The organism is Vibrio sp. ZF 223 (assembly GCF_003050585.1).
Classification (GTDB): Bacteria; Pseudomonadota; Gammaproteobacteria; order Enterobacterales; family Vibrionaceae; genus Vibrio; species Vibrio crassostreae.
On sequence record NZ_PIGB01000001.1, the window covers coordinates 461,372 to 519,042 of the forward strand.

42 protein-coding genes (2 of these 42 running past the window's edge) are annotated in these 57,671 nt (G+C 45.0%); 27 read left to right on the forward strand and 15 right to left on the reverse strand.

What is annotated here, in order from left to right; genetic code table 11:
* Positions 1-1,109, forward strand: partial view of a GGDEF domain-containing protein gene (locus CWO13_RS01985; protein WP_102432075.1) — the 3' portion only. Its footprint begins 472 nt before the window's first position; the window shows 1,109 of its 1,581 coding nt (coding positions 473-1,581); the start codon falls outside the window, past its left edge; its stop codon occupies positions 1,107-1,109.
* Positions 1,110-1,166: 57 nt separating this feature from the next.
* Here the strand turns inward: CWO13_RS01985 and CWO13_RS01990 are convergent, their stop codons facing one another.
* Complete coding sequence (locus CWO13_RS01990; RefSeq protein WP_107898349.1) at positions 1,167-2,069, reverse strand: DMT family transporter; 903 nt, start codon at positions 2,067-2,069, stop codon at positions 1,167-1,169.
* Between the two features lie 274 nt (positions 2,070-2,343).
* On the opposite strand from CWO13_RS01990, the gene CWO13_RS01995 reads away from it, so the two are divergent.
* The 6 genes from CWO13_RS01995 (at position 2,344) to CWO13_RS02020 (ending at position 7,957) form a co-directional block, all read left to right on the forward strand.
* The gene (locus CWO13_RS01995) at positions 2,344-2,739 is read left to right on the forward strand and encodes a DUF3302 domain-containing protein (protein ID WP_048662431.1); all 396 of its coding nucleotides are present in this window, start codon (positions 2,344-2,346) and stop codon (positions 2,737-2,739) included.
* Complete coding sequence (locus tag CWO13_RS02000; protein ID WP_057623594.1) at positions 2,739-3,869, forward strand: HlyD family secretion protein; 1,131 nt, start codon at positions 2,739-2,741, stop codon at positions 3,867-3,869. Before CWO13_RS01995 ends, CWO13_RS02000 begins: the two co-directional genes overlap by 1 nt.
* Before the next feature lie 303 nt (positions 3,870-4,172).
* A complete protein-coding gene (locus tag CWO13_RS02005) occupies positions 4,173-4,721 on the forward strand; it encodes an ECF-type riboflavin transporter substrate-binding protein (protein WP_004732085.1) in 549 nt (182 codons plus the stop codon).
* Positions 4,722-4,727: 6 nt separating this feature from the next.
* On the forward strand, positions 4,728-6,422 hold the full coding sequence (locus CWO13_RS02010) for an ABC transporter ATP-binding protein (protein WP_108082440.1): 1,695 nt from the start codon (positions 4,728-4,730) through the stop codon (positions 6,420-6,422).
* On the forward strand, positions 6,419-7,258 hold the full coding sequence (locus CWO13_RS02015) for an energy-coupling factor transporter transmembrane component T family protein (protein WP_048661015.1): 840 nt from the start codon (positions 6,419-6,421) through the stop codon (positions 7,256-7,258). The genes CWO13_RS02010 and CWO13_RS02015 overlap by 4 nt, the downstream gene beginning before the upstream one ends.
* Positions 7,259-7,480: 222 nt before the next feature.
* On the forward strand, positions 7,481-7,957 hold the full coding sequence (locus CWO13_RS02020; protein ID WP_048662435.1) for a hypothetical protein: 477 nt from the start codon (positions 7,481-7,483) through the stop codon (positions 7,955-7,957).
* 62 nt (positions 7,958-8,019) lie between these two features.
* On the opposite strand, the gene glgB is transcribed toward CWO13_RS02020, so the two are convergent.
* The 3 genes from glgB to CWO13_RS02035 all read right to left on the reverse strand — a co-directional run bounded on the left by glgB (position 8,020) and on the right by CWO13_RS02035 (position 15,185).
* Complete coding sequence (glgB, locus tag CWO13_RS02025) at positions 8,020-10,200, reverse strand: 1,4-alpha-glucan branching protein GlgB (protein ID WP_108082441.1); 2,181 nt, start codon at positions 10,198-10,200, stop codon at positions 8,020-8,022.
* A 175-nt stretch (positions 10,201-10,375) separates the two neighbouring features.
* Positions 10,376-12,556 carry a 4-alpha-glucanotransferase gene (malQ, locus tag CWO13_RS02030; RefSeq protein WP_048661012.1) on the reverse strand — a complete coding sequence of 727 codons (2,181 nt, stop codon included), beginning with the start codon at positions 12,554-12,556 and terminating at the stop codon, positions 10,376-10,378.
* Between the two features lie 175 nt (positions 12,557-12,731).
* Positions 12,732-15,185 (reverse strand): glycogen/starch/alpha-glucan phosphorylase, encoded by a 2,454-nt coding sequence (locus tag CWO13_RS02035; RefSeq protein ID WP_102432069.1) that lies wholly within the window; start codon positions 15,183-15,185, stop codon positions 12,732-12,734.
* Between the two features lie 567 nt (positions 15,186-15,752).
* Here CWO13_RS02035 and malT point away from each other — a divergent pair.
* From malT to sstT, 7 genes are all read left to right on the forward strand, one after another.
* Positions 15,753-18,461, forward strand: coding sequence for an HTH-type transcriptional regulator MalT (gene malT / locus CWO13_RS02040; RefSeq protein WP_108082442.1), 2,709 nt, complete (start codon positions 15,753-15,755; stop codon positions 18,459-18,461).
* Between the two features lie 555 nt (positions 18,462-19,016).
* Positions 19,017-19,937, forward strand: coding sequence for a DUF368 domain-containing protein (locus CWO13_RS02045; protein ID WP_108082443.1), 921 nt, complete (start codon positions 19,017-19,019; stop codon positions 19,935-19,937).
* A gap of 197 nt (positions 19,938-20,134) precedes the next feature.
* Complete coding sequence (locus CWO13_RS02050; RefSeq protein WP_108082444.1) at positions 20,135-20,575, forward strand: hypothetical protein; 441 nt, start codon at positions 20,135-20,137, stop codon at positions 20,573-20,575.
* Positions 20,572-21,168, forward strand: a complete 597-nt coding sequence (locus CWO13_RS02055) for an SCO family protein (protein WP_102478691.1) — start codon at positions 20,572-20,574, stop codon at positions 21,166-21,168. The genes CWO13_RS02050 and CWO13_RS02055 overlap by 4 nt, the downstream gene beginning before the upstream one ends.
* An 85-nt stretch (positions 21,169-21,253) precedes the next feature.
* The gene (locus tag CWO13_RS02060; protein WP_048661007.1) at positions 21,254-21,712 is read left to right on the forward strand and encodes a copper chaperone PCu(A)C; all 459 of its coding nucleotides are present in this window, start codon (positions 21,254-21,256) and stop codon (positions 21,710-21,712) included.
* A 525-nt stretch (positions 21,713-22,237) separates the two neighbouring features.
* Complete coding sequence (rsgA, locus tag CWO13_RS02065) at positions 22,238-23,302, forward strand: ribosome small subunit-dependent GTPase A (RefSeq protein ID WP_108082445.1); 1,065 nt, start codon at positions 22,238-22,240, stop codon at positions 23,300-23,302.
* Between the two features lie 389 nt (positions 23,303-23,691).
* The gene (gene sstT, locus CWO13_RS02070; RefSeq protein ID WP_048661005.1) at positions 23,692-24,906 is read left to right on the forward strand and encodes a serine/threonine transporter SstT; all 1,215 of its coding nucleotides are present in this window, start codon (positions 23,692-23,694) and stop codon (positions 24,904-24,906) included.
* A 174-nt stretch (positions 24,907-25,080) separates the two neighbouring features.
* Here the strand turns inward: sstT and CWO13_RS02075 are convergent, their stop codons facing one another.
* The 3 genes from CWO13_RS02075 to CWO13_RS02085 all read right to left on the reverse strand — a co-directional run bounded on the left by CWO13_RS02075 (position 25,081) and on the right by CWO13_RS02085 (position 29,075).
* Entirely contained in the window at positions 25,081-26,292 is a 1,212-nt protein-coding gene (locus tag CWO13_RS02075) for a tetratricopeptide repeat protein (protein ID WP_048661004.1), read from the reverse strand.
* A 306-nt stretch (positions 26,293-26,598) separates the two neighbouring features.
* Positions 26,599-27,201: a response regulator transcription factor gene (locus CWO13_RS02080; protein WP_048662442.1), complete on the reverse strand. Its 603-nt coding sequence runs from the start codon at positions 27,199-27,201 to the stop codon at positions 26,599-26,601.
* Positions 27,202-27,212: 11 nt separating this feature from the next.
* Entirely contained in the window at positions 27,213-29,075 is a 1,863-nt protein-coding gene (locus tag CWO13_RS02085; RefSeq protein WP_102432064.1) for a sensor histidine kinase, read from the reverse strand.
* A gap of 209 nt (positions 29,076-29,284) precedes the next feature.
* Between CWO13_RS02085 and dsrO the strand changes: the two genes are divergently transcribed.
* The 5 genes from dsrO to CWO13_RS02110 all read left to right on the forward strand — a co-directional run bounded on the left by dsrO (position 29,285) and on the right by CWO13_RS02110 (position 36,545).
* Positions 29,285-30,121 (forward strand): sulfate reduction electron transfer complex DsrMKJOP subunit DsrO, encoded by an 837-nt coding sequence (dsrO, locus tag CWO13_RS02090; protein ID WP_108082446.1) that lies wholly within the window; start codon positions 29,285-29,287, stop codon positions 30,119-30,121.
* Positions 30,118-31,266, forward strand: coding sequence for an NrfD/PsrC family molybdoenzyme membrane anchor subunit (gene nrfD / locus CWO13_RS02095; RefSeq protein ID WP_108082447.1), 1,149 nt, complete (start codon positions 30,118-30,120; stop codon positions 31,264-31,266). The genes dsrO and nrfD overlap by 4 nt, the downstream gene beginning before the upstream one ends.
* A gap of 14 nt (positions 31,267-31,280) precedes the next feature.
* A complete protein-coding gene (locus CWO13_RS02100) occupies positions 31,281-34,373 on the forward strand; it encodes a tetrathionate reductase subunit A (RefSeq protein ID WP_108082448.1) in 3,093 nt (1,030 codons plus the stop codon).
* 459 nt (positions 34,374-34,832) lie between these two features.
* Complete coding sequence (locus CWO13_RS02105; protein WP_048660998.1) at positions 34,833-35,474, forward strand: c-type cytochrome; 642 nt, start codon at positions 34,833-34,835, stop codon at positions 35,472-35,474.
* Positions 35,475-35,483: 9 nt separating this feature from the next.
* Positions 35,484-36,545: a c-type cytochrome gene (locus CWO13_RS02110; protein WP_108082449.1), complete on the forward strand. Its 1,062-nt coding sequence runs from the start codon at positions 35,484-35,486 to the stop codon at positions 36,543-36,545.
* A 155-nt stretch (positions 36,546-36,700) separates the two neighbouring features.
* On the opposite strand, the gene CWO13_RS02115 is transcribed toward CWO13_RS02110, so the two are convergent.
* Both CWO13_RS02115 and CWO13_RS02120 read right to left on the reverse strand, forming a co-directional pair.
* Positions 36,701-37,630, reverse strand: a complete 930-nt coding sequence (locus tag CWO13_RS02115) for a LysR family transcriptional regulator (RefSeq protein WP_004732134.1) — start codon at positions 37,628-37,630, stop codon at positions 36,701-36,703.
* A 26-nt stretch (positions 37,631-37,656) separates the two neighbouring features.
* Positions 37,657-38,097, reverse strand: coding sequence for an Lrp/AsnC family transcriptional regulator (locus CWO13_RS02120; RefSeq protein ID WP_010431662.1), 441 nt, complete (start codon positions 38,095-38,097; stop codon positions 37,657-37,659).
* A 141-nt stretch (positions 38,098-38,238) separates the two neighbouring features.
* Between CWO13_RS02120 and CWO13_RS02125 the strand changes: the two genes are divergently transcribed.
* Entirely contained in the window at positions 38,239-38,823 is a 585-nt protein-coding gene (locus tag CWO13_RS02125; RefSeq protein WP_102530035.1) for a LysE family translocator, read from the forward strand.
* Positions 38,824-38,880: 57 nt separating this feature from the next.
* Here CWO13_RS02125 and CWO13_RS02130 read toward each other — a convergent pair whose 3' ends face one another.
* On the reverse strand, positions 38,881-39,270 hold the full coding sequence (locus CWO13_RS02130; RefSeq protein ID WP_102530034.1) for a DUF1294 domain-containing protein: 390 nt from the start codon (positions 39,268-39,270) through the stop codon (positions 38,881-38,883).
* A gap of 622 nt (positions 39,271-39,892) precedes the next feature.
* Here CWO13_RS02130 and pulA point away from each other — a divergent pair.
* Positions 39,893-43,534: a pullulanase-type alpha-1,6-glucosidase gene (gene pulA / locus CWO13_RS02135; RefSeq protein WP_108082614.1), complete on the forward strand. Its 3,642-nt coding sequence runs from the start codon at positions 39,893-39,895 to the stop codon at positions 43,532-43,534.
* A 634-nt stretch (positions 43,535-44,168) separates the two neighbouring features.
* On the opposite strand, the gene CWO13_RS02145 is transcribed toward pulA, so the two are convergent.
* Entirely contained in the window at positions 44,169-44,999 is an 831-nt protein-coding gene (locus CWO13_RS02145) for a MalM family protein (protein WP_017078578.1), read from the reverse strand.
* 161 nt (positions 45,000-45,160) lie between these two features.
* Positions 45,161-46,369, reverse strand: coding sequence for a maltoporin LamB (gene lamB / locus CWO13_RS02150; RefSeq protein WP_108082450.1), 1,209 nt, complete (start codon positions 46,367-46,369; stop codon positions 45,161-45,163).
* A gap of 434 nt (positions 46,370-46,803) precedes the next feature.
* Between lamB and glgX the strand changes: the two genes are divergently transcribed.
* The 3 genes from glgX (at position 46,804) to CWO13_RS02165 (ending at position 51,637) form a co-directional block, all read left to right on the forward strand.
* Positions 46,804-48,777, forward strand: coding sequence for a glycogen debranching protein GlgX (gene glgX / locus CWO13_RS02155; RefSeq protein ID WP_102530033.1), 1,974 nt, complete (start codon positions 46,804-46,806; stop codon positions 48,775-48,777).
* 248 nt (positions 48,778-49,025) lie between these two features.
* Positions 49,026-50,768 carry a sensor domain-containing diguanylate cyclase gene (locus CWO13_RS02160; protein ID WP_108082451.1) on the forward strand — a complete coding sequence of 581 codons (1,743 nt, stop codon included), beginning with the start codon at positions 49,026-49,028 and terminating at the stop codon, positions 50,766-50,768.
* A gap of 140 nt (positions 50,769-50,908) precedes the next feature.
* Positions 50,909-51,637 carry a tRNA (adenine(22)-N(1))-methyltransferase gene (locus CWO13_RS02165; protein ID WP_102431443.1) on the forward strand — a complete coding sequence of 243 codons (729 nt, stop codon included), beginning with the start codon at positions 50,909-50,911 and terminating at the stop codon, positions 51,635-51,637.
* Between the two features lie 104 nt (positions 51,638-51,741).
* Here CWO13_RS02165 and CWO13_RS02170 read toward each other — a convergent pair whose 3' ends face one another.
* Positions 51,742-52,686, reverse strand: a complete 945-nt coding sequence (locus CWO13_RS02170; protein WP_108082452.1) for an acyltransferase — start codon at positions 52,684-52,686, stop codon at positions 51,742-51,744.
* Between the two features lie 338 nt (positions 52,687-53,024).
* Here CWO13_RS02170 and CWO13_RS02175 point away from each other — a divergent pair, with 338 nt between their 5' ends.
* The 3 genes from CWO13_RS02175 to CWO13_RS02185 all read left to right on the forward strand — a co-directional run bounded on the left by CWO13_RS02175 (position 53,025) and on the right by CWO13_RS02185 (position 55,447).
* A complete protein-coding gene (locus tag CWO13_RS02175) occupies positions 53,025-53,828 on the forward strand; it encodes a ferredoxin--NADP reductase (RefSeq protein WP_108082453.1) in 804 nt (267 codons plus the stop codon).
* A 68-nt stretch (positions 53,829-53,896) separates the two neighbouring features.
* Complete coding sequence (locus tag CWO13_RS02180) at positions 53,897-54,229, forward strand: DUF1971 domain-containing protein (RefSeq protein WP_108019587.1); 333 nt, start codon at positions 53,897-53,899, stop codon at positions 54,227-54,229.
* A 222-nt stretch (positions 54,230-54,451) separates the two neighbouring features.
* On the forward strand, positions 54,452-55,447 hold the full coding sequence (locus CWO13_RS02185) for a 2-hydroxyacid dehydrogenase (RefSeq protein WP_108082454.1): 996 nt from the start codon (positions 54,452-54,454) through the stop codon (positions 55,445-55,447).
* Positions 55,448-55,547: 100 nt separating this feature from the next.
* Here the strand turns inward: CWO13_RS02185 and CWO13_RS02190 are convergent, their stop codons facing one another.
* Complete coding sequence (locus CWO13_RS02190) at positions 55,548-56,420, reverse strand: patatin-like phospholipase family protein (protein ID WP_108082455.1); 873 nt, start codon at positions 56,418-56,420, stop codon at positions 55,548-55,550.
* 230 nt (positions 56,421-56,650) lie between these two features.
* On the reverse strand, positions 56,651-57,671 hold the 3' portion of the coding sequence (locus CWO13_RS02195; protein WP_108019594.1) for a catalase. 431 nt of this gene lie beyond the right edge of the window; only the last 1,021 of its 1,452 coding nucleotides appear in the window; its start codon lies off the right edge, out of view — the gene reads right to left on this strand; it ends in the stop codon at positions 56,651-56,653.

Sequence of the window (57,671 nt, forward strand, 5' to 3'; positions counted from 1 at the left end):
GCTCACTTCGCCTCAAATTCAAGCTGCATATGGTGGCGAGCTTGCTTCTGCTCAACCGTATTACTGCAGCCAGCGATTTACTGAATGAGTGCGAAGAACTGAGTATTTTGGTGAGTGACAAGTTACTCACAGCTCAAATATTGCTTTACCAAGCAAAGGTGCTGCGCGCTAAGAAAAAATATCATGAAGCGCTACGCTGTCTGTCCAAGGTTCAATACCCAGCCAACAGCACTCAAGCAAGCTGGCTTTCGACTATGACTCGTCTAGAGCTAGCACATTGTCTAAGTGCAACTGGCAAGCAAGACTACGCGAGCATGATTTTGTCGAGCACAGACAAACGTGTGAAAGCCTACTCGTCGCCAGTGCTTGCGAAGCGATTCTACGATTCGCTGAGTGACGTGTGTATGAATCAAGGACGTTTTCAAGAAGCGCTAAGCTATGAGAAAAAAGGCTACCGAATTGAAACCGATCTAATGAAGCAGATCCCGATCAGTGAACTCGGTGCAAGCCAGTTACGCCGCTTGTCTCGTTTTGAGTTACAACTCAAACTCATTCTCTCTGAACAAGAAAACAAAGAACTAAAAGAGACGACTGAGCAACACAAGAATGCGGTTGCTCAACTTCAACAAGACGTATTCACCGATCCATTGACAGGATTACACAACCGTCGTTGGTTAGATGTGAAACTGAAAGATATGCTGCTGCACGACACCTCTTTCGCATTGATGGTTATCGATATTGACCACTTTAAGTCTATCAATGATGAACTAAGCCACTTAGTGGGTGATAAAGCGATCGTCAGCGTCTCTCAAGAGCTTAGATCGTACTTCAAGTTCAGAGGTGCATCCTGTGTACGATTTGGCGGAGAAGAGTTTTTGGTCATCCTAGAGAACAGCGATCTCGCTAAGGCAGAAATGCACTCTGAAAATTATCGAGAACGCATCTTCCAGTTCGGATGGCATGAAATACTTGGGGAGCGCGGTTTGACCGTGAGTATCGGTATCACTTTGCATCGTGACGGAGAGAATACTCAACGCACCTTCTACCGTGCCGATAAAGCGCTATACCGAGCTAAAGCCAACGGCCGCAATCAAGTCTGTACAGAGTAGAGCCATGGCACTCTTTACCTCTTTAGCTCTTTAGCTCTGTAACTAAAAGCCTGCCCCTTATTGATAAAAGAACAGAGAAATTCCCGCAAGGGCGACAAGTGTGCCGATGACACTTTGCTTTGACACCTTTTCCCCTTTCAGCGCATAAATCACCAAAATAAAGACAGGGCTGGTCGCTATCAATGTTTGTGCAACCGCAGGGTTAGCATTTTTCAGCGCCACTTGCTGGAGCCAAAGGGCGAGAAACGTCCCAACAAAGATCGCCCCTAATAACCAAAGTTTGTCGAGCTTGGTCATTTCCCATAAATCTCTTTTTATCGATGAATAAGGCTTCTTTTCAACGAAAGGGATAATTAGCATTACGACAGACACGCCAATCGTCAGGCGAATCAAAGCACCTAACAATGGTGGAATGTCACCCGCCACTAACGCGTAATGAGAAATAACCACACCAGATGCCTGACAAACACTCGCCACAAGCCCATAACCAATGCCACCCCACTCCGCTTTGTCATTCGAATCACCGCTCGCCGATTTTGATGGCTGGAAGACGACGAAGGTCACCGCTAGTGTTGTAATCACGACACCGAGCCAGCTTTGCAATGTCAATACAGCGCCAAGGAACATCAACGCTAATACACCAGAAAGAGGCGGTGCCAAAGATTCCAATAGTAGAGTCTTATTGGCGCCGATTCTTTTCAATGCCGCAAAATAGGCGCTATCTCCGATCGCTATTCCAATTACACCTGAAATTGCCAATATCAGAAAATGGTTGGTACTAAGCTCAAAATCCGGCATTGGGATAAGAGGCATTACCAGCAACATCATCCCAGATGCCACTACACCCTTAACAATATTCAGTTGCATTGCAGAGAAGCGATGTCCAAATTGTCCATAAATCCATGTCGCACACGCCCACACAATCGCAGCACCAATGGCCGCCAATTCACCTACATACATCCGTGTTTGTCCTTTATTTTTTGTTGTTATGACTATGGCTATGGCTATGCGCATCGTTTGAATCGGAACTGTCATCATGTCAGCTTGAATACCAACAAAGAAGCCGAAATAACCTCTTCAAATACGATTGAATTTTATAAGATCCATCCATGCTTTGAGTCACATAAGAAGCGACAACATATTATTTCAAATTGGTAAATCATTTTTATAACAATTACTTGGATGATAGCGTAGTATATTTATAACTTAACATCTAACATTACAAGGATCTGTTATGTTTTTAGACTACTTTGCACTCGGTCTACTGATTTTCGTAGCATTAGTCATCTTTTACGGCATCATCGTTATTCACGATATTCCCTATGAAATTGCGAAAGAACGCAACCACCCTCATCAAGATGCCATTCACGTCTCAGGCTGGGTTAGCCTATTCACTTTACACACTATTTGGCCGTTCCTTTGGATTTGGGCTACGTTGTGGCGCAAAGATCGTGGCTGGGGCTTCGCTAAGCTTGAAGAAGAACAACACGACATTCATCACCGTGTCGACTCTCTAATCGACCAAGTGAGCACACTTCAGGACGAAATTGCCCAACTCAAACAAGCGGCTACTGTGCAAAACAGCACAGAGAAAGAGACCACCAACGTTCAAGATCAGGAGGCTAAGTAATGGATTTACTGCTGATAATGACCTACGCGGCACTTTGTATTACGATTTTCAAAGTATTCAATATCCCTCTAAACAAGTGGACGGTTCCAACTGCGGTACTTGGTGGGGTCGTACTCATAGGTACTTTGATTCTATTGATGAACTACAACCATCCGTTCACGCAAATCGGTAACCAAGTTTACTCAACAACACCGATTGTTTCTGGTGTGCGCGGCAAAGTAATTGAAGTTCCTGTTGAAGCGAATAAGCCTCTTCAGAAAGGCGATATCCTTTTCAAGATCGACCCTATCCCTTTTGAAGCGGCCGTTGCAAAACTGGAAGCGCAAGTCAAAGAAGCGAGCCAAGGCGCTCTAGGCTTAGAGTCTCAAGTGGGAGAGGCTGAAGCCGCCAAAATAAAAGCAATTGCAGAAAGAGACAAAGCACAGCGTGAATTCTCTCGATACAAACGTGGGTTCGAAAGTGGCGCATTTACCGAGCAACAACTCGATACTCGTCGACAAGCGTACAAAGGTGCAGAAGCTGCAGTGAAAGTTGCAGAGGCGAATCAACAACAAGCTCAAATCGCACTCAACTCAGAAATTGGTGGCGAGAACACAGCCGTTGCAGGTTTACTTGCCGATTTACGTAAAGCCCAATTTGACTTAGACCAAACTATCGTTCGTGCGCCAACAGATGGTTATGTGACGCAACTTGCCCTTCGCCCAGGAGTCATGGCCGTGCCACTTCCACTGGCTCCAGTGATGACATTTGTTCACACCGAAGCTCAGTTCTACACCGCTGCTTTTAGACAAAACTCATTGCAGCGTCTGCAACCAGGGTTCGAAGCTGAGTTCTTATTCAGAGCTCTACCAGGCAAAGTGTTTAAAGGCCGTATTGATGAAGTATTGCCTGCGATTGGTGAGAGCCAATTCCAAGCTCGAGGTGCTTTACTAGGTACTGATGCTCTGCGTACCAGTGGTCGCGTGTTTGTTAAGTTAACCATCACAGATGACCTATCTGAATACCATCTACCTATGGGTACTGCGGTTGAGGTTTCGGTTTATTCTGACAGCTTCACTCACGTATCTATCATGCGTAAGGTGCTTATTCGTATGAAGAGTTGGCAAAACTATCTATACCTAGACCACTAAACGGTCGTAGATATGCGACGAAGCCGCTTAACACATTGTTAAGACGAATGAAAAAGCCAGACCCTGCTCTGGCTTTTTTGTTGCTTGATTAACCGTAAAATTGCGCTTTTTACACGATATTTAAGTGTTCAGATGGAATTTTAGACATCTAGACACTTACCTTCCCTTATGGAAGGGTTCTACTGTATAATGCGCGCCTTATTTTTTATATTTGCCCAAAAAACGTTCTCATTGAGACGCATATTAATAATGGCGAATATTCGTTCTTTATTCAGCTTTATCTTTCAGTATTCGAGGTTATCTATGAACTTTTCAGCTAAAACAGTGGTCGTTATTGCCATTGGCGCGGCACTGTACGGCATTGGTGGTTTACCTATGTTTGGTGTTCCAGTGTTTGCGAACACGACATTGAAACCAGCGATGGCAGTCCTAGCACTATTTTCTGTTTTGTTCGGCCCAATTGTTGGCTTCTTAGTTGGCTTTATCGGTCACTGGGTTACGGATCTGTTCGCAGGTTGGGGCGTGTGGTTAACTTGGGTTTTAGGCTCAGGTATAGTAGGCATGGTTATCGGCTTGTTCCCTATGATGACTAAGAACCGTCTTCAACAAGGCGAACTGCCAATGAAAGATTTTGTATTGTTCGTGATACTGGCCCTTGCAGGTAACGTTGTAGGCTATGGCTGCTCTGCGTTCCTAGACACCATCCTATACGCAGAACCGTTTACTAAAGTCTTCACTCAACTGTCTATCATCGCAGCGGGTAACACCGTTCTGATCGCTGTTGTGGGCTTCCTGATCCTAAAATCAGTCGCTAAACGCAACAAACAAAGCCGCAACCTGACTGAGGCATAAGCGATAATGACTATAGCATTTTCGAACTTCTCTTTTAGATATGAGTCGCTGGATAAACCGACGCTAAAAAATATCAATCTAAGGATAGAGAAAGGAGAGAAAATCGTCATTATTGGACCAAGTGGTAGTGGTAAATCTACCCTAGGTCAGTGTCTCAATGGTTTGATACCTCATGCAATCAAAGGTGAGGTAACGGGCTCTTTAGAGATAAACGGCAAGAATACCTCTGAGTTTTCGATGCACGATTATACCGAGCAAGTCGGCACGGTATTACAAGATACTGACAGCCAGTTTGTGGGTTTAAGTATCGGTGAAGATATCGCTTTCGCACTCGAAAACCAGTTGATGTCGAACATTGATATGTACCCGTTAGTTAAGTCGACTGCAAAAATGGTCGACCTAGCGGGCATGCTTGAGCGTTCACCTCATGACCTTTCTGGTGGTCAAAAGCAGCGAGTATCATTAGCGGGCATCTTAGTTGACGACGTTGATATCTTGTTGTTTGATGAGCCTCTAGCAAGCCTTGACCCTAAAACGGGTAAGGCAACGATTGAGATCATCGACCAGCTGCATAAAGAAACCAACAAGACCATCGTGATTATCGAGCACCGCCTCGAGGATGTCCTACATCGCGATATCGACCGCGTGATCTTAATGGAACGCGGTGAAATCGTCGCTGACACGACACCCGATGAAATCTTGGCTTCTGAATTACTTGATACACACGGTATTCGTGAACCGCTTTACTTGTCGGCGCTTAAGGCGGCGAAAGCCCCACTAACCAGCGAAGACAAGCTGTCAAACCTCAAAGCTTTAGACTACAAAAGGTTCCGCCCTGCTGTTCAAGCTTGGTTTGCTGAGCGCCCAGCCCCGGTAGCAGAGAAGCAGTACCCACCTTTACTCGAAGTTCATGGTCTGACTTATTCTTATGACGGCGAGAAGAACGCACTCGAAAATGTCAGCTTCAAGATTGGCAAAGGTGAGTTTGTTTCGATTCTGGGCAAAAACGGTTCGGGTAAATCAACCATCACTAAACTCATCATGGGTGTGATCGATGCCGATTCAGGCTCTTCCTATCTAAATGGTGAAGACCTATCTGAACTTTCTATCTTTGAAAGAAGCCAGAAAGTCGGTGTCGTGATGCAGAACCCAAATCATATGATCTCGCATCATATGATTTTTGACGAGGTTGCTTTTGGTCTTCGTAACCGCAACATTGCAGAAGAGCTGATCACAGAAAAAGTAGAGCATGTTCTTGAGTTGTGTGGGCTGAGTAAGTTCCGCCACTGGCCGATTGAAGCACTGAGCTACGGTCAGAAAAAACGTGTAACCATCGCGTCTATCTTAGTACTGGAGCCTGAGCTTCTTATCTTGGATGAACCGACTGCAGGTCAAGACTACCGTAACTACACATCGATGCTGGCATTCATCCAAAAGCTTAATCGTGATTTGGGTATTACTGTTGTAATCATCTCACACGACATGCACCTCGTTCTAGAGTACACCACACGTTCAATCGTGATTGCAGACAGCAAGCTGATTGCCAATACCGCGATGACAGAAGTATTCAGTCAGCCTTCGCTGTTAGAACGCGCAAATCTTTGTACCACCAGCATTTATGAACTCGCGACCATGATGAAAATCGACGACACCAATGCATTTATGCAGTACTTCATCGACTACGAGAGAAGTGCTCAATGAATGCATCAAAAGTAAAATTCGGCATCAATTACATTGATACCAAATCACCGCTACACGCTCTCAATGGCATCACCAAGTTTGCACTGTTTTTAGCTTGGGTAACCGTTGTTCTTACAACGTTCGATCTTAGACTCATCGTTGTTTTGATCCTGACTGGCTTATATCTATTAAAGCTGACTCAAGTTCCTGTTCGTGTTTACAAGCCGCTATTGATTGGTACTGCAAGTGTTCTGAGCCTAAATGCTTTGTTCATGTATCTATTGGCTCCACAGCAAGGTACAGAGCTCATCGGCAGTGAAACATTATTATTGACGCTTCCTGGCAATTACTCATTGAGCCAAGAGACTCTGTTTTACTTAGTCACTGTCACGCTCAAGTACATGAGCATGTTCCCGATAGCGTTGATTTTTGTCTTCACAACGCATCCAACTGAGTTTGCAGCGAGTCTCAACCGTATCGGAGTTCCTTACAAAATTGCTTATGCGGTGAGTTTAACCCTGCGTTACTTGCCTGAGGTTAAGAAGGACTTCATCAATATCATGCACGCTCAACAGGCTCGTGGAGTAGAACTATCTAAGAAGGCACCACTCATTACCCGTATCAAAAATGTTGCTAAAGTGTTAGGGCCATTGATTTTTTCAAGCTTAGATAGAGCAGATGAGATCTCAAATGCGATGACACTGCGCGGTTTCGGACGACATAAATCTCGCACTTGGTATAGCTATGCACCTTTGAAACGTATCGACTTTGTTTGTTTGAGTGTCATCGCTTTTATCGTGGTGTTAGCCATTGCGAAACGCATTCTAGAGCCGCAGTTATTTTGGTATCCGTTCTAGCTTTCTGAATTAGCAATATAAACAAAGACTTTAGATAACACACCGCTCAATAGAGCGGTGTTTTTATATGGACTTAGAGCTGGTTGAAATTCAAGCGAACGATCTATATCTATCGAATTTTGACGATAAACTGACGTTTTTATTACCTCTAGGCTTTGAGATCTCTATCAGAAACTATTAATATATGTGTTTACAGAATGTTACACTCAATAGAGATTTGTAATGGCTCGAATTACCCAAGCTCAGAAAATAGAAAATCAAAAAAACTACGATGAAATCGTATTAAATCTTTTTCTAGCAGAAGGACATGAAGCGCTAACTTATGCAAGGATTGCTCAAGAAATCGGCATTAGTTTAACTACGTTGCAAGGGTACTATCCTTCAACACGTGCAGTAAGAACTGTCTTACATGAACACGTATTAGCTATTATGATGAAGTCATTAGACTTTTCAGATCAGGAGACGTTTTATCGCTCTTGGCAAAGCGCACTTACTGAAAAACCTTTTAGACACTCTATCAAACTAATGTTTTTCCATGCATCGCAAAACTGTGTTCCAGAAGAGTTCAACTTACAAGTTGATGGTGAATTTCGCCAAAAGATGACTGAAAGGTTCGGGGCTGATGCAAGGGCGATCATTGAAGTGGTCATTGGACGCTCACTACTACAACTCACCAATTTTAGTAGAACTCCAGCGTAAAACAGCAACTGACAACAAAAAAATGGGAGCCTTTCGGCTCCCGTCTTATTTTAAGCTAGCGCTTATTTCAACTTATAGAATATTGTTGAAAGTGGCGGTAAACGCAGCTCAATCGAAGTGTCTAGACCTTCGCTTTCTACCGATTCAATCTCAGCTGTCTGCTTCACTTCAAAACCACTGCCCGCATAATCAGTTGAGTCTGTATTCAACAGTAGTGAGTACTCACCTTTTGCAGGAACACCTAAGCGGAAATGCTCGTGAGGAACGGGTGTAAAGTTAGAGACAACTAATACACGCTCACCAGATTCACTGATGCGCTCATGTGCAAGAATGCTCGCTTCAGCAGAGTCCTGTAGACGCCACTCAAAGCCTTTCGGGTCAAAATCAAGATCGTGCATTGCAGCTTCAGAGCGGTACAGATTATTCAGGTCTTTCGTTAAACGCTGAACACCTTGATGACGATCATAATCTAACAAGAACCATTGCAATTGGTCATCATGGTTCCATTCGGCCGTCTGACCAAATTCTGCACCCATGAAATTCAGCTTCTTGCCCGGCTGAGCATACATGTAACCCATATAAGCACGAAGGTTTGCCGTTTGCTGCCATTCATCACCAGGCATCTTGTTGTGGATAGAGCCCTTACCGTAAACCACCTCATCGTGAGACAGAGACAATACGTAGTTCTCACTGTGAGCGTAAACTAACGGGAAGGTAATCGTATCGTGGTGATATTTACGGTTGATTGGATCTTCTTGGATGTAAGACAAGCTATCGTGCATCCAACCCATGTTCCACTTAAAGCCGAAACCTAAGCCGCCCATAAAGGTCGGTGCTGAAACACCCGGGAAAGCGGTAGACTCTTCAGCAATTGTCATCGCATTCGGGAAGTGCTTGTATACTTCTTCGTTCATCCACTTAAGCGTAGCGATAGCATCGTAGTTTTCGTTGCCGCCGTCTGCGTTCGGAATCCATTGATCATGGCTGCGCGAGTAATCGAGGTAAAGCATCGAAGCGACTGCATCAACACGAATGCCATCAATGTGGAATTGCTCGAACCAGTACAATGCGTTAGAAACTAAGAAGCGACGTACATGCTCTTTGCCTAAATCGTAAATGTACGAGTTCCAATCTTGGTGCCAACCACGACGTGGATCTGGATCATGGAACAATGGCGTACCGTCGAAGTTTGCTAGGCCGTGATCATCACTTGGGAAGTGAGCAGGAACCCAATCCAGAACAACACCAAGACCCGCTTGGTGACACTGATCGACGAAGTATTTGAAATCATCTGGAGAACCAAAACGGCTAGTCGGTGCAAATAGACCTACTGGCTGATAGCCCCAAGAACCGTAGAATGGGTGCTCTGAAACTGGCATTAGCTCAACGTGCGTGTAGCCAAGATCTGTTAGGTATGGGATCAGCTCTGCCGCAAGCTCGCGATAATTTAAGAACTCACCTTCAGCGTTACGCTTCCAAGAACCCGCGTGCAGTTCATAGAACGAAAGCGCTTCTTTACGCTTTTGCGTCACTGGACGATTCTGCCACTTAGTATCTTGCCACTCGTAACGAGCGTGATCGTAAGTCACAGAAGAAAATGATGGGTATTGCTCTGAGTAAAAACCCCATGGGTCGGCTTTATGCGGTAAGCCTTCGCCATTTGGTCCTTTTAATTCAAACTTGTATTGAGCGCCCTCTTCCAGTTCAGGAATGAATAGGCCCCACATACCGTAATCTAAGCGTTGCATTGGGTGGCGGCGACCATCCCAAGCGTTGAAGTTACCTATCAAGCTTGCCGCTGTTGCGTGCGGTGCATACACCAAGAAACGAGTACCTGCAATCGTCTGTCCATCACGCTCTAGCGTAATAAACTGAGCCCCCATGTGATGGTACATATCTTTCGGTGTGTGAAGATCTTCGTAGCTCGCGTACAGATCGTGGTACTGGTACGGATCATCGATGATCTGTTCTATACCAGCCCAATCAACCGCAAGCTTATAGTGAGTGAAACGCAAATCTCTCTCTTGCTTAAGAATGAAACCACTTTCACCCTCTCGCGATAACTCAATACGAGGTTCCTTTCCAACAATCAACTCGACTTTATCTGCTCCAGGAATCCATACACGTAATGCACCTTGATCAGAAGGTAAGTATGGACCTAAAAACGCAAATGGGTCTGTGAAGCAAGCCTGTGATAGTTGGGTATATATTTGTTTTTGCTTTGAAATCGAACTTAGTTCCAAAACGTTTCTCCCTAACCAAACATCCAAAAAATATAATACAAAAATGCCCGCTATTAGTGCGGGCAATATAACGACGGTTTATTCTACCAGATGAGCATTCATTATTGAGTGACCAAGGTTGTAGTTTCGTACGGCGTAAGCAAAAAACCACCTAATTTCAAGTCACTCAACGTCATTACTTACCTGCTTTTTCTCGAACGTCAGTTAGCTTAGAAGCGATACGATTAACGCCTTCATGAGCAAAGATTTCGTCCAAGTTCATTGATAGTTTACGACGCCAGTTAGGATACTCATCGACCGTGCCAGGAATGTTTACCGGCTTATCCATCTCTAACCAATCTTCCAGCTGAACACTCAATAGTGTTGAACCACCAGCTGCTACGTGCAGTTGAAGAGCTTCAGCAAGGTAAGAATCCATCGGTACTTTGCTTGCATCGCGACCCACACCTTCAGGTAGGAAACCATGCCATGCCACTGAGTCTAAGATACCTTGTTTGCACTCAAGACGGTCATCGAACAGAGTTTCTAGCTGTGCTGCATCTGGGTATAAACCAATCTCTTGGCCCATCTTCAAGTCATCACAGTGCCAGAAGCCACGTAATGTTGGCATATCGTGCGTACACAGTGCCGCCATTGATTGTGATGCATAGTGTTTCGGTGAGATGAAACCACCGTCTTCTTCTGATGTTTCAAAGAAGAACACTTTGTAAGAGTGCACGCCAGCATCTGCTAGAATGTCTACAATCTCATCAGGCACCGTGCCTAAATCTTCACCGATAACGCTACATTGGTAACGGTGAGATTCGAGCGCAAGAATCGACAGCATGTCTTGTACTGGGTAGTAGATGTAAGCGCCTTTGGTTGCATTTTCACCCTTTGGAATCCACCACAAACGCAGTAGACCTAAAACGTGGTCAATACGCAGTGCACCACAATGTTTCATGTTCGCACGAAGTAGCTTGATGTAAGCATCGTAGCTTGTTTCTTGAAGCACTTCTGGGTTCAGTGGTGGTAAGCCCCAGTTTTGGCCTAGAGGACCAAGAATATCAGGTGGAGCACCAATGCTCGCATCCATCACTAGGTTGCCTTCGTCAGCCCAAGTTTCGCTGCCCGAATCTGCAACACCTACCGCTAAGTCACGGTACAGGCCAACAGCCATGCCTTTCTCTTCAGCAAGAGACTGTGCATCGTTGATCTGGCAATCTGCTAGCCATTGTAGGTACATGTACAGATGAACGTTTTCTAGGTTCTCTTTGATGTACTTCTGTGTCGCTGGGCTGTCGAATGTACGGTACTTCTCAGGGAATACCGGCCATCCCCACATGCCAGAATCTTCAGCGTGTAGTTCACCATGTAGAGCATCAAACGCGGCTTGATGCATTAGGCTGTCGCCACCCTCTTCTACGAAGGCTAAGAACGCTTGTGCACGGTCACTGTTCTTGTCTAAATGACGAGTCTTAAACTCTGCAAATAGCAAAGGCAAGATGCTCATCTTCAGCTCAGACACTTCAGTGTAGTTTACCCAGTGTGCTTCACGCGCTTTTTGTAGACGCTGCTGGAACTCTGCGCTGCCTACCGTTTGTTGTGCTTCTGCACTTAGTGCGAATTCAGGTACTGAACTCACATCAATGTATAGGATGTTCAACCAGCGACGAGAAGACGGGCTGTATGGGCTCGCGCCTTCAGGGTTCGCAGGGAACAATGAGTGGATTGGGTTTAGACCAACGAAATCACCGCCGCGAGAAGCGATATCAGCAACAAGCTGTTTTAGGTCACCGAAATCACCAATACCCCAGTTGTGCTGAGTTCTTAGTGTGTAAAGTTGAACACTTGGTCCCCACAGCTTTTTGCCTTGCTCGATTGGTGACTGCTTGAAACACGCTTTTGGCGTAATAATCAGTGTCATCTCGTAAGGCTTCTTACGGCGCTTACGGCTCACAATTAGCTTGTGATAACCCCATGCCAAATCACTTGGCAATGCAAACACTAAAGGGCCACCCTCAGCACGCTCATCACGAACGACTTGAGATTGAAGATAGCCTTCAAGTACCTCTCCTTGCTCGGTTTCTAAGCGCCAGCTGAACTCACTTTCACGAGCACTTACACCTAGATTAAGCGCCACTTCTACTGGCTCACCGTCACGCAAGACAAGAACTGGGTCTAGTACATCTTTTTTGTGTTTTCTTTCTGCTGACTTTAATAGTGCATCATCGCTGCTTGTATCGTAGCCCAATGAAGCCAATAGAGACGTAATCGTCTCGTCTGATACTTGTGCTTCATCGCCCCACGCACTAACGTAACTGTCGGCAATGTTTGCCATTTCTGCGACTTGTTTTAATACGGTCTGTTCTTTCATCGCTCTCTCCGAAAACGTTCTGACGCTTTCTATTTTGTAGGGTTGTTAATTTAATTTCTTACTAATCAATTAGCTTGTGACAATCAGTTTGTAAGCATTGCTATCGGATAAGCCATCTGTTTGCTCACAAGCTAATTGAGCCAAGGCAGAAACTGCCTTGGCTACTTTGGAAGTATTAACGGTTAACCGCTTCAAGTTTCCAGATGTTGTTCACGTAGTCGCGGATAGAGCGGTCTGATGTGAACTTACCAACCAATGCGGTGTTAAGAATCGCTTTCTTAGCCCAACCTGCTTGGTCTTTGTATTGCGTACCCATGTCTTCGTGCGCTTTCACGTAAGATGCGAAGTCAGCAAGACATAGGTAAGGGTCACCACCGTCTAGCAGGCTATCAAACGTTGCACGTAGAAGGCCTGGTTGACCCGGTGTAAACTCATCGCCAGTCAGAAGGTCTAGAGATGCTTTCAGTAGTGGGTCTGCATTGTAGTAGTCGTATGGGTTGTAGCCCTGAGCTTTCAGTGCTTGAACACCGTCAACGTCTAGGCCGAAGATGTAGATGTTTTCATCGCCCACTTCTTCACGAATCTCAACGTTTGCACCATCCATCGTACCGATAGTTAGCGCGCCGTTTAGAGCCATCTTCATGTTGCCCGTACCTGATGCTTCTTTACCAGCTAGTGAGATTTGCTGAGAAACGTCTGCTGCAGGGATGATGATTTCAGCCATGCTTACACGGTAGTCAGGAATGAATACCACTTTCAATTTGTTGCCAATGCGAGGGTCGTTATTGATCTTCTCTGCAATCTTGTTAACCGCGAAGATGATCTCTTTCGCTAGGTGGTAACCCGGAGCTGCTTTCGCTGCGAAGAAACATACGCGTGGCTCACACTCGAAGCCAGGTTCGTTAAGAATACGGTGGTACAGAGATAGAATGTGTAGCAAATCTAGGTGCTGACGCTTGTATTCGTGAAGACGCTTGATTTGAACATCAAAGATAGCGTTAGTATCTAGCTCGATACCCATGTTTTCTTGAACCCAATCAGCAAGACGCTGTTTGTTTTCTTTCTTAACAGCCATGAATTCTTTTTGGAATTTCGCGTCTGTTGCGAACTGAGCGATGCCTTCAAGCTGCTCAAGTTTTGCTGGCCACTCAGAGCCAATCTTACCTGTGATTAGATTAGATAGGCCTGGGTTACAGAACTTCAACCAACGACGTGGCGTGATGCCGTTCGTTACGTTAGTCAATTTACCTGGGAAGATTTCGTTAAACTCAGGGAACAAGTCTTTCTTAACCAGTTGTGAGTGAAGCGCAGCTACACCGTTTACTTTGTAAGAGCCAATCACACATAGGTTTGCCATGCGAACCATGCGGTGGAAACCTTCTTGGATGATAGAAAGCTTCGCTTGCTTCTCACCGTCACCAGGCCACATCTTGCGAACTTCTTGCATGAAACGGTGGTTGATTTCAAAAATGATTTCCATGTGACGTGGAAGAAGACGGTTGATCAATGATTCAGACCAAGTCTCTAGAGCTTCAGGAAGTAGTGTGTGGTTCGTGTAAGCGAACGTATGAGCGCTGATTTCCCATGCTTGATCCCAAGATAGGCCTTTCTCGTCAATCAAGATGCGCATTAGCTCAGGAATCGCAATTGTTGGGTGCGTATCATTAAGCTGAATCGTTTCTTGCTTAGGCAGCTCTTCTAGAGAGAAACCTGCTGCTTCGTGACGACGTAGAATATCGCGAACAGACGCTGCTGAGTGGAAGTACTGCTGCATTAGACGCAGAGTCTTACCTTTCTCGTGGTTGTCGTTCGGGTAAAGAACTTTCGTGATGTTACCTGCATCGATTAGCGAGTGTTGCGCTTCGAAGTAATCACCGTTGTTAAAGCTTGCTAGTGAGAATGGTGCAATTGCCTGACATTCCCAAAGACGCAGCGGGTAAACCGTGTTTGACTCGTAACCTACGATAGGTAGATCCCAAGGCATTGCTTTTACTTCCATACCTGGAACCCAAGTACGTACTTCTTTACCGTCGATGAATTCAACGTCTACATGACCGTAAAAACCAATGTGTTGTGCTAGTTCTGGACGAGCCACTTCCCATGGGTAACCTTCAACACCGCGCCACGCGTCAGGTGCTTCTTGTTGGCGGCCGTCTTGGAAAGATTGTTTGAATAGACCGTACTCGTAGTGAAGACCGTAGCCTACTGTTGGGTATTCTTGAGCAGCACAAGAATCCATGAAACAAGCAGCTAGACGACCAAGACCACCATTACCTAGTGATGGGTCGCGTTCTTCTTCTAGAAGGTCAGTTAGGTTTTGACCTAGCTCTTCCATTGCATGAGTGATCTGTTCGTATAGACCCATGCTGATCAGGTTATTACCTGTCAGACGGCCAATCAAAAACTCTAATGAAAGGTAGTTAACGCTTTTCGCGTTCTTAATTTTTTCATCGTTTTCAGTTTCTAGCAGGTCGAATGTTGTGAGTTCTGCTAATGCGCGACCCATTGCTAGGTACCATGCGCGGCTATCCGCGTTTTCAATCGTTGTTGCGTAGGTTGCAGATAAATGCTTCTTAACGCTTTCTTGGAACGACACTTTATCGAAAGTTTTTTGCTGAGTTGGTTTCATTTCAGAAATCTCGCTTTTAATAGTTCTAATTCATCTGTGACATATCGTGCATGGTCACCATAAACTAAACATCCTCCCGCTAACGCGACTGACTAGGAGTAGATGGGAGGGCGTAGGGGGCGTACCGACTTAGGGTTAGTGATCTGACTCTCATGTTCTGACTTCGAACAAAAAGTTGGAGTGACTAAGATCACAAGCTCCCGTTCGATAACTTAACTTCAATTGATGTGACTTTTATTTAACCGGATTACAGTCATTATCAAATCTGAGTTTCAGATCACGAAAATAATTTCTAGCTCTCATCCTTTGCATAGATTCCCGTGTAGGGAAGAACAAAGTCACATTCACGAACCAACCAACAACGTGAGCAAAGTCTCAAATAAAGGGCGTAGACACCCAAAAACATGCAGAAGCGCAAGGTTTCTGAGGAGGATCATAGTCGGTGCCGTTTTGCTTCACGTAATATGAGCGAAGACTTAAGTAATTAGGCTAATGTCATTGGATTGCACTCAACGATAGATTGGGATAATTCTGAACATAGCCACGGAATAGGTGAAAAACTTCGACATGTGGATCCCATCGAAACTAACTCGTCCCGGCCGCTTACATAATGCAATCCTACGACCTAGGGTTCTCGATCTGCTTCAGAACGCAGATTGCTATAAGCTTGTGTTGTTCCGCTCTCCAGCGGGCTACGGCAAAACCACCATGGCTGCACAATGGTTGGTAGATAAACCCAATGTGGGTTGGTACAGCATTGATGATAGTGACAACGATGCCTTCCGCTTTATCAACTACCTACTTCAATCGCTTAATAAAGCGACTCAAAATGCCTGCCCGAATGCCCAAAAACTAGCAGAAAAACGACAATTTTCATCGCTGCATTCTTTATTGAGTGAAGTGTTCGCCGAAATGTCGGAATTCCATCACGAATGTTTTCTAGTGTTGGATGACTATCATTTGGTCAACAATGACGACATCCACGAAGCAATGCGCTTCTTCCTTAAACACATGCCCGACAACCTAACGCTAGTTGTAACCAGTCGTGGTACACCACCACTTGGTACAGCAAACCTGCGCGTTCGTGATTTAATGATCGAATTGGGTAATGACTCGTTGGCGTTTGATACCGAAGAAACCACACGTTTTTTCAACCAACGTGTTGCTGATGGCATTGATGACATCACCGCAGACAGTATCTGTAACTATGTAGAGGGTTGGCCTTCTGCTCTGCAACTTATCGCGCTGCAAGCACAGCACCAAAAACGCACCCTTGCACAATCCGCAGAGTCGTTTTCTCACTTTAACCACGCCCACCTTTGGGACTACTTGGTTGAAGAAGTATTCGACCTGCTAGATAAAGAAACCCGACAATTCTTGATGCAATGTTCTGTGCTTGATCACTTCAACGATGAGCTTGTTTGTGCACTTACACAGCGCGAAGATGCGTTAGGTATGATCGAATCACTCAACCGTTTTGGTTTGTTCATCTACCCACTTGAGGGCGAAAAGAACTGGTATCGCTTCCATAACTTATTTGGTGAATTCCTCGCACATGAGCGTCAAGCTCGAATCCCTCAACAGGAAGCAGAACTGCATCGAAGTGCGGCAAAAGCGTGGATCAAGCAAAACACACCACACCAAGCACTACGCCACGCACAGCGCGCTGAAGATCCAGAACTGATCATTCAAATCCTGACTGAACACGGTTGGCCGATGTTCAACCAAGGTGAGCTGTCATCTTTAGAGATGGCGATCAAGCAACTAACCACGGATCAACTTTACAGTGAGCCTAAACTGTCCATGTTGCGCGCGTGGCTTGCACAAAGTCAGCACCGTTATGACCAAGTGGGTACTTTGTTGGAAGAGGCAGAGACTCAATATCAAGCTCGAAACATTGAACTCGATACTCAGCAGCAAGGTCAATACAACGCCTTGCGCGCCCAAGTTGCCATCAACAGCAATGAACCTGAAAAAGCGTTAGAACTGGCTGAGCTTTCGTTGAGCCAACTGAACACCACTGTTTATCGTAGCCGTATTGTTGCAACCTCGGTTGTTGGCGAAGTGAATCACGTAATGGGTAACCTCAGTCGTGCGCTACCGATGATGCAACAAACAGAAAAACTGGCACGTCAGTATCAGGTTTACCATCAGGCTCTGTGGGCGATTCTGCAACAAAGCGAAATCTTGATTGCTCAAGGTTATGTTCAAGCTGCATTTGAGCTACAAGACAGTGCATTCAAATTGATTGAAGAGCACCAGCTTCAATACGTGCCTTTGCATGAGTTCTTGCTGCGTGTTCGCGCCCAGATCTTCTGGTGTTGGAACCGACTAGATGAAGCGGAAGAGTGTTGCTACAAAGGGTTAGATATCCTTGGTCACCACTCTCCAAGTAAACACCTGCACAGCTACTCTATGTTGGCTCGTATTTCATTGAGCCGCGGCGAGATAGATAAAGCGTCGAAATTTATCGACCAAATTCAGCACTTGTTACGTCAATCAACTTACCACGTAGATTGGACTGCGAATGCCTCGCTGTCTCTGATCTTATTCTGGCAAGTGAAAGGCGACAAAGACGCAATCCGTGACTGGTTGAGCGTTGCTGTTCACCCTGAATCAGCAAGCAACCACTTCTGTCAGCTTCAATGGCGTAACATCGTGCGTGCTCACATCATCCTTGAGCAATACGAAGAAGCAGAAGAAGCTTTGGCGTTCTTAAAGAGTGAAGCTCAGCGTTCGCATCTGATTACTGATACCAACAGAAACTTGATCGTTGAAGCGGTATTACGCACCCAGATCAACGATGAAGACAGTGCGCGTGTATTATTAGAAGAAGCCCTACACATGACCAACCAAACTGGTATGGTCGGTAACTTCCTGGTCGACGGTGGTACTATCGGGCATATCTTGGATAAGTTGAGCAACAAGCCAGGCTTGGGTGATTTAGAACGTCACCGAGCACAACAAATCATGAAAGATATCTCGACAACTCAACGCAGTCGCTCGGTTCACTTCGATGAAGACTTTGTAGAGAATCTGGTTAATCACCCGAACATTCCTGAGCTGGTGCGTACCAGCCCACTCACCCAGCGTGAATGGCAAGTACTTGGCTTGATCTATTCCGGCTTCAGTAACGAGCAAATCGCTCAAGAGCTTGATGTAGCAGGCACCACTATCAAGACTCACATCCGTAATCTGTACCAAAAGCTCAACATTGCTAACCGTAAAGAAGCGATAAGCACAGCAGAGAACTTGCTGCAGTTGATGGGGTACTAAAACGGGTTCGAGATTGATTCGAGAAAAACATAAGCTAGTCACCGATGGTGGCTGGCTTTTTTTTCGCTTGGAGAATGGGAAGTCACCGATAAAAACTAGAGATCGCCAAACAACAGGCAAAAAAATAGCCAACCGCAATAATCGCGATTGGCTCTATATATTTGTGAACAAATCATAAGTTCACTAACAACGTCAGTTGGCTAGGTGACCCTCGGCTTAAGAAGGGTCAACTAATACGATGCAGTTAGCGTGCCAACTTTAATTTAGCGTTTTATAAGCCCTGCATCGCATAAAAACCGCGATTTTCACATGCGAATTGCAAAGTGCATTTGCATAATGCAACCAAGATGCAATATCGATAAGAGACCAGTTTCATCGATACTCTTAATGACAAATCACTAAGTGGTTGTATTTTAAATATTAGACCAAAGTTCACTTCAACTTATTACCTTACAATTAAAGAGGTAATAAAAGCATCGACCCAGTAGCATATTCATACTTTTTTTACACTAAAGTTTGTATACTGCACAAAATCATCCTCAACTCTATGAAGCAATGAACTACTTAAGTACTTTTTTCAAAGGCATGGCAATGGGCGCTGCCGATGTTGTCCCTGGCGTGTCGGGCGGAACCATCGCATTCATCACCGGTATCTACGATACGTTGCTAGAAAGCATTCGCAGAATTAACCCTAGTGTACTTGGCTTATGGAAACGCGAAGGCTTCAAAGCTGCGTTTAACCACATCAACGGTTTCTTCCTGATTTCACTGTTCGCGGGCGTGTTCACCAGCATTGCAACATTCGCCAAACTGATTTCTTGGTTATTGGTCATGCACCCTGTTCCACTATGGTCTTTCTTCTTTGGTCTGATCTTGGTGTCGGTTTTCCATATTCTTAAGCAAGTAGAAAAGCGCGATATGATTCGATTCGTCTTTTTACTGCTTGGTGTTGCCTTCGCTTATAGCATTACCGTGCTTAAGCCATTGCAGATGGAACCAACCAGCATCAACATCTTGATTGCGGGTGCGATTGCGATCTGCGCGATGATTTTACCGGGTATTTCAGGCAGCTTTATTCTGTTACTGATTGGCATGTATGGCCCGGTACTTGGCGCTGTTAAATCGTTTCAAATCGATGTACTTGCCCTATTCCTAGGTGGCTGTGTGATTGGTCTACTGACTTTCTCACACGTACTCTCTTGGCTACTGCGCTCATTCCGCGATTTCACATTAGTATTCTTAACAGGCTTGATGATCGGTACGCTGCCTAAAATCTGGCCGTGGAAAGAGACCATCAGCTGGCGCATCAACTCGAGAGGTGAGCAAGTACCGCTGATTCAAGAGAACCTATCTCCGTTCAATTTCGAAGCGGTAACTTCTCAACCTTCTCAACTCACTTTATCGGTGATCATGATGTTGGTGGCCATCGCGCTAGTGCTGGGGTTAGAAAAGTTTGCTGAGCGCAATGCTGACTAATCTCTAACAATCGTGCACAAGTTAGCATGTAGGGTGCCGAGCTTAGATAGCGATGCACCTTGTAAATTGAATCAAAGCGAAGCTACTGGCTTCGCTTTTTTATATCTACCATACGCACAAAATTGCTTTTTGATACAAGCACGTATTGAGTGGTGTGATACCATCGCCGTTCTTATAAAATCAAATGAGAACACGACATGCACCCAGCATTAAAGGTTGCTGCGCTTGGTATTGCTCTGGTCGCTGGCTTTTATGGACCACAGGCAGTCGAGCAATTTAAATCGGTAGTAGATAGCCACTCTCCTGACGTCAACTTAGATGACTACTGCATGCTTTCAACAACATCGTGTGAGCAAGACACCGTTGCTATGACACTTGAACATGAGACGGCACAGCCTCTGGTTCCGACTAAAATCAAAGTCGTTTGGGAAGGCGCAGCATCTGAAACATTAATGCTGTCACTCACTGGCTTAGAAATGGAAATGGGCTCAGCACGTTTTCAATTAAAGAATATTGGTAACAATACCTATGAAGGTAATGTAATTTTACCTGTGTGTACCATGGATAAAATGACTTGGCTTGGCGAACTCACCGATGGTGTTGAAACCGTAAACCCCGCAATAAGGATGGCACGATGAGTAAGAATTGGTCGTTAGCATTAGTGGTAGCGTTTGTACTTGGCTTTGGTGTCAAAAGCTACCTTGATGGGCAAAACGAAGCTCAAGAACAGCACGCTGCAAAGCAAGAGTTCTCCGCAACAACCCTTTTTGGTAAAGATAACCAGCCAACGGAAATCTTTGACGAAACCGACGACAGAATTCGTATCGTTTACTTCGGTTTCACACGTTGCCCAGATGTCTGCCCTACCTCACTAGCAATGTTAGCTGGTGCACTTAACCAAGTCTCTGACGAAGCAAAAGCGAAGATTCGCCCGATGTTTGTCTCTCTTGACCCTGAGCGCGATGCCGCGGAAGCTTCATACGAATACGCGCAGTACTTCAACCCAATGATTGAAGGTATGAGTGGTCCACTGGATGTAACCACTAATTTGGCACATAAATACGGTGTTATTTTCAGAAAGACACAGCTTGAAGGTTCAGAGCTGGAGTACACACTTGACCACAGCTCATATTTCTACTTTTTAAAGCCCAACGGTACCTTAATTACTAAAGTACCGCACACGTTGACGCCTGCGCCAATTGTTGAAGCTATCAACAAGCTGACGCAGTAAAACGTAAAAACAAAGAACTTAACGAATAAAGTTCAAACATAAAGTCAGGTCCCAGACCAAAACATAAAACAATAAGGACAACAACATGAAGTTAAAAGCACTTGCTCTAGCAGGCTTATTGCTCACTCCTCTTGCTCATGCAAAAAGCGACATCATGGTTCATGACGCGTACGCTCGTGCGACACCACCTTCAGCAGTGAACAGCGCAGTATTCACGACCCTGATGAACCACAGCGATAAAGATCGCGCTATTGTTTCTGCAACTACACCCGCAGCAGGCAAGGTAGAGCTTCATGATGTTATCGTTGATGGCGACGTAATGAAGATGCGCCAAGTTCAACAGATCACAATCCCTGCGAATGGTGAAGCGGTACTTAAGCCTGGCAGCCTGCACATTATGTTATTCGACCTAAAAGATGGTCTAAAAGAAGGTGAGCAAATCGAGATGACTCTGACTTTCGCTAACGGTGAAACGCAAACCTTTGAAGCGCCAGTTAAGAAAGTAATGAGCGGCATGAAAAAGATGAATCACGATCATCACTAATCGGATTCACAATCAATGAACTAAATTAAGCCACGATGACTTCTCGCCATCGTGGCTTTTTGCTAAACTGAACTCGCTTTTTATTCAAAGCCTGAACACATTAGTAACCAAGGAGAATAGAAGATGATTGTAATGAAAACACTAAAACTGGCAGTAAAAGTAACGCGTTAATTTGTTTGGTTAAGCAAACTTTTATCTAGAACGACCAACATCAAGCCATCGACTGGCTACCGCACACTTTTACCCGGTTTACTATTGATCTATAAGTGATCGATACCTGCATGCTCAATAACGCATGACTAAATCCGGGGTCCTATCTATTTGAATTCGACCCAAGCTCAAAACATTTTTGACGTCTCGACGCTTTTGAACTCATCAACGCTTTTTGGTTTCATCAACACTTTTTGATCTCGTCAATAACCTGAGATCTCACAAGATGTTAATGCTCTCATAAGACTTTAACGCACTGATAAGACTTTAATACTCTCACAAGAAAAGAAAGCTCGCACGTCTGGGTAAATAAACATGAATTCACAACATGCATTTTCTCATCCAATGTCACTTCAACAACTTGGATGGCAACCTGTATTTCAACAACAACTGACACTCGAAGACTATGACCCATCCGTCATTGCTCGTATTACCGCGCACCATCGCAGCGGCTATACACTGGCGTCGGAACAAGGCGAAATCGTTCTACCTATTAATCAAAACCAACCCGCAATGACGGTTGGCGACTGGGTAATCTTGAACTCTGAACTGCAATTCGACCGCTTGCTAGAACGTCAATCACTCTTCAGCCGCAAAGCAGCGGGCAGTCGCGTCGCAGAACAATATATCTCGGCCAACATCGACACGGTTTTTATCGTGGTTTCGTTAAATAACGACTTTAACCTAAGCCGTATCGAACGCTACCTAGCGCTCGCTAATGAAGCACAGGTTGAAGCGGTTATCGTACTCACCAAGAAAGACTTGTGTGACGACTACCAAGACAAAGTACAACAAGTGCAAAGCTTAGATTCGATGTTGATGATCGAAGCGGTGAACAGCTTAGACCAAGAATCAACTCAAGTATTGTCACCTTGGTGTAAAACAGGAAAAACCGTCGCTTTGATGGGTTCATCCGGTGTGGGCAAATCTACGCTAGTAAACTCATTGCTCGGTGAAACTCAACAAGCTACGGGTGGCATTCGTGAAGACGACAGTAAAGGCCGTCACACAACCACATCACGGTCGCTCCACTTGCTAACATCGGGTGGTTTACTACTCGATACTCCAGGAATGCGAGAGCTACAACTTGCAGACTGCGCTGAAGGCGTGAGTGAAACCTTTTCTGATGTCGAAGAGTTAGCCATGCATTGTCGCTTCTCTGATTGTCATCATGAATCCGAGCCGGGATGCAAGATACGCAAAGCCATTGAGGATGGTGATTTGTCTGAAAGACGATTTACTAACTATCAAAAGTTATTGAGAGAGCAAGCCAGAAATGGCGCCTCATTGGCAGAGCAACGCGCGAACAGCAAACAGCTTTCCAAGATGTACAAAACCGTACAGTCAGAAAGCCGAAACATTAAAAAAGCGACTGACTAAACCAATCAGGTGAATCAAAATACGCTTTATTTAAACGATTAAGCCCCACGGTGTTAAACACGTGGGGCTTTTGTTTCAATTTAGTAGTAAATCGACTATTTATGCACACAATGTTCTTATCTATAAGTATTTACATTTCCAAATTTACAGTATATTAGATCTAATAAATGCAGTTCTGCAGATTTATAGCTCAATCGAAATACAATTATTTAACATTTAGCTCTAAAAACACCACGTAGTGCAAACAATCACCCTAAAAGTAAACTATTCCTAGACACCCGCTAAGATCCCGCTAATATGACCGCCCATTCCACTAGTGTATAGTCGGATTTGGTACAACTTTATAAAAAGATACATCACTATAATAAATTAACAATTGCAGGTATTTTATGCAAAATCACAACATGCTCGCCCGCATCGCTCGTGGAAATCTCGTTCTACAGATCCTTGCTGGTATTGTTTTCGGTGTCGTTCTCGCCATGGTTTCTCCTTCAGCAGCTCAAGATGCAGGCCTACTAGGTAGTCTGTTTGTTGGTGCTCTGAAAGCTGTTGCCCCAATTTTAGTATTCATTCTTGTTGCAGCTTCTATCGCAAACCAAAAGAAAGGTCAGCATACCCATATGCGTCCAATCATTGTGCTTTACCTGATTGGTACCTTCTCAGCGGCACTTACTGCTGTAGTACTGAGCTTCATGTTCCCAACCACTTTGACACTGGTTGCTGGCGCTGAAGGTGCTAACCCTCCTCAAGGTATTGCTGAGGTTCTTCATACTCTTCTATTCAAGCTTGTAGATAACCCAGTTAGCGCGCTAATGAACGCGAACTACATCGGTATTCTTGCTTGGGCAATCGGCCTAGGTCTTGCACTGCACCACGCATCTGCAACAACCAAAGCGGTTTTCGAAGACCTTAGCCACAGTGTTTCACACATTGTTCGCTTCATTATTCGTCTTGCGCCATTCGGTATCTTCGGTCTTGTTTCGACAACATTTGCAACAACGGGCTTCGATGCACTAGCAAGTTACGGTCAATTACTAGCGGTTCTACTAAGCTCAATGCTGATCATTGCTCTTGTGGTTAACCCATTGCTTGTATTTGCAAAGACAAAACAGAACCCATACCCACTAGTACTGCAATGTATTCGTGAATCTGGTGTAACGGCATTCTTCACTCGTTCAAGTGCTGCAAACATCCCAGTGAACATGAACCTTTGTAAGAAACTAAACCTAGACGAAGATACTTACTCTGTATCTATCCCACTAGGCGCAACGATCAACATGGCGGGTGCTGCAATCACCATCACTGTGTTAACGCTTGCAGCTGTGCACACAATGGGTATTGAGATTGATATCTTCACTGCTATCCTACTAAGCCTTGTTGCTGCAGTATCTGCATGTGGCGCTTCAGGCGTTGCCGGTGGTTCACTACTACTGATTCCTCTAGCTTGTGGCCTATTCGGCATCTCAAACGATGTAGCAATGCAGGTTGTAGCGGTTGGTTTCATCATTGGTGTGATTCAAGATTCAGCTGAAACAGCGCTTAACAGCTCAACTGACGTAGTCTTCACTGCGGCTGTATGTAAAGCTGAACAAAACAAAGCTTAATCGGCTCCTAGCTATTCGGCTTCAGCTCTAAGCTCTAAAAGCAAATAGCACATAAAAAAAGGGAAGCATCAGCTTCCCTTTTTATTGTCTTGAGTTTCTCGATTAGAGCTAAAACTATTGTCGACTAATCGCAAGTTGCTCCATCGATAATCGAACACAGCTAATGAGCGCTACTTACTGATTTCGATTCCAGTTAGACTCAACAGCAGACTGACTGAAGTCTAAAGAGCCACTATTCTGACTCGCTGGTTTATCTGTTACAGCCTGCTCGGTGTTTACCTGTTGGCTGTAATCAACATTAGCCTCTTGAGCACCCGGCACTTGAGTCTCTATGTGACTCGCCTCTACATTCAACTCATTCCCTTCTTCATCGAGCACTTCTTTCACTTTCTTCGGGACAGGTACATTGCGTTTGTAGAGCTTGTTAAGCGCCTTAATAATCGAATGCTTAGTGATTGCTTCTTGGGTCAGCTTGGTCATTATCGGCTTAGTCAGAGCCTGTAAGCCCACGACTGCATCCACACCAAGCTCCCCGCCTACTTTATCCCGCAAATGCTTCGCTTCTGAGTAACCAAAGTGGGCCGATAGAAATAGCCAGATATACGCGATAGCGTTGCCATGTTCACCATGGTCGATCCAAGCCTCACCAGCTCTAAACATCGCTTCTGCACTGTTCTTTTCTGCGGCCGTTTCAAACCAGTAAACAGCCTCACCATGGTTAGGCTCAACACCCACACCGTTCAAATAACTCATACCAAGTTTAATCTTACCGTCTAGGTTATTTTTTTCAGCGGCCTTTTGGTACCACTCGACCGAACTTTCGGCAGAGTAGTCCGGATTTTCTTTATCTAGACACCAGTCACCGATAAACAGCATCGCTTCGGTATTACCACCAGCCGCAGACTCTTCGATATAGGTGTAGCCTTTAGGGATGTTCTTATCGGTTCCACGACCAAAGACGAGCGCTTTACCCATCTCGAATTTCGCCGATACGTCATTGTCTAAAGCAGAGATTGCTAGCTGCCAAAAGTTGGCTTTCTCTCTTAAAATCAGGTCTTCTTTGCGCTTCATGCTTAGGCGTACAATGCCGTACATGCCATTGATATTATCGAGTTGCGCCGCTTTGTCGTACCAATACAGAGCTTCCTTAATATTGTTACGTTCAGCTTCTTTCGCCAAATACAGAATCGACGGTACATGCCCGGTTTCGGCTTTGAAGTGACGCTCTTTTTGCTCTTGGATACGCGCTTTTTCAATCGCTTTGCGGTAAGCGACAGCACGAGCCTTACGTTCTTGTTCCAAGCGCTGCTTTCTTAGCGATAAAGAGATCAGCCACACGGCGACAAGTATTAACGAAAGAGCCGTCGCACCAATTGCGATTCCCATTGTACTCATAAAATATTTTAACCTAACTCGGCTGATATCAGCCTCGGTGTCGAGGAGTTATCAACCTATAGTGAATGTTTCGAATTACAGGGAAACGCGCCGTTATTAAAACGTTCCGCCCTAAAATGAACTTAGTTCAGTATCTCAGGAATACATAGCGATAAAAAGTCTCCTAAGACCCATCCTTATGTACTCCATAAATGGTGTGATCTTGCTTCAATATCGATTACTTATGAAGACCACCTGTCATCAGAAAATCAGTGGTAAAAGTAATGATTCCACATCCCTAATACCTTACATCTATGGTTAGGTGAGCTGCCCATAAATGTATGCTAACTCAGCAACTGTTTTCGCAGAAAACTTCTTCATCAAACTCGCTCGGTGTACTTCCACAGTTCTCATTGCAATGCACAATTCATCGGCAATTTTCTGGTTACGCTTACCGTCGATAATTTGTTTGAGGATATCTATCTCACGCTCGGTTAACGACGCGTACGCTTGGCGATACACGTTCAGGTGTAAGTGTTTTTCAGAAGCGTCCAAACCTTGTTTGATTGCCTCAGCCAACTCACTGCCTTTAACTGGCTTTTGGAAAAAATTCACCGCACCGGCTTGCAGAGCTTCCACGGCCATTGGCACATCGCCATGCCCTGTGAGATAGATAACCGATAACGGGCTCTGCGCTTTCACCATCAGATCATGAACTTGCTGCCCTCTCATCTCTGGCATTCGGCTGTCTAATACCACGCAACCCGGCGCACTCAAATCCACTGAATTCAAAAAGCTTGGTCCATCTTCATAAGCTGATACGGTAAAATCATGCTCTTCCAGTAAGAACACCAATGAATCACGCATTGACTCATCGTCATCAACCACATAGACCGGCAACGTTTGATGAAGTTCAGACATAACAAGATTCCTCATGAATCATTTGAAAGAGAGAAAGGTAAAGTCACCGCGACATGACAACCATGTGGAGTGAGAGACGTAATGCTCATTTGACCACTGTGGTCTTCAATCACGTCTTGGCATATCGCAAGCCCTAGACCCAAGCCGTTTTCTTTGCTGCTCACAAAAGCTTGAGTCACTTGATGCTCGGTAAAATCTAATCCCGTGCCATTATCGATAACTGACAACATCATTTTATCGGGTTGATACTCGGTAATCACTTTAATTGTCGCTGGCTCGTAGTTTTTGTTAGCAATATCAGACATCGCGCGCTGCTGTTGGGCGTTACACGCATCGGTCGCATTGTTGATCAGGTTTACAATCACTTGTTGTAGCCCCACCGAATCAACATGCATCTCCATGGGCTTACCTACGACGTAACGCTCAACGGTAATCTGGTGCTGTTGTAAACGGAACTGTAGCAATTCAATAGTGTCTGATAGTAACTGCTCGATGTCAGTCTGCGACTTCTCTGATGAGCGTTTCTTTATCATGTTTCTTAGGCGCCGAATGATCGCGTCTGCTCGATCCACTTGCGATTGGATCTTCTCAAAGACAGGTTCAATATCGGTGAGTGGCTTGTTCTTCGAAATCCGTAATAAACCGCCTTCGCTGTAGTTACGAATCGCCGCCAAAGGTTGATTGATCTCATGCGCTAGACTGCTCCCCAACTCACCCACGACGGCGATGCGTTGAGAATGCTCTAGCTGTTCACTCTTACTCTTTAGCTTGTTAAGTGTCGCTTCTAACTGCTTTTTACTGCGACTGAACTTGTACTCAAGCCAAAAGTGGTAAGCATTCAAGAACACGACTAACAAGAAAAACGCCCATGCCCATTGCTGATTGTACTTCAGCCAGATTAACGCTTCTTTCCACCAAGGTTGTTGTAGTGGGTGCATATCGAGTTGCTGATAAAGCTTGTCGATCGGCAATAAGCTTGTGGGTGATGTCCAGCCGGAAGCATTCGCCGCAATCGCTGGCCCACTGTTTTTTGGCATCGCAAATAGTACCTGACTCATTTGCTTAGCCAGTGCTGAAGAGGCTCGCTCTGTTTTGGCAAATGACCAGTTGGAATACAGAGGTGTAGACACTTGGCATCGGAACCCTTCCGGTGCTTGGTTGCCAATAACACGATATTGTTCAGCCACCAGCAAGCCTTCACTGATCATGTTTTCAACCAAACAGGCTGGGACGACTGCCGCTTCAATGTGACCATCTCGCAGCTGATACAGACTCGCATCAATCGGGAAGCCCAAGAAATGAGTATTAGAGAAAAATTGGTTGGGGTTCAGCCCTTCCTGCATCACTTGATAGCGCATGGTGAGGTACCCGCCAAACGCATTTTCAGAAACCGCAGCAATTGGTTTTCCGACGAGCTGTTCAAACGAGATATAGGGGGACATTCTTCTGACCACCAATGCCGATCCGATACTGCGCGTGCTGCTCACACCTTGATCGTTGTAGTTGTGGCTAGTCATGGTCACCATCCAAGAGAGGTCATACTGACGCCCTAAGCGAACCGCCTGACCTGGATTAGTGACAACAAAATCGACCTCGACCTTCTTTACCGCTTCCGCCATCTCTTCCAAGTTGAAAGGCTTGAGAACAAAATGTTTACCCGGGATACGCTCAGACAACCAGTCCATTGTTGGTTGCCAACGTTGTTGCGCTGCAAGTTTACCCCTGATGGCTAAAACACCCACTTCAATCGTCTGGTCTGGTTCAATCGTATTTGTCGCTACTGAAACAGGTTCCGTTTGACCAGCGACACAAACACCTACGCTTAAGCTCAGCCAGCAGATACTGATGAATGTGATGAGGTTGCGAGCAGTCACGGACATCTCTTTATTCAATCGGATTACCTATTCAATGATTTCTCAATGCGTTAAAACGCTTTTAAATAAAGCATAACAGCTAGATAGCAAAAACCACATTTGTTCTAGATCAACTTTGGTCTGGGAATGTGGAAATCCACAATACCCCCTATAGAGTCAAAATCTGACAATGAGCTCAACAGAACCAATACCCATTTATAGGTACCAATATGGACTCATTGAAAAGACGGTTTCTCAACCAGTTCGGCAAAGTTTCCGCTGGTGCTGCGCTCATTCCCATTACCGGAATCAACACCGCAGTTGCCAGCACTGCCATTCGCAATAACAACCAACCTGACCGTAGAGGCGAAGTAGGCAAACGCTACGCCATGGCGATTGATTTGCGTAAATGCGTGGGCTGTCAGGCATGTACTGTTGGCTGTAGCGTTGAAAACCAAGCACCGATTGGCCAGTTCAAAACCACCGTAAAACAATATGAAGTCTCCCTTGATGATGGTTCAACGGCTCAACAAGAGGTGAAATCATTCATGCTGCCTCGCCTGTGTAACCACTGCGACAACGCGCCTTGCATCAAAGTTTGCCCTGTTCAAGCGACCTTCCAACGTGAAGACGGCATTGTAATGGTCGATAACGAACGCTGCGTAGCCTGTGCTTACTGTGTACAAGCCTGCCCTTATGACGCTCGTTTTATTAATGACGACACACTAACCGCCGACAAATGCACCTTCTGTGCACATCGCCTTGAAGACGGCTTACTGCCCGCTTGTGTCGAAACCTGTGTCGGTGGCGCGCGCGTAATCGGTGACCTAAAAGATCCAAACAGCGAGATCAACCGCCTGCTCAATGAGAACCGAGATGATATCAAGGTACTCAAGCCAGAGCAGAATACCAACCCACATGTTTTCTATATCGGCATGAACGAGCGTTTCGTTAGCCATATCGAAGGTCAGCCTGCGATTTATGATCCAGCCGCCATTGATAACTCATCCTCTAGCAAACAAGAATTGGCAATCGCAACACTAGGAAAACAAGGAGAGACAGCATGAATATCACCGAGGTGTTAGTTCCCGCTCAAGAGATTGCTTGGCTACCGTGGGCGGTTCAATATTTCTTCTACATTGGTTCTGCCTACGCGGCGGCTATTCTGTTTTTGATTGCACTGATCTTCAAAAACTCAACCAGCCACCAATTCCGCTCAGCCCTTGTGCTTGTAATGGCCATTGGCGCGATTGTTGGACCATTAGCCCTTACTGGTGACTTGCACCAACCAGGACGCGCGTGGCACTTCTACGCACACATCACGCCTTGGTCATGGATGTCACTTGGTTCTCTGTTTCTTCCTCTGTTTTCTGGTCTGGCTGTTGCGACAGCTTGGGTTTACCTGCGTGATGACATCGCACAGCTTAAGGAAAGTGAAAACCCACTTCTAAAACGTTTGGCTTGGCTGACGCTAGGTCAATGGCAAATATCGTCAAAGCTGATGATTACGCTCGCTGCTGTGACGGCTATTTCGGGCCTAAGCATCGCGCTTTATACAGGCGCAGAGATTGCGATTTTGGCGAGCCGCCCGCTTTGGCATCAACCGGCTTCTCCACTACTTTGGTTCACGACTGCATTCTTTGCTGCAACGGGTTTAACGCTGTTGATTTGGGCTCTACTGCCTTCAAGCAAGCCAAGCTTAAAACCAACAGACCTAGCTCTGATACAAAGAACCATTACCTTAACAGGTGGCCTTGCCATCATTCTTACCTCGATTTGGGCATCTAACCATGGTCACTTCAATCTGTATGAGAACAATGCTTGGGGAATCAATCTAGGCATCATGACCACCAGCATTTTGCTGTGCATGATCTTAGTTCTCCCCCTACAACGCTTATCGCAAAGCAAGCTAGGAATTATCTGTGTAGCACTTGCGACCATGATTTCAGCATGGGCGGTACGCTGGGTCACCATGATGGAAGTTCAAACCATTCCACGTTTTGATGTAGGCCCATTCCCTTATGAACTGCCGATGGGGAGCGCAGGGCTTCTCGGCATCATTGGCATGTGTGGCCTGTGGCTTGCGCTTGCGCTGTTCGCTTCTGAAATCGTGTCTACTGGATCTAAAAGAACAACTGGCTCTGCACAAAAGACAGAATCTAAGCCAAACCAAAACACACCATCACCACTTAACCGCTCACATAGCTTGTAGTCTGAGGAATCATCATGGATAACAAACGTCGTCAATTTTTGAAAACAGGCCTTGCTGCCGGTGGTGTTGGAGCTTTTGCAGCAGGTTATGCAACAACCACAAAACACATGGTTCACGGTGCTATTGATGGCACCGCAGGTAAGAAAACCAATCACATCCATCACGGTAATTCGTTAGAGACGGAATACAGTGTCGATGAGCAAGGTAAGATCTCGCCGAATCCCAACCAACGCGTGGCACCATCAATGTGTTTCGGTTGCTGGACACTGTGTGGCTTGCGTGTACGTATCGATAATCGCAACGACGAGATCTTACGTATCTCAGGCAACCCGTATCACCCACTATCAAGTGATCAGCAGATCCCGTTCAAAACCCCCGTAAAAGACGCCTATATTGGCTTGTCTGGTGAATCAGGCATCAATAACCGCTCGACAGCCTGCGCCCGTGGCAACGGTATGTTAGAGATTCAAAACAGCCCATACCGAATCACTCAACCATTAAAACGTGTTGGTAAGCGTGGTGAAGGTAAGTGGGAACCAATCAGCTACGAACAGCTTATCTCTGAGATCACCGAGGGTGGTGACTTGTTTGGGGAAGGCGAAGTCGAAGGCTTACGTTCGATTCGCGATATCGAAACACCACTTGATCCGAACAACCCTGAATACGGCCCAAAAGCCAACCAGTTATTGGTAACCAACGCGGGTAATGAAGGCCGTGATGACATCTTGAAGCGCTTTGCATTCAACAGCTACGGCACACGAAACTTCGGCCACCATGGCTCTTACTGTGGCTACGCATTCCGTGCAGGTTCTGGCGCGATCATGAATGACTTAGACAAGTTCTCGCACTTAAAACCCGATTTCAACAATGCTGAATTCATTCTTTTCATCGGTATGTCTCCGGCACAAGCGGGTAACCCGTTTAAGCGCCAAGCCCGACAACTTGCTGAAGCTCGTACTAACGGAAAACTGAGCTACACCATAGTGACACCAAGCCTTCCTGCAGGATCATCAAGCCTTGCAGCGGGCGATCGTAACAACTGGCTTCCGATCAAACCGGGTACCGATTCAGCATTAGTTCTGGGCATGATCCAATGGATCATCGAGAACCAGCGCTACAATCACGACTTTTTGTCTCGCCCAAGCGCGCAAGCGATGCAGAAAGCAGGCACCACACACTGGTGTAATGCATCTCATCTCGTGATCAGCGACGAAACACACCCACAAAACGGGCGCATGCTTCGTACATCGGATATTGGTTTACTAGAAACGGGCGAACTGATGTCTGACGATGATGCATTCGTCGCACTAGATGTGACAACGTCACTATTAGCATCAAATGTTCAAGTTGATGAGGCGGCGTTGTTCGTCGATCAAGACGTAGAAATCGATAGTCAGACCGTTCGTGTTAAGTCTTCTCTACAAAGATTGAAAGAAGAAGCCTTTAAATATGACCTTGCTTACTACAGCGAGCAGTGTGAAATCCCGCAAGATCAGATCATTGCACTGGCGAAACGCTTCACCAGCTACGGAACAAAAGCAGTCGTGGATACTCACGGTGGCAACATGCACACCAATGGCTTCTACAACTCGTTCTCTATTCTGATGCTGAACGCGCTGATCGGTAACATCAATGCGAAAGGTGGGGCGATGGCGAAAGCAGGTGGCTACCCAACTTCGGTTGCAGGCCCACGTTATGACTTTACCAAGTTTAAAGGTAAGACTAAGCCACAAGGTGTGTTCTTATCTCGCAGCAAATTTCCTTACCACAAGACCAGCGAATACAAACGTCGTGTTGCTGCCGGTGAATCACCTTACCCAACACGCGCGCCTTGGTACCCAATCTCTGCACCGCTGTTAACCGAGCATTTATCAGCTGCGATTGATGGCTACCCTTACCGCGTAAAAGCGTGGATCAACCACATGGCGAACCCACTCTATGGCGTACCGGGTTTAGACAACCTGTTAGGCGACAAGCTTAAGGACCCAAAACAGCTTGGTTTGATCGTCTCTATCGATGCCTTCATCAATGAAACTACAGCACTATCAGATTACCTAGTGCCAGACACGGTAACCTACGAAAGCTGGGGCATGGCAACACCTTGGCATGGCGTTGCAACTAAGGCGATCACCGCTCGTTGGCCGATTGTTGAACCTAAAACTTCTCGCACTCAGGACGGACGTGCCATCAACCTAGAAAACTTCTTTATTGATGTCGCGAAAGCGCTCGATCTAGGTGGATTTGGCGATGATGCAATCAAAGACAGCCAAGGCAATTGGTTCGGTATCCATAGTGCAGAAGACTTCTACCTGCGCTCAGCGGCTAACTTAGCATTTGCCAAAGGCGGCGTGCCCAATGTCGATGCGGAAGACATTGTTTGGTCTGGCCTAGAGCGCCTAATGCCTGTGATGAAAGAAACGCTCAAGCCAGAAGAAATGCTCAAGGTGGCGTATATCTTTGCGCGTGGCGGTCGTTTTGAAGACGCAACCAATGCGTATACCAATGAAACCATGAAGTACAAATGGACCAAGCCATTGGCTATCTGGAATGAAAAGCTTGGTACCTCTCGCAACACCATCAGTGGTGAGCAGTACATGGGTTGCCCAACGTGGTATCCACAAAAACTGGCAGATGGCACACCATTGGCTGACCAGTTCCCAACAAAAGAGTGGCCATTTACTCTGACTAACTTTAAGTCCAACATTCACAGTGCGGTGTCTAACTTGTCGCCACGCTTAGAATCAATCAAAGGGGTCAATCCGGTTTACATTCATCCCCAAGACGCCTCTTCAGCGGGCCTAAAAACCGGTGACGTATTTGCGATCGAAACGCCGAGCGCAACCACAAAAGCGTTGGCGATGGTGATCGATGGCATCAAGCCGGGCACATTAGGCTTTGAACACGGCTTTGGACACAAAGAGCTCGGTGAACGTGCACACTGGATTGGTGACACACAACAACCAGTAAAAATGAAGTCAAACGATGGCGTTAACATTAATGATATTGGCTTAATTGACCCGACGAGAGAAGGCAAAGGCGTCATGCTAGATTGGGTGGTGGGCGCAGCGGCAAGACAAGCGCTTCCGGCTAAGATCTACAAAGTCTAATCAGTAATCCAATACAGCCCCTACTGATACTTAATTAAGGTGACAACAGAGCAACTTCACCATTCGAAGTTGCTCTGCTTTTTAACAGTCAATACATCGACAGCATTCAATCCTCAACATCCAATCCAGTCGCAACAACCAAAGATTCTTCACTTCTCTTTTCTTCTCTTCATCACAACTTTTTAAGCCCGGATCTATAAAGCAGCTATGCTTATACGATCGGTGCCATAAAAGAGCCTTAACAAGCAGTTACACCGAGGCGAACATGGCAGTTCCCTTGCATTTCGTAAACAGCGATTGGATTGGCCTAACGGAATTCACATCAATACCATTATAGTGGTTGAGGTTATTAATGTGAGACCCACCTCAAATTCAAAGTGAATTAATGTGGAAATCCACAATAGCGCGAACAATCAATTATGTCGAAAATGCGTGCACTACAACCAATAGCGACGCCTCATGACTAAGCTGAAAATTAAAACTCAAACACTAACGCTTTGTATCGCAGCTCTGGGAAGCCTTTCTTTATCTGGTTTTGCACAAGCAGCGCCTAATCCAATGCCAGAAGCCGCAGAAACCTGTAGCGGATGCCACCAAGTTGACGGTAAAGGCATGCCCAACATTGCCCCTATGCTAGCAGGGCTCAATGCTGACTACCTTGAACACCAACTGGTTCTATTCTCTAGTGGTGAGCGTCAAAGCGCGATCATGAAGGGCATGGCGGATGGTGTGTCTGATCCTACCGTTCGTCGTGAAGTAGCAGAGTACTTTGCATCATTACCGTCATACGAATTCAGCGATTTAGAACAGCGCGGCTCACAGGCTGATATTGATAATCCTTATCGTAAGCTTGTATTCCAAGGCGATTGGGATAGAAACATTCCAGCTTGTGCAACCTGTCATGGGCCAAGTGGTATGGGTGTAGACAAATTTCCACGCCTAGCGAGCCAGCACGCCGACTACATTCAAAATCAGCTCAACGCTTGGAAAAACGGCACTCGTAAGGGTGATGATTTGAACATGATGGGCAACATCGCAGGCAAGTTAACCGACGATGAAATCAAAAAACTGTCTTACTACTTCGCATCTTTCCGATACTAAAGGGCTCGCATGAAAACATTACTTTTAATTACCGCAACCCTTGCCTCTGGAATCGCTTACGCCGAAGGTGAGTTGCCCGATCGCCAAACCGAACTGCCCGCTGTCGAGAAGCCTCAAGATAACAAGTATCTGGTGCCACGCGACTTGGTTGATATTCCTGCCGGAGAATTTGGTGACAAGGTCAAACTGGGCTACTCGCTGTTTGTCGATTCTCAGCAGATGCGTGGGACGTTCGTAGGCAATGAACAAAACTGTGTAAACTGCCACATGCAAGCGGGCATGAAGGCAAATGCAGCGCCTCTATGGGGAGCTTACATGGCCTACCCAGCTTACCGTAAGAAAAACGACAAGGTAAACAGCTACGCAGAGCGTATCCAAGGTTGTTTCACTTACTCAATGAATGGCTTGCCACCAGCAGTTGGCTCAAAAGAGATGGTCGCGCTAACGGCTTATTCATATTGGTTGGCGATGGGTGGCATCTTAGATAAAAACGGCATGCAAGACACTCCAGTTCCTGAGATCAGCGATGCAGATTTGCAAGTCGGTGGTAAAGCGGAAAGCTTCCCTCTTCCTGAAGAGCTGTTAAGCAAATACCCAATTGATGACCGCAGCAAGCTGGCAGGTCGTGGCTACCCTAAGATTGCCAACCCAGAACAAGAGCCGTCGATAGCGCGTGGTGAAAAGGTTTACCAAACCAGCTGCCAAACTTGTCATGGTCAAAATGGTGAAGGAATTAAAGGAGCTGATGGTCGCTCATACCTACCGCCACTTTGGGGAGAGAATTCGTTCAACTGGGGCGCAGGTATGCACCGCGTGAACACCGCTGCCTACTTCATCTATGAAAACATGCCGCTTGGAAAGAGCCAACAGCTTTCGATTCAAGATGCTTGGGATGTGGCCGCGTTTGTGAATAGCCATGAGCGCCCACAAGACCCGAGATACAAGGGCGATGTGGCTGATAATGCAGAACGCTATCACAAACATCAGGGCTACTACGGTAAAGAAGTGGATGGCCACGTATTGGGTACAAAAGCTTATCCAAGTGGCAAAGAAGTGATTCATAATCACTAGCTTCACTTAAAGAGGGACTCTTTTCGAGAAAAGAGCCGTTCACACCAGCTATAGCTACACTTTACATTGTAAATCAGTTATAGCCTGAGAGTAAAAAGGAGCCAGTTCGTATGAAGTTCTGGCTCCTTTTTTTATTTGATATGGCATAGAAGCAGCTAACCTTGCTGCATCTTCTCCCAAATGGTTGGAGAGCCAATATAGTCTTGAACCGTAGTGATGAACTCTTTCACCAGCTTGGTCTGCTTACGGTGCGGATACACAGCGTAGATTGCGGTATCGATTGTAGAGATCGGATAATCTGGCAGTAAAGTGACCAAGCCAAGTTCTTTCATTGAGGCATACAGGTTTGATTGATCAAGGAAGCCATAACCTAGACCATCTTTCACACAAGACACCATGGTACGAACATCACTCACCTTATAGTTGCCACGAATCGTCAGGCTTTGGAAAGTATTGCCATGCGGCTCTTCACTGATACGCAGATGATCAACCGTCATATCGCCATTGGTATAAATCACCGCAGGCAAAGCTAGCAAATCTTGTGGTGTCTTAGGTTCACCGTGCTGCTTAACAAAATCATTCGACGCGACCAACATGAAGTTACTGTCAGCAATCTTCTTCGCAATCAAATTCGATTCAACAAGCTTGCTGAAGCGAAAGGCGATATCGAATTGGCCTGCGATGATGTTGGCGATCTTATCGTCCAGTGAAAGGACAATCTGAACATCCGGGTACTTTCTCATAAACTGAGTGATGATAGGTTGCAGGTATTGCTGACCAAAATAGATCGGAGATGTAATTCGTAACACACCTTTGGGTTCAGACTGGTATGAATCAGCAATGCCTTGGATCTGATTGATGGTGTCTTTCAACACATAGGTTTGCGCGAGAATATCTTCCCCTGCCGACGTCAATGAGAACGAGCGCGTAGAGCGGTTGAGCAACTGAACACCTAAGTCTTGCTCAAGCTTTTTGATCTGTTTAGAGAGTGATGAATTGTCCATATCATGCAAGGTTGCCGCTTTGGTGAACGACCCTTGTTGAACCACATCTAAGAACAATAACAACTGATTAGTATTGGGCACTTCGCCTCTCCTGCAATAAAACTCGATTAGCGTTCATCTTTAGGGGTATCCATCACAACCATAGTCGTTATGGATTGAACCTGAGCACATTCCCCAAGTACATCGGCATGAAACTTCTTATATCCCGGCAGATCTTTGGTTTCGACTCTCAATAAATACTCGTTAGCGCCAGTGATGTTGTGACATTCCACTACCTCTTTTTCCATGCTGACATGTTGTTCAAACTCTAGTTGAGCCGATTTGCTGTGGCTCGATAAACCAATCGAAACATAGGCAATAAAGCCGACACCCATTAGGCCATTATCCAAAACCGCGCGGTAACCTTGGATGATGCCTTTGCGCTCAAGATCTTGTACGCGTCTTAAGGTTGCAGAGGCCGACAAACCAATTCGTTCTGAAAGCTCAATGTTGGAGATTCTGCCGTCCAATTTAAGCTCTTGCAATATCCTTTCGTCAAATCTATCCATAGGTACTTATTATTGTGCAATTAGTGATAATAGATGAAATAAAAGCACATAATTGCCTCACTTTCCACCTACTATGTTTCTCAACACGTGAAAGTCATGACCGGTCAGTCACTTCGTTCATTTTATTGCTGGAGAACCATAATGCCTTTAGAACAACTTAGCGCACTTGCCTTATTTGCGTTTGTCTCGACCTTCACGCCGGGTCCAAATAACATCATGCTGATGACATCAGGTGCCAATGTTGGCTTTGCTCGTACCATTCCGCACATGCTTGGCATTGCTCTAGGTTTTGCCGCCATGTTGCTGTTAGTTGGCTTCGGTTTAATGGGCATTTTCAACGCGTATCCGGTGACTCACCAAATCTTAAAATACCTGAGCCTTGCTTACTTGGTTTACCTAGCGATTAAAATAGCAAAGAGTGGAAAAGCTAAAAGCAGTGAAGCTTATAAACCGATGACCTTCATTGGCGCGGCAAGTTTTCAGTGGGTGAACCCGAAAGGTTGGTCAATGGCACTGACTGCCATTTCTGTTTATAGCAGCGGTAGTTCATGGTGGGAACTTGCAATCATCGCAGCGATATTCACACTAACTAACTTGCCATCCGTAACTTTCTGGACGGCAGCAGGCAAGCAACTGCAACACTGGTTAACTACGCCAGTCCGCATCAAAAGCTTCAACTATGGCATGGCGGGGTTGCTGTTAGCATCAACGATTCCAATGCTCTAATCGACTCACTTTACCTATTAATGGTTAGCACACAGCTGCTAACCATTAATATTGTTTTTAAAGAAACCCAATAATTTCAATAACCCAACGACCAAATATCGCCTGCCCACTCGGCGTTAACGTCCATATAAACACTGCTATATTTATTGCCACCGTCAGCCAATAAATCGCTCTGAACGGCTGTTTTTGCGTTTTATGACGCAGCTTGTCTTGTGCGATCAAAGCCCCCAACCAACCACCAGCCCCAGAAAAAACATGCAAGGTTTTCTCTGGCACACGCCAATTACCATTGATCGCTGCTCGCTTGTCTTTCGCGTACACAAAAAACGTCACCAATCCGATAACCAAATACCACACCAACAGCGCTTTAGAACTTTCTGCAAACAACACAGATATCGCAACCAACATCAGATAGGTGATAGCAATTTTAATAGATGAAGACAACATCAACTCCTTTTGGGTAACAGCTCACATATTGTGGCAATTACGCCCTGTAGATTTTGATAGAAAGAGCTCAGTAGCACGGAGCTAGTCTACTAAGAAACCTCTTCCTAAACACACGTTGGATCTATCGTAATCGAAAGGATCTGAAAATAGAAATGACAGTATTTTCACACTTATGTGAATCCATTTTTAGTGTCAAAATATTTGTGGTTACTCCACACTAATTAATAGGGTTATTATTAGCTATAGTAGCAATAAAAACGGTAATAAATAAAACTTTATTGCCATTAAAAAATAAGAACCAAAAAAAGTGGTATTCGTCTCACATTAATAAGGATGAGTTCTCATCCTTATTATCTACTCCTATCCTCTACGCCTTAGGTTATTGATTCCGAACATATGAGTCATTGATCCAATTAATCCAGCACTAACCAAATACAAAGCGTGATATTGACACTAGGTTTCTTATAATTACGAATTAAAAATAACTTTATACATTGCCATCACAAATAGTTGACCTTGGTTAAAGCTAGGATATTTATCTTCATAAAAAGTGAAATATGGATATCAAAACGTGAACAACATAAATATTAATAAAATTATCTCTCTACGAAACACCTTCAATATGACCAAAAAGAGAAGCTTCAAGCGCTCGACTTTGGCCAAAGCGATTTTACCTCTATTCACCGCTACTTTGATCGCAGGTTGTGGCAGTGATAGCGACAATGACACAGACGCAGGCAACGATGGCTTATACAAAGCAGGCGAAAACGAAGTCGTTGTGTATTACAAACGTGATGTTGCAGCCGCGAGCACTTCGGGCTCTACTTACGACGGTTGGGGGCTTCACCTATGGAATGGCGAAGGTTGTACTAGCACAGACTTAGTCGGCATGGGGTTGAGTGAAACCGGAACCGATTGGAACAGCCCTTACGAATACGATGGTATCAGCGATACTTACGGTGCTTACTATGTATTGAAAGTGGATCCTGATGCTTCTGACCCACATAAATGCATGAATTTCATCTTACACAATGGAGACGAAAAAGCGTTTGGTAGTGCCAATTCAAAAATCGAGTTAACCAAACTTGGTGATTCGCAAGGTGTATTCGGGTTCCATGGCAGCAGCGAGCTGTACTACGACCCAATTTCAGAGCGCCCAGTGAATATTGATGGCCAAAAAGCGCATTGGTTAGACGCAGACACTATCGCTTGGGAAGCCGCTGGTAACGCCGATTCTGTCAAGCTGTTCTACGCACTCGATAACAGCATCACGATGAACGACGACAAAGAAATCGTGGGTGGCACTGCAATTGAACTGAGCAAAGACGGAGAGCTTTCTACTGAATTGAAAGAGCGTTTCCGCCACCTTGCAAGCTTACCTGCCCTTGCTATCGACGTTGACGACAACACATTACGCACCATCTTAAAATCTCAGATAATTTTTGTTGCCTATAATGCCAATGGCGATGTTATCTCTTCAACTGAGGTTCAAAAGCCAGGTGTGCTTGATGCGGTATTTGCTAGCGAAGATGCTGGTAATGCGATGAGCGAAGAACTAGGCGCGATTGTTGAAGGCAGTGCAGCGACCTTCAAGCTTTGGGCACCAACCGCGCAAGATGTAGAACTCGTCTTGTACAACGAAGATCTGCAAAGTTCACAAGTGTTCCCAATGACGGAAAGCACTGAGACGGGTATTTGGGCGACTGATGCGGTACCTAACGCTGTCAACAGTTACTATCGCTACCAAGTGAAGGTTTACCATCCAACCACAGGTAACATTGAAACTCGCCTAGTAACCGACCCTTACTCACTCAGTTTGTCGAAAAACTCTGCGTACTCTCAAGTGATTGACCTAAATGACTCAACCTTGAAACCAACGAACTGGGACGACTACGTACGACCAACCGTAGAAAAAGACGAAGACCATGTACTTTACGAATCACACCTTCGTGACTTTAGCTTCAGCGATAAACTAGGCACAGCAAGCCTGAACGGCAAGTACCTCGCTCTCACAGAAGCCGATCGTGAGTCGGTCAAGCACCTACAAGCTCTGCAAGAAGCAGGTTTAACCACGCTGCATATCTTACCGGCATTTGATATCGCGACCGTTGATGAAGATGCCGCGAGCCGTGTTGATATCACCGACACCGTTGGCAAACTGTGTGATGTAAAACCGACTGCTGCTTTATGTGGAAACGAAGACGAAAATAAAGTCATCGAAGATGTACTCGATGGTTATGACCCTTCAACAGGCGATGCGCAAGTATTAATGAACGACCTGCGCATGCTGGACAGCTTCAACTGGGGCTACGACCCATTCCACTACACTGTGCCAGAGGGCAGCTACGCGACCGATCCTAATGGTTCTCAACGTATTCTAGAATTCCGTCAAATGGTGAAAGCCACGCACGACATGAATCTCAAGCTGATCATGGACGTGGTATACAACCACACCAATGCATCTGGCGTAAACGATAAGTCAGTACTGGATAAGATTGTCCCTGGGTACTACCACCGTCTTAATGTGAACACAGGTGGCGTGGAAAACTCGACCTGTTGTGACAACACTGCGACCGAAAACCTAATGATGGGTAAGTTAATGGTCGACTCACTTAAGGTGTGGGCTGACGACTACAAGGTGGATGGTTTCCGTTTTGACTTAATGGGTCACCAACCAAAAGACGTAATGGTAGAAGCTCTTGCTGAAGTTCGTAAAATCGACGAGAACACACTGTTCTACGGTGAAGGTTGGGATTTCGGCGAAGTAGCGGATAACGCACGCTTCGATCAAGCGAACCAAATCAACATGGCAGGCACTGAGATCGGTACCTTCTCGGACCGTCTGCGTGACGCCGTACGTGGCGGTAGCCCGTTTGATGGTGGCATCGATTCAGAAGGCAACCACCCACTTCGCTTTAACCAAGGCTTTGGTAACGCAGCGATTGCCAACGAAGAGACCAAAGTTGATCAAGACTCAATCAACGGTCGCTTACACAACCAAGATCTTGTTCGTTTAGGTATGGCAGGTAACCTCGCAGAATACGTACTGATTGATTACAAAGGCGATACCAAACTGGGTAAAAACGTTGATTACAACGGCGCGCCAGCTGGTTACACTAAGATGCCTTCAGAGAACATTTCTTACGTTTCAAAACACGATAACCAAACGCTGTGGGATAACAACGCATACAAAATCGCCACTGGTACTAGCTCTGCAGAGCGTGCTCGCATGCAGTCTGTATCTCTCTCTACAGTAATGTTAGGCCAAGGCATACCATTCATCCATATGGGTTCTGAGCTATTGCGTTCTAAGTCGATGCAGCGCGATTCTTACGATTCTGGTGACTGGTACAACCGCGTAATGTTTAATGGTACTAACAACAACTGGAATGTTGGCTTACCACGTGAAGACAAAGATGGTGCTAACTGGGATTTGATCAAAACTATCATTGCTGACAGCACGGCTAAACCAGACGCAGACGACATTGAGCTGACTAAGCAGCAATTCCTAGAACTACTAAAAATCCGTAGCTCAAGTGAACTGTTCCGCTTAGATACAGCAGACGAAGTCATGAAGCGTGTCGATTTCCGAAATGTTGGCGAAGATCAAGTCGAAGGCCTGATTGTCATGTCTATCGATGATGGTGTGTCTGCGGGCGACGATCTTGACCCTGCAAATGATGCGATTGTGGCAGTTGTAAACTCAACTAATGAATCTCAATCGTTCAAAATCACAGGAGCGACAGGCTTTACACTTCATGACGTTCAACAAAACTCTGCTGATGATACAGTGAAAGGTGCAAGCTTCGCCGCTGAGACCTTCACAGTACCGGCACTAACCACCGCTGTATTTGTACAAGCTCAAGGTGATGCACAAGGTGTCGGTCTGCCAGTTGATAACTCTGATAAAGATGTGTCTAGCATTCCGCCATACGGTCAAACTACCGTGTATGTACGTGGTGATATGAATGGCTGGAACCCTGTTGAGGGTTGGGCAATGAGCTTTGTAAGTAACGGCGTTTATTCAGTAACAGGTAGCTTGGAAGCGGGTAACTATGGCTTCAAGTTTGCAGATGCTGACTGGAAAACACCTAACTTTGGTTGTGACTCCGTTGAACTTGCTAATGGGTCAATCAACCTAGGTAGTGATGGTAACTGCCAACTAAGCGTAGCAGAAGCTGGCAGCTACACCTTCACTCTGAATGCGATTAATGAGCTGGATGACAATGTAGAAAAAGCGGTCGTTTCAGTAACCAAGAATTAAGCCTTAAAGCTTACGATTCTAATAAACAGATAATAAAACCAGCGCAAGCTAGCCTTTTGGGAGACCTCAGTCTCCCTTTTTTTGTGCTCAACAAACACCAATCCCAACACGTCCCACCCTTCCCTGACCTTGATTAACATAAATGTTAAGAGATAAACAAACCGCCTTGGTTCTTGGTTCTTGGTTCTTGGTTCTTGGTTCTTGGTTCTTGGTAGAAAGTATAACGATGTCGTGTGAACGTATAACGATGTCGTGTGAACGTATAATTCCAGTGTACGTAAAGTTTAGGAGGCCGACTTTAGGCCACTAGATGAAATAGCGATTCGTCAATAGAGCTCGTATTCAGCTATTTGACAAGAGTAAAATAGACGAGAGTGTTTTTTAGTAGTTAGTAAATCAAAACTATAAACAACGAATTACGCCCATTTATATTAGCTATTGGTTATTGGTTATTGGTTATTGGTTATTGGTTATTGGTTATTGGTTATTGGTTATTATGTGTAAGCCTGAGATTATTTACATTCAAAGATTCTGGTTAACATGAGTATTACTTTTAATATATTACAATCAATAAAAAAGGCTCCCTACTAGGAGCCCTTCTCTTTATATCAATCAGTATTTACAAACTATTCGACTACTTTTTATTGACGGCTTTTACAAATACTTCTTGCGCGCCTTCAATACCTAGTGCTTTTGCTTCATCTAATAAGCTCAGAGCTTTAGGAATATTGTCTTCAGTTACAGCCGTTTGAATCGCATTGTGATAGTAGGTTTGCGTTTCAGGTTGAATGGTATCGATCTTAGTCGCAGCGGCTGGTTTAGCGTTAGATTCGCTGCTCGATGAACCAATAGAAAAGAAGCTCGCTTTATCGATTGTTACTTCTATCTTACCAACGTTAGCATTTGGAATCGGGATATCTTTCACTTCAGGTAAATAGTTACCACGACCTTCCGCATCTAAACGAGCAGGATGGATCACATCAGTAAAATCACCAATATCAGCTTGATCTGTATAGATAACTAAATAAACTGATTTTGCTGTTGTCGGTGGGTAAAAATCGTTCTCAGCAACGAGACGGTTCCCCAAGTGTAGTCTTGGTTTAGCGTACTCGAAACTCTCTTTACCGTAACGCTCTAGCTCACTACCGTTTTCGTCATAGATAACCGCATTAGGAACAAACGCTGTATCGCCGATAATGCTCGTGATATTAATCGAGTACTCACCGCGATCTGCAGGCAGTTCAATCGCTACTACAGGGCTGTTTATTCCTTGATAGTTTAATACTTGGCTATTTGGTGTCACATCAAAAATTGCCGAGCTTGGAAGCTTCATCGGGGCAAATTGAAGACCAGTAATCGAGTTAACTTGTTCAGCCTGTGCCACTTGCACTTGCTCGACTACTTGTGCAGATTGGCAACCGGCCAATGCAACACAGCCACTCAACATCAGAGCTTTAAAATACATAACCCTTCCTTTTTATTTTTTTAAGAAATTTACTAACTTTAATTACCACAAAGAGAACTATTCACCTAGGGAACGATCAACTTAATCGTACATTCCTTAAAAAAATAGCCGACGCAAGCCGGCTATGAATTAGGAGAGTTTAGGATTTTAAGCTAAGTGGCTTACCACCAAGCTTCAACTTGGATACCAACAACGAAGTCGTTGTCAGCACCTTTAGCTGTTACATCTCCGCTCGCATCTTTCACTTCGCCGAATGAATCACCTTCTAGATCCATTAGGTAGCTACCGTATACACGGATTTCAGGACGAGCCCAGAAGCTGTCACCCATTGCCCATGCTTGAGCAACAGTAAATTTAGCGCCACCAAAGTCAACGTTGTCTACTTCACCAGCGTTATAGCCAGCTTCGAAGATAGTACGCATTGTGTCGTTCCACTTATACATTGGACGAGCCACGATAGAGTATTGGCTTGAATCATGCTTATCAACACCTAGGTCTGAACCTGCTAGGTATGCAAGTTGGTGACCCACTTCCCAAGATTCGCCTAGGTTCATTACACCCCAGTTAAGAATACGGTAACCAAAACCATCATCTTGAGCACCAGAGCGATCATAGTAAGCACCAGAACCCCAGAAGTTAGCCATTTGAACGCCGTAACCAGCAGTACCTAGCTGAACAACTGTTTGGTTAAAACCATTGCTCATGTTTTGGTGGATAATACCTGTAGCAAGTAGACCATCATCACCATCGTATTTGCCATTCTTGTTTTCAGTACCGAAGTTGTAAACAACACCAAGCTCTAAACTAGCATCTTCCCATAAACCGATATTCGCTAGGCGAGCATCAGCCATGTAACCAGCACCGTTCTCATCTTCGCCATCTTGAATAATTGCTAAAGAAAGTTTTTGGTTACCAACTGAAATATTTTCAATACCACCACCAGTACCTGATGTATTTAGGAAGTAGAAGTCAGTGATGTGAATATCTTTACGTTGGTAGTATGTTTTACCAGCCCAAAGAGTCGCTTCTTCATCGAAAGATAGAACGCCTTTTGCTTTAACCGCAAACTGAGCAACGTTAAAGTCACCGTCTTCCCAACCATTTGCGCCATCAGCACCAGAAGCAATCATTGACTCTAAACGCCAAGTTTGCTCACCAGTTTTTAGTTCTTCAGCCAAGCCAAACTCAGAGTAGTTGTCGTTTTCATTACCTAGACGGCCAATACCATTCTTCATGAATGAAACGTCACCACCATCATTTCCGCTAATACCAGTACCAGCACGCATGTAGCCATTAAAATCTACAGCGAACGCAGAGCCAGCAGCTAATGTAGTTGCCACTGCAGCAGCAATCAAACTTACTTTTTTCATTCTTAACTCCATTAAGGACGATTTATTTTAGGTTTTTATATTTTTGCTCTCTTGCGGCAACCAAAGGCAGTAATGGTAGTCGTAAGATAGAGAGGTTTAGGGTTTCCCCTGATTCGTTTCAACGGGGTCAATATTAAGAGGGGATGACAAGTTTGACTTCCTCCACCCCTAAGTTAATTAAGGGGGACTAGAGGGGAGTAGAAAATATACAGAATGGTGTTTTAAAGAGGTAGATCACTTAATCTAGGAGGAGTAGACAGCACACAGATCTAATTATTCACCTTAAGTGAGATCTACTTCAAATATATAATTTGAACCTAATCGGTAAATTATTTTTTTAACAATAATTATTCTGTGAAGTTGCTTGACCTTACTGTGACAAAGCTTTTTACTTATAGTTCACTGATGTTGATAAACGAACAAGAAATCAAGCAATGACTAGAACGCTCGCTCGCCCTTATCCACTAGGCGCAACGCTAGGAAACACTGGCTGTAACTTCTCAATTTATTCTCCTGACTGTAAATCCCTCTCTCTTGCTCTTTTTGACGAGAACGATAAATTCACCACTTATAAGTTGGAAAATGAATACGCTGATATCAGATATGTTTTTATTGATGGTATAAAAGCGGGGCAAAAATACGGCTTCATTGCTGACACTGACAATGGGCCAATCCTACTTTCAGACCCGTATGCCAAAGCAATCAGCGAACCGCTCGATTACGTCACGCCGTATACCAATGAGAAGAGCTTTGCTATGGCGAAATGTGTTGTTATTGATGACACTTTCGATTGGCAAGGCGTAGAAAAACCAAGCATTAGCCGCGAAGAGACCGTTCTTTTTGAAACCCATGTAAAAGGCCTATCTCAACTTCATCCTGAAGTAGCGACCAATACTAAAGGACGTTACTTAGGGTTAGTTAGCCCTGAAATGCTTGCGTTCTATAAACAGCAAAATATCAATTCTCTACAACTTTTACCTATTGCTGCGTGTATGCATGAACCCCACCTATTGGATATGGGGAAAGTAAACTATTGGGGTTACAACCCATATCTGTTCATGGTGCCAGACCCTCGCTATGCAGAAAAAGACGCGGTTACTGAGCTCAAAACCGCGATTCGTGAACTGCACCGCAATGGTATCGAGGTCATCCTTGACGTCGTATACAACCACACAGCTGAAGGTGGTGAAGGTGGGACAACGTTCAATCTAAAAGCGCTGGATAGCAACTCCTACATCAAACATGGCTGTCATTATGCGAACTTCACAGGCTGCGGTAATACGGTCGATCTAACCCATCAACCTGCACTCAACTTAGTCATGGATACGCTTCGCTACTGGGTGAGTGAATTCCAAGTCGATGGCTTCCGTTTTGATTTAGCAGCCACGCTGGGGCGAGAAGGTGACAACTATAATCCTGAGGCCGCTTTTTTCAAAGCCGTTGCTCAAGATCCTGTACTTAAAGAAACTAAGCTCATCGCTGAACCTTGGGACATCGGCCCGAATGGCTACCAAGTTGGTAATTTCCCGTTAGGTTGGAATGAGTGTAACGACAAGCTCAGAGACATCACACGCAGCTTCTGGCGCGGTGATCAAGGCTACCTGAAAGAGTTTGCGACTCGCTTGATGGGTTCACGTGACATCTATAGCGCAGCACACTGGCCGTACAAATTGACCGTCAACTACATCACTTATCACGATGGTTTCACCATGCAGGATCTTGTTTCTTACAAGCACAAACACAACGAAGAGAATGGTGAAAACAATCGCGATGGACACGGTGACAACCGCTCTGAGAACTATGGTGTTGAAGGCGAAACAGAAAACCTGTTAGTTATCGCCACGCGTGAGAAGCAGAAACGTAACTTCATGGCGAGCCTGCTGTTTGCTTTTGGTATTCCACATATTCTGACGGCAGATGTGTTATCTCATACTCAAAAAGGTAACAACAACGCATACTGCCAAGATGGCGTGACAAGTTGGCTTAACTGGGAAGACTCTGAACGCAAGACATACTTCAAGACTTGGCTATCGGAAATGATTTCTGCTCGTCAGCAATACATGGTGCCATTTATTAAGGCATTCAGTGGCGAAAAGCGTAACTCTAATCGCATCTTCTGGAGCCGTGTCGATGGCACACTCATGGAGCATGATGACTGGAACCGTTTAAGCTCAGTTGCGCTGCATTTAGGCATTGGTAAAAATGGTGACGAGTTGATTTATCTGATCAACCAAACCAACGCACCAGCACGTTTTTCTTTACCTAGTGATCGTGATCAAAACTGGGTGAAGATCTGCGATACTAACCTACGAAATGTAAAACCGGGTCATGCTGAAGGTGAAATGTTATTGTCGCCAACTTCGATGGCGATTTTGCATTATTCGCCAGGAAAGACTGAGTTAAGTTAAAAGTTAAGCCAACGTAATAAAACACCGAAAACCATAGAAGCCAGTTATATTTATGACTGGCTTTTTTGTTAGCCTAATATCACAAAACTCATTCATTTATATGGAATCATTTGCATTGATGTGATTACGAAAACTGTTTAGTATGGCCGTACTATAAAAATGAATCTATAACGTCTTTGGATATCATGGCTTTACCTAAAACATTAATTCGGCTTTTTAAACCATACATTATTTTATTAACTGGAGGGATGCTCTATCTAGCTGTGGCTCAGCTTGAAAAAGTAGAAACAGCAGCAACTGAACAATCATCGTCAAACATTCGTATCGCAAGCTCCACTATTCGTTCCAACATCGAAGCGACATTCGGCAAGCTCTATTTTTTAGAAACCAGTCTAGGCTTACCTAAAACGGCTCCAATCGGTGATAAAAAATTCAGAGAATTGAGCGATAATATTCTAAAAAGAACGCCAAACTTCTCCGATATCGTTCGGTACCAACCACAATCCCAACAATATATATCAAGTCGTGGATTACCTCTTTCCCATGAACAAATCGACTCCATAAAATGGAACTCAATAGACAGTGTGGTTGAGGATTTCTACATCTCTTCAATTTACCAAAAAGCAGATGGTCGTTGGGTGTTCGCAGTTAAACATACAGCGGAAAGATTGAATGAAGAAATATGGATAGAGTTTGATCTTCTGCACACCACACAAGGCTTAAGAGATTTAAAGACCCTTAACCATGGTTATGTGTTCGTGGTGGATAGAGCGACAGAACGACTGGTTTTCCACCCAGACCCAAAACGTATAGGCTCTAAATCTGTTAGCTATCACGCAGGTATCAGCCATCAACTCTCACAAGGTGAAACCGTCGGTAAGCACGAATACTACTATCAAGATAACTTCAAAATATCGGTATTTGACGCTGACAACAGCTTGAATTGGGTATTTATCGCTGGCACTGATCGCCACGATATCTTAACCAGCTCACACCAGTTTACGTTAACGGGCTTGGTACTTGGTTCACTGCTTCTATTGTGGATTGGCGCAAACTATTTGGCTTATCGTTTGAACGTGTCCTTGTCACAACTGAATAAAGTCGATGACCTTGTAAGCTTTAAGCGAGAGTTAAAATCCATACTTGATAGCTTCACCTACCAAAAAGGCATTCAATTCTGTCTCTATCAGCCTGAGAACCACTCATTCAGTACCATCGACTATCACGGAAATAAATCAACGGTACATTGTGACAAAGCCCTTGCAGAGCGCTTTGCTCCGGACTCCATGGCTTACAGAAGCGGAAAATACGCCGACCCATTGGCGCGTAAACTCAAAATACACCAACGCCATTACTGTATTCCTTTGCACTCTCGTAAGCAGTTGATCGCTGTGCTCTATGTAAACGCAAACTTACCGATTAGCCAGAATATTCTGCGAATGATCCGAGATTACACTGAGGTATCTTTGTCGAACTTACTGCTTCAACATCAATTGAGCAGCAAAGATCTGATGACACAGTTAGACAATAAAAACAGTTTCAGTAGCGCCATCGAAAACTACGCGAGCGAGCCCGATACCTATGTTGCTCTGCTTGATATCGATAACTTCGACCACGTAAACCGTGCCTACGGTGAAGCAGTGGGCGACAAGATGATTAAGCTGACTGCAGAATCAATACGAAGTTACTTCCCTAAACCAATAGGTCTTTGCTTGGCACGTGTTGGAGGAAAAGAGTTCGCTGTATTATTCAAAGCGAATGATGTGAAAGATGCCAAATTCCAGCTAGACCAGTGCCGAAGAGCAATCGCGGAGAAAACCATCGTCACTCCAGATATCACCTTATCACTAGGGGTTAGCGTGGGGTTCTCGCAAATAGAAGGCGAACGCGATTCAGCTTTAGCGCTAGCGGAACAGGCAAAGCTTATCGCACAACAGCTTGGTAAGAACCGAGTGGAAGGCCATATCAGAGCCGTTGCCAAAGCATCTTAAACGTATTCCAACAAGCCTGTAGACTATCTCACACGACAAAGCACCTAGGGTTCACATCCAAGGTGCTTTTGTTTTTCTAGAAAGTCATTACAATGCGCCTTCGATAAGACAATATCCCCTTTTCTAACGACACGAACCTTATGAAGCTAAGTAACCGACTGCAAACTCTCCATTCCCTTGTCAGCAATGACTACCAGCATATTTGGGACTGTTGCTGTGATCATGGCTTTTTGGGTGTTCAACTGTTGTCGGATAACAAAGCCTCTCAGATTCACTTTGTCGATATAGTCCCGTCTCTGATGAATGAACTGGAAGGCAAGCTAGCGCGCTACTTTCCACAAGATAACAGAGCTGAAAAAACGGTTACCAGTCAATGGCAAGTCTACTGCATGGATGTCGCCGCTATTCCGCTTGAGAAACATACTGGCAAACACCTGGTTATTATTGCAGGCGTCGGTGGCGATCTGACTCAGAAATTAGTCGATGATATTCACCGTCAACACCCAGACAAAGCGATCGATTTCTTGCTTTGCCCGGTGCATCAGCAATTCGAGTTGAGAAGCCATTTAAAGGCGCTCAATTTTGGTCTTATTGATGAAATTTTGATCGAAGAGAACCGTCGTTACTACGAGGTTTTATTGGTGAGTAATAACCAAGGTGATTCAGATAATAGCCAAAACGTTCGCGAGATATCGAACGTCGGTGACAAGATCTGGGCACCAAATTGTGACGAACAAATGAAGGTATCACAGCAATACAAAGCCAAAACATTGCAGCACTACTTACGTATCCATCAAGGACAGGAGAAGCAAGGCAAACCGAGTCAAGTGAAGCATGTTATTGATGCCTACCAGTCGGTTAAACCATAGTAAGTACTAACTTTATTGCTGAATATTAAGAATATTCAAATCAATAAAAAGCCGATAGTTCAATGAACTATCGGCTTTTTCAATACTATCAGTTTGGTTTGAGCTTACTGCTGTTGTTTCTTATGAACCGCATCTGTCTCATCAATCGATTCAGCCTCAGAGGGCGTATCAACCCCATAAACCGTATCAAGATAAGCATCTTTCTCTTTCCACGTGTTGTTCAACCAACTGTGGAAGCGACGTTTAAACGCCTTATCTTCAAAGTAATTGCCGTTTACGTTCTCATCCATTGGGTGCAATTTAATACGCACAACTACCTTAGTCATTTTGCCTTTCAGCATATCTTCAAACGGAGAGGTTTGGTTTTCAGGGTAAGCTAGAGTCACATCCACAATGCCATCCAAAATTGGACCCATTGCAGATAAAGCAAACGCTACACCGCCGGTTTTTGGTTTCAATAGGTGTCGGTATGGAGTTTTCGCTGTCGCCAGTTTGTCGTGGTTAGCACGCGTACCTTCGACAAAGTTAACCAATGTTGTCGGCGCTAGCTTGAACTTAGTACACGCTTTGTTGATTGCATTGAAGTCATCATTACGACGCTCTGGGTTACGTAGCAAAAACTCGCGAGAGTGACGTCGCATGAACGGCATATCCAAGCCCCAGCAGGCCAAGCCAACAAAAGGCACATACAGCAGTTCGTGCTTAAGGAAGAACTTCGTCATCGGCATCTTGTCTTTCAAGATGGAAGACAAAATCACAATATCCGCCCAGCTCAGGTGGTTCGACATCATCAAATACCACTGCTTAGTCGAGATATCTTCCCCGCCTTCCACTTGCCACTCGATGTCATTATTCACGTTCAACATCCAAAGATTGAGCGAAGCCCAGCACCAGAATGTGAAGTTAGCTAAACGAGTACACGACTTTTGCACAACAGAGATTGGCAGAATCAGTTTGATGAGGCCAAAGAAGCTCACGGTAAACGCAGTCATTGCGGTATTGATGGTCACGAACAACACGTTCAAGGCCATACGAAGATTATCAAGCATAAAACACGGCTATATTGAGATCGAAAGCCGCCATTATACGCATCTACAAATTATTCTCTTTAGTTATTAGTACAATACTTCAGGGGTCAAACCACTCTTCGGACTTTGCGAAAGCTCGGCTCTAAATCCCCCAAAACAACGCACCACGTACACAACAAACACACATATGAGTCATTTAGACCAATTTATAAAAGGGTCTTTTTGACACAAAAAAATTAATTTCAGCCATCAAGTCAGTATTGATAAGCATTCTCATTATTGGCATGGTACATGCAACTCCAAAATGTAAATAGTTGAGTATCCTTAATGAGATAACTTCTCTTCTTAAAGGTGATGATATGACAGATATTCCTCATGGTTTGGTAACCGGAAAAGTCCTACACAAGACAGAGTGGACAGAACAATTGTTCTCACTCCAAGTCAGTGCTCCTGTCTCCCCTTATCAGGCAGGTCAGTTTACTAAGCTCGGTTTGCTAAATAGTGAAGATGAGTTCGTGAGACGTGCTTATTCGATGGTGAACGCGCCAGAGCACGAAAAAGGTCATCAACATCTCGAGTTTTTGATTATTAAGGATCAAAACGGTCAGCTCTCGCCCCAGCTTCATGAATTGAAGGCAGGCGATGACATCTTTGTCGGCAAAGACCCAAGCGGCTTTATGACATTGGGTGAGATCCCAGAGAACGTCGACGATCTATGGATGCTTTCAACCGGAACCGCGATTGGCCCATTTATCTCAATGCTCGAAAGCATGCAGATTCAACAACAGAATGGATTGGCTACAGAAAAAGCCGCCTCATTCAACAACCTTGTATTGGTTCATGCCGTAAGAACAGAACAAGACTTGACTTATCGAGACCGTATCACTCAACTCGTCGATCACTTTCAAGGAAAACTTAAATATGTGCCAATTATTTCTAGAGAATCAGTTACCGGAACTTTGCGCGGACGAATCCCAAGTTTGTTACTTGGAGGCGATCTCGAGCAAGCCGCGTCTATCGCTTTCAATCAAACCCGCAGTTTCTTCTACCTTTGCGGCAATCCGCAAATGGTTCGTGACACAAGTGACGCACTAACAAGTTTAGGTTTCGAAAAGCATCTACGGAGAAAGCCTGGTCAATTCAGCAGTGAAAATTACTGGTAAAGATAGGCCACCTAAAACACCGAAGTACCTATTTCAAAGAACAGTTAAAGTTAAATAAGAGGTTTTATATGAGTCATTTACGTATTCCTTCTCACTGGAAAATTCAACGTTCAACACCGTTTTTCACTAAGGACAACATCCCAGCAGCACTGCTCAATCATCACAATACAGCTAAAGGCGTGTTTGGTCAGATCTGCGTAATGGAAGGCACAGTGACCTTCTATGGTTTTGCTGATGCAGAAGCAACAGACCCAGAAACCGTTATCACTATCGAAGCAGGGCAATTTGCCACCAGTCCACCTCAATATTGGCACCGAGTAGAACTGAGTGACGACGCACAATTCAACATTAACTTCTGGTCAGAAAAAGAGACCAAGAAGATGTTCAACACTCGAAAGTAATATCTATTCGATATTGATGAACTTATAAGCAATCTACATCGTAATGTGATTTTTGATGTTCAGTAAATAACAACAAGAGACCAAATAACCCTAGTGATTACAATGACTAATGGTGATAGACAAGACAAAAAAACTCTAGCACACTGAACGGAGTTGTTAGTTTTTACCCCTTATCAAATAAACATAATTGGGGTATTCATTTTTTAGGTAAGAGAGGAAGCCATGCTCAACATTGCTTTTTTTAGCTCAAAATCATATGACGAAAAATCATTCAACCTTGCGAAAGGCGAACTCAACGCTGAGTTTCATTTCCATGATTTTCGCCTCACCACAACCACAGCGAAAATGGCGCACGACAATGAAGTGGTTTGTGCGTTTGTAAACGACGATCTATCACGAGAAGTGCTGGAGATTCTTGCACAAGGCGGCACCAAGCTGATTGCAATGCGCTGTGCTGGCTTTGATAAAGTCGACCTAGACGCAGCCAAAGAGCTTGGCCTGCAAGTGGTTCGCGTTCCGGCTTATTCACCAGAATCGGTAGCTGAACACACGGTCGGCATGATGATGTGTTTAAACCGTAAGCTTCACAAGGCATATCAACGTACTCGTGATGCAAACTTCTCTCTAGAAGGCTTGGTTGGCTTTAACTTCCACGGTAAAACCGTTGGTGTGATTGGTTCCGGTAAAATTGGCCTAGCGACCATGCGTATTCTGAAAGGCTTGGGCATGAACATCCTATGTTACGACCCATACCCAAACCCACTAGCCGTTGAGCTAGGCGCTACATATGTAGAGCTAGACGAGCTTTACAAAAAGTCTGATGTGATTTCTCTACACTGCCCTATGAGTAAAGAAAACTACCATCTATTAGATGCGACTGCATTTGAGAAAATGAAAAATGGCGTGATGATCGTCAACACTAGCCGCGGTGAACTGCTAGATTCAACTGCAGCTATTGAAGCGCTTAAGCAGAGTAAGATTGGCGCGCTTGGCCTTGATGTTTACGACAACGAGAAAGAGCTGTTCTTCCAAGACAAGTCTAACGATGTGATTGTCGATGACGTATTCCGTCGCCTATCTGCTTGTCACAACGTGCTGTTCACAGGTCACCAAGCTTTCTTAACCAAAGATGCTCTGTTCAACATCGCCAATACAACCCTAACCAGCGTTGATGCTTTCTTTGCAGGCAATACGAGCGGCAACGAGCTTGTTCAATAACGAACTGAGTTAAAAACAAACTAGATCTACAAATATAAAGCCACGCAGGTTCTTGATGAACAGCGTGGCTTTTTGGTTTATGCCTGTATCGAAAGCAGGGCTAGATGCAGAAGTGACAATCCTCTATATCTAACCCGTATGTACCTTTTCGAATCGCCAGATGCTCTTCCCCTGCCTTCACGCCCATCTCATAACCTGCATCCAAGATGCTTTGATCCATAGTGAGTCGCTTAACTGCAAACGTTTCCGGTGGCGCAATCACCTTGATGGTCGCATCTTTTGGAGGGTTACGAATGAACTCCAAAGATTGGTTGTAGTTTTCAGCACGCACCGCCATCGACTCTGCAATGTTAGGGAATTTCTTTAGTAGTTTTTTCAGCATCCACTGATACTTCTGCGGTTTCATTCGGTAGCTAAGTGGGTGAGAAAGAATCACGGTAATGTCTCGCGCACCACGACGATAGGCTTCGCGAACCGGAATTGAATCCGCTACGCCACCATCGGTATAACAACCACCAGAGAAGCACGGTGTTTCACGGTAAGCGATAGGTAGAGCCGTTGTTGCTTCAACCACGTTAGAAAGGTTTTCAGGCTTGATATGGTAGTAGTCTGCACTGCCAGTATCGACGTTAGTTACAGCAGCAATTAAAGGAACACTTGAGAACAGCTGACCGTAATCAAGCGGATAACGTTGGTTAGATTCATCCCACAACCACTTAACGTCGACCAAATTGCCACCTTTAGCAAAGCGAGCAGGGTTAAAAAACGTCTTATCGGTCGCCATGGTAGTAATCACGTTATAACTACGCTTCGGTGCTTGAGATGAGTAACCAACAAGGTTCGACACGCCCGCAGATACGCCAATAGCAAAATCATAGGGACGGAAATCGTCTTGCATAAAGGCGTCCAACACTCCGGCTGCGAAGATGCCTCTCATTGCCCCACCTTCAACGATTAATGCGCTTTTACTCATCTCAAACTCTATTACTTTATAAACTGATAGCTGTAGGATAATCCCGTCCATTTTATAAAGATAATGGGATGTGTTTATCAATTCGATAGGTAAAAACTATCAATAGAAATGGTGCTAATTTTCAAGTAACTGATACTACTTACATGACTCACCTAATACACAGCATGATCAAAAAAGGCCGCTGAGTGATTAACTCAGCGGCCTTCTGACTATTTAAGCGAGTTTATTGATTACGACTTAAATTCGCTCACATCGATTTCAAGCAATTTACCAATGCCTTCACCGTATGCAGGGTCAGCTTTGTAACAGTGTCTTAGGTGACGAAGTTGAATCTCTTTAGGAACGCCGCCTAGGTTACGGGCAGTGTTATCAAACAGAATCGCTTGCTTCTCTGGCGTCATCAGACGGAACAAGTCACCCGGTTGCGAGAAGTAATCTTCATCTTCGCGGTGATCCCAGTGCGCCGCTGCGCCATCTAGGTTCAATGCTGGTTCAGCGAAATCAGGTTGCTCAGCCCATTGACCTTCGTTGTTTGGCTCATAACCCAATGTGCTACCGAAATTACCATCAACACGCATCGCACCATCACGGTGGTAGCTGTGTACTGGGCAACGAGGTGCGTTCACTGGGATATGCTGATGGTTAACACCCAAACGGTAACGCTGCGCATCACCATAAGCAAACAAACGACCTTGCAGCATCTTGTCTGGTGAGAAGCTGATACCCGGAACCACGTTGGCAGGGTTGAATGCCGACTGTTCAACTTCAGCGAAGAAGTTTTGCGGGTTACGGTTCAATTCAAACTCACCCACCTCAATTAACGGGTAATCCGCGTGTGGCCAAATCTTAGTCAAATCGAACGGGTTGTATGGCACTGTCGCTGCATCCGCTTCTGGCATCACTTGCACTTTCAACGTCCATTTAGGGAAGTCTTGGTTGTCAATACTGTCTAACAAGTCGCGCTGGTGACTTTCACGGTCATCGCCGATCACTTGTGCCGCTTCTGCATCAGACAAGTTCTTAATACCTTGCTGAGATTTGAAGTGGAATTTAACCCAGAAACGTTCGTTATCTGCGTTAATAAAGCTGAATGTGTGGCTACCAAAACCGTGCATATGACGGTAAGTCGCAGGGATACCACGATCACTCATCACAATCGTGATTTGGTGAAGCGCTTCAGGTAGAGAGGTCCAGAAATCCCAGTTGTTCTTCGCGCTGCGCATGTTGGTGCGTGGGTCACGTTTCACCGCG

Bases quoted from the DNA above. Each gene is read 5' to 3' on its own strand.
- CWO13_RS01990 (WP_107898349.1), bottom strand. From the start codon at position 2,069: ATGTATGTAGGTGAATTGGCGGCCATTGGTGCTGCGATTGTGTGGGCG.
- CWO13_RS01995 (WP_048662431.1), top strand. From the start codon at position 2,344: ATGTTTTTAGACTACTTTGCACTCGGTCTACTGATTTTCGTAGCATTA.
- CWO13_RS02000 (WP_057623594.1), top strand. From the start codon at position 2,739: ATGGATTTACTGCTGATAATGACCTACGCGGCACTTTGTATTACGATT.
- CWO13_RS02005 (WP_004732085.1), top strand. From the start codon at position 4,173: ATGAACTTTTCAGCTAAAACAGTGGTCGTTATTGCCATTGGCGCGGCA.
- CWO13_RS02010 (WP_108082440.1), top strand. From the start codon at position 4,728: ATGACTATAGCATTTTCGAACTTCTCTTTTAGATATGAGTCGCTGGAT.
- CWO13_RS02015 (WP_048661015.1), top strand. From the start codon at position 6,419: ATGAATGCATCAAAAGTAAAATTCGGCATCAATTACATTGATACCAAA.
- CWO13_RS02020 (WP_048662435.1), top strand. From the start codon at position 7,481: ATGGCTCGAATTACCCAAGCTCAGAAAATAGAAAATCAAAAAAACTAC.
- malQ (WP_048661012.1), bottom strand. From the start codon at position 12,556: ATGAAAGAACAGACCGTATTAAAACAAGTCGCAGAAATGGCAAACATT.
- CWO13_RS02035 (WP_102432069.1), bottom strand. From the start codon at position 15,185: ATGAAACCAACTCAGCAAAAAACTTTCGATAAAGTGTCGTTCCAAGAA.
- malT (WP_108082442.1), top strand. From the start codon at position 15,753: ATGTGGATCCCATCGAAACTAACTCGTCCCGGCCGCTTACATAATGCA.
- CWO13_RS02045 (WP_108082443.1), top strand. From the start codon at position 19,017: ATGAACTACTTAAGTACTTTTTTCAAAGGCATGGCAATGGGCGCTGCC.
- CWO13_RS02050 (WP_108082444.1), top strand. From the start codon at position 20,135: ATGCACCCAGCATTAAAGGTTGCTGCGCTTGGTATTGCTCTGGTCGCT.
- CWO13_RS02055 (WP_102478691.1), top strand. From the start codon at position 20,572: ATGAGTAAGAATTGGTCGTTAGCATTAGTGGTAGCGTTTGTACTTGGC.
- CWO13_RS02060 (WP_048661007.1), top strand. From the start codon at position 21,254: ATGAAGTTAAAAGCACTTGCTCTAGCAGGCTTATTGCTCACTCCTCTT.
- rsgA (WP_108082445.1), top strand. From the start codon at position 22,238: ATGAATTCACAACATGCATTTTCTCATCCAATGTCACTTCAACAACTT.
- sstT (WP_048661005.1), top strand. From the start codon at position 23,692: ATGCAAAATCACAACATGCTCGCCCGCATCGCTCGTGGAAATCTCGTT.
- CWO13_RS02075 (WP_048661004.1), bottom strand. From the start codon at position 26,292: ATGGGAATCGCAATTGGTGCGACGGCTCTTTCGTTAATACTTGTCGCC.
- CWO13_RS02080 (WP_048662442.1), bottom strand. From the start codon at position 27,201: ATGTCTGAACTTCATCAAACGTTGCCGGTCTATGTGGTTGATGACGAT.
- dsrO (WP_108082446.1), top strand. From the start codon at position 29,285: ATGGACTCATTGAAAAGACGGTTTCTCAACCAGTTCGGCAAAGTTTCC.
- nrfD (WP_108082447.1), top strand. From the start codon at position 30,118: ATGAATATCACCGAGGTGTTAGTTCCCGCTCAAGAGATTGCTTGGCTA.
- CWO13_RS02100 (WP_108082448.1), top strand. From the start codon at position 31,281: ATGGATAACAAACGTCGTCAATTTTTGAAAACAGGCCTTGCTGCCGGT.
- CWO13_RS02105 (WP_048660998.1), top strand. From the start codon at position 34,833: ATGACTAAGCTGAAAATTAAAACTCAAACACTAACGCTTTGTATCGCA.
- CWO13_RS02110 (WP_108082449.1), top strand. From the start codon at position 35,484: ATGAAAACATTACTTTTAATTACCGCAACCCTTGCCTCTGGAATCGCT.
- CWO13_RS02120 (WP_010431662.1), bottom strand. From the start codon at position 38,097: ATGGATAGATTTGACGAAAGGATATTGCAAGAGCTTAAATTGGACGGC.
- CWO13_RS02125 (WP_102530035.1), top strand. From the start codon at position 38,239: ATGCCTTTAGAACAACTTAGCGCACTTGCCTTATTTGCGTTTGTCTCG.
- CWO13_RS02130 (WP_102530034.1), bottom strand. From the start codon at position 39,270: ATGTTGTCTTCATCTATTAAAATTGCTATCACCTATCTGATGTTGGTT.
- pulA (WP_108082614.1), top strand. From the start codon at position 39,893: ATGACCAAAAAGAGAAGCTTCAAGCGCTCGACTTTGGCCAAAGCGATT.
- CWO13_RS02145 (WP_017078578.1), bottom strand. From the start codon at position 44,999: ATGTATTTTAAAGCTCTGATGTTGAGTGGCTGTGTTGCATTGGCCGGT.
- lamB (WP_108082450.1), bottom strand. From the start codon at position 46,369: ATGAAAAAAGTAAGTTTGATTGCTGCTGCAGTGGCAACTACATTAGCT.
- glgX (WP_102530033.1), top strand. From the start codon at position 46,804: ATGACTAGAACGCTCGCTCGCCCTTATCCACTAGGCGCAACGCTAGGA.
- CWO13_RS02160 (WP_108082451.1), top strand. From the start codon at position 49,026: ATGCTCTATCTAGCTGTGGCTCAGCTTGAAAAAGTAGAAACAGCAGCA.
- CWO13_RS02165 (WP_102431443.1), top strand. From the start codon at position 50,909: ATGAAGCTAAGTAACCGACTGCAAACTCTCCATTCCCTTGTCAGCAAT.
- CWO13_RS02170 (WP_108082452.1), bottom strand. From the start codon at position 52,686: ATGCTTGATAATCTTCGTATGGCCTTGAACGTGTTGTTCGTGACCATC.
- CWO13_RS02175 (WP_108082453.1), top strand. From the start codon at position 53,025: ATGACAGATATTCCTCATGGTTTGGTAACCGGAAAAGTCCTACACAAG.
- CWO13_RS02180 (WP_108019587.1), top strand. From the start codon at position 53,897: ATGAGTCATTTACGTATTCCTTCTCACTGGAAAATTCAACGTTCAACA.
- CWO13_RS02185 (WP_108082454.1), top strand. From the start codon at position 54,452: ATGCTCAACATTGCTTTTTTTAGCTCAAAATCATATGACGAAAAATCA.
- CWO13_RS02190 (WP_108082455.1), bottom strand. From the start codon at position 56,420: ATGAGTAAAAGCGCATTAATCGTTGAAGGTGGGGCAATGAGAGGCATC.